Genomic DNA, 49,598 nt, shown 5'->3' on the forward strand with positions numbered 1-49,598 from the left:
TTGCCATTGCCCGTTTCCGCGAGTTTCAGGCGATACGAAGCGAACTAAATCACGTGCATGGCGAGCTAAACCAGGCCCGTACAGAATTAGCTGATCGCAATCTAACTGAAAAAGCGAAGATCTTGATCATGAAACATAATAACTGCACAGAAGACAAGGCCCATCAAGCGATGCGTAAGATGGCAATGGATCAGCAAAAACCACTGATAGAGATTGCCAAAAGTATTATTTCTGTATTGGAGTTGCTGCCATGAACACGCCAACCACCTCGCAAAAAGCGTCTCTTGCCAGCACATTTCCTGCTGCCGAAAAACACGCATTAACCATTGGCTTTATCCCGTTACTCGACTGCGTCCCTATTATTGTGGCGCAAGAGTTTGGTTTTTTTGAAGAGATGGGCTTAGACGTAACGCTTTCCTGCGAGTCATCCTGGGCCAGTATCCGCGATAAAGTGCAGTTCGGTCTGCTCGATGCCGCACCTATGCCTGCCGGGATTGTACTCGCCAGTGCAATGAAATTAGGCGCCACTCAGCCCATGGTCACGGCTATGGGCTTAGGGCTGAACGGCAACGCAATGACTGTGTCGACAAAGCTTTGGGAACAGCTAAACCCTTCAGGTGAAACACTCACCAGCCAAACAGCCGCGCAAGCGCTCAAAGCGTACCTGGCAAGCGTAGAAGGACCGGTTAATGTCGCTTCTGTGCATACCTATTCGACACACCATTTCTTATTGCGCGAATGGTTAACACATTTCAACATTGATCCTGACAACAAACTCAAGCAGCACGTAGTCCCCCCCCCGCATATGATTGATGCAATGCAACGCGGTGTGATTGATGTTTTTTGCGCGGGTGAACCCTGGAACAGTCTCGCGCAAGCACAACAGATTGGCCATACCCTATTATCGAGTCATCAGATATGGGAAAACGCACCTGACAAAGTACTCGGCGTTACACGCCGCTGGCATGACACTAACCCTGCCAGCCACCAGCGGTTGATAGCCGCATTACTCAAAGCATGCCTGTGGCTGGACAACCATGAAAATAAAATAGCCGGCTTTATGTTACTAAATAAGCTTAACTATCTTGATGCAGACCTGTCCGGCATTGATCTGAACTTTGGACAGCACTGCTTCACTTCACCTGAAGCGACCTTCCCTTGGTTATCACAGGCACAATGGTTTACCGAACACGTGCAGGCATTAAGCGAAAAAGCTTTAGCTAAGAAGAGCGCTTTGTTAAATCAACCCCCTTTAACGGAAACCTATCTGACCGAGACTTATCGAACGGTGGCCGAAAAACTCAACATCAATCTACCCATACATAACACCAAGACAGAAGGCACTCACGCTGATAGCTGGCAGCTTTCAGGCACAATACAGCGTATCAATATGCTCCCTGATCTGAAGTTCAAGTAACAGCACTACATTTGTGCAACGCACCAAACAGGGTAAGTTTCACGACTAATCATCCAATGAATTTAAACCAGAAAATCCCTGAAAGGCCCGTATAGCGGGCCTTTTAATAAACTGGCACGCTCCCTGCTTTATATTTTATAAACACTTTTTAAGTGCTTTTAAAAAGCGCTATAAACGATAGTTAAGTGATAGTTAAGCGACATATAAAGCACAATTATTTCAGGCAAAGGCGCCTCCAGCTGGGATCTCACCCTTTCAGCCTGGTGGCGCCTTTTCTTTTTTAACTCTTCAGGAGGACGACCATGTCTAAGAATGTACTTACACAAGCAGCGACATCACAAAGACACCCGCGGTAAAGAAAAAAACCCGCACACAAACAGTGCATAAAGTCTGTTTGAAAAACCCAAAAGCACTCATTTAGAGCAATGGCGCTCGATGAATCAGGTCTAACGAGACCCGGTTTTATCGGGCGTTTTTATTTTAACGAACGGAAAATGACTATGACTCAGGAAAAATCTTTCAACCTGCTATCTTTCAGCGGAAAGATGAAGATCCTGCATTTCAGCTGGATCGCCTTCTTTATTACCTTTTTTGTATGGTTTAACCATGCACCACTATTAGGCATGATCGCAGAATCGCTTGGGCTGACAAAGTCAGAAATCAAAACCTTGCTGATTCTTAACGTCGCACTCACTATTCCCGCGCGTATTATTATTGGCATGTTGACCGATAAATATGGCCCGCGTATTACCTATGCGGCCTTGCTGTTTTTAGCCAGCATTCCGTGTTTTGCGTTTGCCTTGTCCACCGACTTCGCGCAAGCCGCTATTTCCCGTTTCCTGCTCGGCTTTATAGGCGCTGGGTTTGTAATAGGTATTCGCATGGTCAGTGAGTGGTTCCCGGCGAATGAGCTGGGCACGGCTGAAGGCATCTATGGTGGCTGGGGTAACTTTGGCTCTGCAGCAGCGGCAATGACACTGCCAACACTCGCGATCATGTTCGGTGGCGAAGACGGTTGGAGATATGCGATCGGTTTATCTGGCTTATTCAGCCTGGTATTCAGTTTTATCTGGTATAAAAATGTTAGCGATACACCGAAAGGTTCGACCTACTTCAAACCAAAACGTATTGGCGGCCTGGAAGTCACCAGCAAGGCAGATTTTGTCTTCCTGCTGTTCATGAAAATCCCCTTGTATGCTGCTTTAGCGTTATTAACATGGAAGCTATCCCCTGCTGGTGTGTCAATTCTTTCAGATACAGCGGCGCTAAGCATTTACCTTCTATTGGGTGCCATCTTCATTTACGACTGCTACAGCTCGTACAGTGTCAATAAAGAGATATTCCATACACCGGTTCCGGAAATGCAGCGCTATGAGTTTAAACAAGTGGCTGTATTGAACGTACTTTACTTTGCTACTTTTGGTTCAGAGTTAGCCGTTGTTTCAATGCTGCCACTGTTTTTTTCCGATGTATTTGAGTTGAGCATGGTCTATGCCGGTTTGCTTGCATCTGCCTACGCCTTTATGAATCTGATGTCACGTCCAGGCGGCGGTTGGATCAGTGATCGCTTTGGTCGTAAGAAAACCCTGTTAATTCTCACCGCAGGACTGGCGGCTGGTTATGCGACGATGTCCATGATCGACAGCAGCTGGCCTTTAGCCTTGGCGGTTATAGCAGCCATGGCATGCTCTTTCTTTGTACAGGCAGGTGAAGGTGCGGTATTTGCGGTAGTTCCATTGATAAAACGTCGCCTGACGGGTCAGATCGCAGGCATGACGGGCGCATATGGTAACGTCGGTGCCGTGTTCTACCTAACAGTGCTATCGATGGTCGATTATTCAACCTTCTTCTCTGTTATCGCAGCAACGGCCGTACTGGGCTTTATTACGCTACTGTTCCTCAAAGAGCCTAAAGGCCACATGGCAGAAATTAATGAAGATGGTAGCGTTGCTCTGATAAAAGTGAATTAATTCAGGTTAACCACTTAAACTGTGCTGATTTACATAGCCCGGTTTAAGTGACCTGATTTACATGAGTTAACTCACAGTATTAACGGCTAAGTCGCAGATCAAAAAGAGAGAGGAGTCGCACATGAGTAAGCAGCTAGACGTTTGTTTTGGTGGATATTCAACCAAAGGACAAAAAGCGCTGAATCAAGACGCATTTGCGGCTTCCCTTCCTTCTGGCGTCGAACGCGAATACAAAGGTGCCGCCGCCGCTATTGCTGACGGGGTCAGCAGTTGCGAGGATTCTCATATTGCCAGCCAGACCGCGGTCACAGGCTTCATCGAGGACTACCTGAGCACACCTCCCAGCTGGGGAGTTGGGCATTCTGCGTCACGCGTACTGACGGGGCTTAACCGCTGGCTTTACCATGAAAATCAAAACAGAATGGGGCATCGCGAAAGCATGCTGACGACTTTCTCTGCGGTTGTGGTGAAGTCATCTACACTGTTTTGCTTTCATGTCGGCGACTCCCGTATCTACCATCTGAGCGAAGGAGAACTGGAGCAACTGACTTCTGACCATGTACTGGCTACCAAAAATCATGAGTATTTATCACGCGCACTCGGAGCTGATTCACACCTGGAAGTCGACTTCTTTAAGCGCACGCTAAACCCCAACGACAGGCTCTTACTGACGACAGACGGTGTACATGGGCACTTAACGTTTGCACGAATCAAAGAGCTATTAAGCGATAACAACCTGCATATAGAGGCCATCGCCAAAAAAATAGTTGAAGAAGCCTACGACAACGGTAGCGATGACAACCTTACCGCGCTGATTGTTGAGATCAATCAACTCCCTTTAGAAACGCTCGATGAAAGCCATCAGCGTCTGACACAACTTCCCATTCCCCCGGTACTTAAACCCGGCAACAAAATTGATGATTTCGAAGTACTACAGGTTATTTTCAGCGGCACGCGCAGCCATATGTACCTGGTTAAAGACCTCGAATCAGCTGAGCTGTTTATCTTAAAAGCACCCTCTGAAAACTTTGCAGAAGATCTGGTATATCTGGATGGCTTCATTCGCGAAGAATGGGTTGGACTGACACTGGATCATCCTCACGTGATGAAAACATATCGTCCAACACGGCCAAAGCATTTTATGTATTATCTGGGTGAATATATTGAAGGGACTAATTTACGCCAATGGATGCATGATAACCCTGCCCCCTCAATTGACCAGGTACGTCAATGGGCACAGCAGATCGTCAGTGGCTTAAGAGCGTTTCAGCGTAAAGATATGATCCATCAGGATTTGAAACCCGAAAATATAATGATCAACAAGGATGGGCAGATTAAAATTCTGGATTTTGGTACTGTGCTGATTGCAGGATCAGAAGAGCTCAACTCGCCTTTAGATAAATCCGTACCACAAGGCAGCGTCAATTATATTGCTCCGGAGTTTTTGGTGGGTGAAAAGGCCAGCTTCAAGTCTGACCTCTACTCTTTAGGCGTCATTATTTATGAAATGCTGACCGGCACCCTGCCGTACAAAGAGCCTAATGTTAAACGAATCACGCTGAATAACTATTGTGAGCTTAATTACATCCCGAGCACGCATCATCGTAAAGAGATACCCATATGGATAGAAGCCTGCCTTAAAAAAGCACTGCAACCCAATCCGGTTCATCGCTATAGCGCTTTTTCAGAGTTCATGCAGGATCTGAGTGTACCCAATCGCCGTCTGGAAGCGACTATTTTAAAACAACCCTTGATTGAAAAGCATCCGGTACGCTTTTGGCAAGGTGCCGCAGCGCTACTTCTTATACTAAATCTTTTACAAGTCCTCACGTAAGAATGAGGCTATTTACCCAGGTGCTTTCTATCCTGTTGCTAACCTCGCGCTCAACCACACGCTACTCCTGTATAACGCCTATATCTGCTACATAACTCCACCTGAATCCGCACCATTAACGTGCCTGATCAGGCAAATGTATTATTAATGGTGCACCGCACATAGCATCCAACACCTCTTAAAAACAGTTAAGTATCTGTTATATATAATAATTCAACTAATGGCACAGTTTTCGCTTACTAATTAAATGTATAGCAGCAGTAACACAATTTGGTATTTGAACAATGGCGTTCTCCTCAAGCATTGACATGATGCGCGAGCAGAGCGCCTTTTTTTATTCTGGAGATTAACGATGACACAGCCACATTTGGTGATTATCGGTAGCGGTATGGCAGGAGGCAGACTACTTAATGAAATTATCCGCCGTCAGCCGGATCGTTTCAGAATCTCTGTCTTTGGTGAAGAACCCCATCCCAATTACAACCGCATTATGCTGTCACCACTTTTAGCGGGCGACGTAACAAAAAAAGAGATCGTTCTCAATTCACATGAGTGGTATGCAGAACACAACATCACCTTGTTTGCAGGCGAACGCATTGTTGACATTGACCGCACGCAACAATCCCTGCGCAGCCATACAGGCACTGAATTAACCTACGATCAATTGGTTTTTGCAACCGGATCACGTCCTGCAAAAATCGCCGCCAGCGGCCAGCAGCTGAGTAATATTTTTGACTTCAGAACACTCGAAGATGTCGATGCTATTGTGAATACCGCTAAATCGGCAAATCACGCAGTCGTCATTGGTGGTGGTTTACTCGGTCTGGAAGCGGCCTACGGGTTAGCCATCAAAGGTGTTAAGACAACCGTCATTCATCGATCAGGCCACTTACTGAACAGACAGTTGGACGCACAAGCGGGTGAAATGTTGCGCCTCTCGTTACAGGAACGTGGCATAGAAACTTTACTGAATACCGAAGTTGATAGTTTCCATGGCGACACTGCGGTCAGCAGCATGACGCTTAAAAACGGCGATGTGCTTAATGCAGACCTGGTGATTATTGCCACAGGCATCACACCGAATACCCTGTTAGCGCAAACGGCAGCATTAGAGGTCAACCGGGGAATCGTGGTTGATGATCAGCTCTTCACTTCTGACGAACATATCAGTGCCCTCGGTGAATGTATCGAACATCGTGGTGAAACCTTCGGCTTAGTTGCGCCTATTTGGGATCAGGCCGATATTCTGGCCAATCGCTTAGTGTTTAGCACTGACACTGACTATTCCACTAAAGCCACGCCCACCAAACTGAAAATATCCGGTATCGACCTATTCTCCGCGGGTGAGGTTAACGGCCAACCGCATGACCGTGTTGTGGTGCTACAGGACAAAGACCGCCGTGCGTACCGCAAACTCATCATCAGAAACGAAACCCTGATCGGCATAGTTCTGTTTGGCGATGTACAGGATGGTAACTGGTATTACGAACTTTTAGAGCAGCAGATCAAGATTGAACATCTGCTGCCCACCCTGCTGTTTGGGCAGTCTTACTGTTCAAGCCTGCAGGACACAGATAACTCGACTCATCACTCAGATCAAGAGAATCAGCCGGATACCGCGCTGACAGGAGCCTCCCTATGAACAAGCAAAACCTCGTTGTTGTTGGTAACGGAATGGTAGGACACCAGTTCCTGCAAAGCCTGGCTGATAGCGGCCAACTGGATCAGTTTAATGTCACTGTTTTCTGCGAAGAACCCCGTTTAGCGTATGACCGGGTTTACCTCAGCAGCTATTTTAGTGGTGCAACGGCTGAAGATCTGGCGATGGGCCAGATTGATGTTTACCAGAGTTGGGGGTTAAACGTCCTGATTGGTGAAGCCGTGACCTCGATTGATCGTGACGCACAGCATGTTCACACCAACAAGGGCACCACCCTTTTTTATGACAAGTTGGTATTGGCCACCGGTTCATACCCATTTGTTCCTCCGGTTCCCGGCCACACGCGTGAGCATTGTCTGGTATACCGCACTATAGAAGATCTTGAAGCGATTAAAGCCTCTGCAACCGGCGCTAAAGTCGGGGTTGTTGTCGGTGGTGGCTTGCTCGGACTTGAAGCCGCTAAAGCGATCAAGGATCTGGGCCTTGAAACTCACGTGGTTGAGTTTGCTCCACGACTGATGGCGGTTCAGCTGGATGAAGGCGGCGGTAACCTGCTACGTAAAAAAATTGAAGACCTGGGTGTAAAAGTTCATACCGGTAAAAACACGCAGCAGATTGTTGATGGCAAGGATGCCTATCATCGTATGGAATTTGCCGACGGTGAAGTGCTGGAAACAGATTTAATCTTGTTTTCAGCCGGTATCCGCCCACGTGATAACCTGGCACGCGATTGCGGTCTTGAAGTGGGCGAGCGCGGCGGTATTGTCGTTGACAACAACTGCCAGACCTCAGACCAAAAGATCTACTCTATCGGCGAATGTGCTTTGTGGAGTGGTCGTATCTACGGACTGGTTGCACCGGGTTATGCGATGGCAAAAGTGGTTGTTGAACAGCTTTCAGGTGGAGATAAGCAGTTCCTCGGCGCGGATATGAGTACCAAGTTAAAATTAATGGGAATTGATGTTGCCAGTATCGGTGATGCCCATGGCCATACCAAAGGCGCCCTGAGCTATACCTACAACGATCAGGTCAACCAGATTTATAAAAAGATTGTCGTTTCTGAAACAGGTAATGAACTGCTGGGGGCTATTCTGGTAGGTGAAGCCAATGACTACGGCACCTTACTGCAGTACGCACTCAACGGAATTCAACTACCGAAAAACCCTGAGACATTGATCGTACCTAACTTTGGTGGAGACGATGCAGAAACAGGCCTGGGGATCAGTGCGCTTCCCGATACCGCGCATATCTGCTCTTGTCATGATGTCACCAAGGGCGCTATTTTCTGCTCGATAGAAGCCGGCGCACAAACCGTTTGTGAAGTAAAAGCAGCCACGAAAGCCGCTTCTGGATGTGGTGGCTGTAACCAGCTGTTAACCGATCTTGTTAACCACGAGCTGGAACAGCGCGGCGTCACAGTCAGCCACGATATCTGCGAGCATTTTGCCTTCACTCGTGAAGATCTTTACAACATTATCCGTATCGAAGAGATCAAAACCTTTGATGGCTTACTGAGTAAGCATGGTCACGGTCATGGCTGTGAAATCTGCAAACCGCTTGTCGGCTCGCTGCTGGCCTCTTGCTGGAATGAATATATCCTCGATAAACCGCATGTTGGTTTACAGGACACTAACGATACCTTCATGGCGAATATGCAGAAAGACGGTACTTATTCCGTTGTTCCTCGCGTACCCGGTGGTGAAATCACACCCGATCAGCTTATTGCTATTGGCCAGGTCGGCAAAAAATATAACCTATATACCAAGGTAACGGGCGGCCAGCGAATTGACCTGTTCGGCGCGCGTCTTGAAGAGCTGCCGGAAATCTGGAAAGAGCTGATTGATGCAGGCATGGAAACGGGCCACGCCTATGGTAAATCACTGCGTACCGTCAAATCCTGTGTGGGTAGCACCTGGTGCCGCTATGGCGTAGACGACAGTACCGGGCTCGCGATTGAGCTGGAGAACCGCTACAAAGGCCTACGTGCGCCACACAAAATCAAGTTCGGTGTATCAGGCTGTACGCGCGAATGTGCCGAAGCACAAAGTAAAGATATTGGCATTATCGCAACAGAAAAAGGCTGGAATCTTTATTTATGCGGTAACGGTGGTATGAAACCTCGTCATGCCGATCTGTTCGCTACCGACCTCGACAAAGATACATTGGTTAAATATATCGATCGCTTCCTGATGTTTTATATTAAAACCGGCAAACGCCTGCAGCGTACCTCGGTCTGGATGGAGAACCTCGAAGGCGGCCTGGAATACCTGCGAAAAGTAGTGATCGATGATCATCTGGGTATGAATGAAACACTCGAAAGCCAGATGGATCATGTGGTTGCCACGTATGAATGTGAATGGAAACGCACCATCGAAGATGAAGACGCTCTGAAACGCTTCCGTACTTTCGTCAACAGTGAAAAAACAGACAACAACATTGTCTTTATTCAGGAGCGTGGCCAGATTCGTCCCGCTACGGAAGAAGAAAAAGCAGTGGCTGAACCCATCAAGATGATTATGTGAGGAGAATAAAATGACTAAACAATCAGAATGGCTTGACCTGTGCAGCATTGGTGACCTAGTCGAAAACAGTGGTGTATGCGCTCTGCTCAAAGAGCAGCAAATCGCCCTTTTCTACTTACCAGCCGAACAGAAAGTTTATGCCGTAGGTCAGTACGACCCTTTCGGCAATGCCAATGTGATTTCACGCGGCATAATTGGCTCCAAAGAGGGCAAGTTGTTTGTTGCCTCTCCTCTGTATAAACAGCATTTCCTCTTGGAAGACGGCTGCTGTCTGGAAGACGAGACAGTGAGCCTGCCCGTCTGGAAAACACAGATCATTAATGAGCGAGTGATGATTCAGACGGTTTAAAAGTAAAAACGGATACTGCCCATCTACTAGTGAGAATGATAGATGGGCGGTTTTTATCCATGCCAGGCATATCTATACCAGCAACCTGATCTTTACGTAACACCAATGTTGGTCCACAAACGGCACACTCATACAGTGGAATCCCTGCATCACAAGCTTCTTGTGACTAGCCTTTTTTCATAACTTCATTGAACAATCAAGTTAGTGCTTGCTCAACAAAATCCAGTCGATCCTGGCCCCAGAAAACGTCTGATCCAACCACAAAAGTGGGGACGCCAAATACGCCTTTAGAAATGGCTTCTTCCGTATTATCACTCAATATTTTAGCGTAACTCTGTTCATCTTTGGCGGTTTGAATCAGTGTTAGCGGTAGTTGTAACTTAATCAATACATCGGCTATTACCTGTTCATCCGCTAAATTAAGATTATCTCTCCACAGCGCAGCACCTAGCGCAATCACTAATTCAAGGGCATCATGTTGGCTCTGGATAGCAGCAATCACTGTCCGTACCGCAAGGCTTTCATCAACAGGAAAATATGTCGGCTCAAGATGAATTGGTAAAGCCAACCTGCTACTCCAGCGTTTTAACTCTGCTAAACGGTAGGCCTGACGCTGCTGGGAGCGTTGCTTCAACGGTTGTCCTCCCGTGCGGGGAAACAGCTCACTAAGAAGCACCGGTTTTAAGTCTATATCAGCATTTTTTTGTTTCGCTATCTGGCCAAGACGAGCGCCAGAGAAGTAGCTCCACGGCGAATTTAAAACGAAATAATATTCTATTTTTTTAGTCATTTTTTTCAGCCCATGAGTGACGTCAGTTAAACAGATAATAGGTTTTTAACAGAAGGATATATACGCTTTAAATAGATAAAGAGTTTAAAAAAAATACATGGGTAATAAAGCAGAAGACACAAACCTTCGTCGTACATTACATATCAGGCTTGTGTGTAAAACGCCTGGGCAAACAAAAAGGTAATCCGAAGATTACCCTGCAAATGAAAAGATCCGTGCTTCCTTTGTTGCTTGTATCAGCAAAAGAAGGTGCTCAATATTCCCACTTTACTTTTTCCTCTTCTTTTTGCTCACTGATCTGGTCTAGCTGTTGTCGTTTTTGCTCTATGCGAGCTTCTATATTAGCTTTTACTTCACCACTGGCTGCACCGAGTTCTTCATCCAAAGAATGTAGTTCTGTATTCAATTGTTCCTCAGCCGATTCGTGCTGCTCGGCTTTTTCTGCTTTATCAAAAACAATAGACTCGACATTGGATGATGTGTCGACCGGTGCTTTAACTGCAAAATCCGGGATTACTTTGGCATTGTCATCCAAACGCCTTTGATTAACAAAACTAGGCGATACAATCTCTACACCATCATTATGTAATACATCTAAAATGGCGCGATACAGCAATGAACGAGTGGTCAGCATACTTTTCACATCCACTAGTAAGCCACTAACCCGGTAGGTAATCGCATCATTACCCAACTCAATGACCTGAACGAAAGGATCGGCCAGTTCGCAAGCCTGCGCAGCAGAAATCAAGAGGGATTCTATGCGTGAGTAATGAATGTCGTACCCCAGCGATAGGGTACTGGAAATAATCGCACCTGATTTACTGACCACCTCTACAGGACGGGTGATCAGGTACAGGTTTGGCAACGTGATTAATTCACGATGCTCGCTTTGAATTTCGGTATCAAACAAGCCCCGTTCAGAAACACGACCGAAATGATTTTCTACCCGAATGAAATCACCGGTATTAAAGGGCCGGTTCATACGCAGCATGATACCCGCCATAAAGTTGGCAACAAAAGTTGTCGATGAGAACGCAACAAGACCAGAAAGTAATACCCCGGTGAGCGCTATCACCTGATTTCGTGCGGTATCACTCACCGGCAACGAAAAGGTAACCATCATAAAGCCGACCAATGTAAGCGCCAATAAAACTAATTGTCGCGGTAGCTTTTTCTCATTGCCAAGCTCAGGATGACGTCCCAACAACAACCAGTTCATTATCAATAAAAATCCAATAACTACCGTACTAACAGCCAGTAAGGGCGCTATAAAAATAATGTTGTCTATCAAACGTTCCATAAAAAGCCCCTGCGCATCCTATAAATATTTCGTTTAGTATTAATCAGCTTCGTTTATTAGATTGAAATCCAGCTATATTACAACATGTTAAGTCCCACAACGGTGCAATTTTCATTGCGATGCACACTACAGAACATCTGCTATTTAGTCACAACTAAAAAACCATCAGCGCTCACAAAAAAAATACCTTTAATAACAAGGTACTACAAAAAATACGACCACTACAAATACGATGGCACTAATTATGCATTGGTTTAAGTGAGGTATTAGTTAGAGCAGTTTTAGTTAGACAGGTACGCAGAAAACGTACCCACATTTGTTCTCGGTATTGAGAAGCTTTGGCAATGGCGCTATTTCAGGATTACTCCTGTGTAGCGCCTTTTTTTTGGGAATAAACATGATGACAACAGAGACTATAAAAACCACCTGTCCTTACTGTGGCGTTGGTTGCGGAGTAGATGCCAAAATTCAGCAGGGTAATTTGATCGCGGTGAGCGGCTCAACAGAGCATCCTGCGAATCAGGGTAGACTCTGCGTTAAAGGCTCTGCTTTAGATGAAACGGTTAGCCATCATGGCCGTATGCTATCCCCAAAAATTGAAGGCCAGAATGTCGATTGGGACACCGCTTATTCTCATGTTGCTAACAAGCTATCCGATATTATCGAAGAACACGGCCCCGACGCTGTGGCCATGTATGTGTCCGGGCAGATCCTCACTGAAGATTATTATGTCGCGAATAAGCTCATGAAAGGCTTTATCGGTACCGCAAATATCGATACCAATTCCCGCTTATGTATGTCATCTGCCGTAGCGGCGCACAAACGCGCTTTTGGTAGTGATACAGTAGCCGGGTGTTATGAAGATCTTGAGTTGGCAGACTTAGTGATTCTTACCGGTTCCAATCTCGCTTGGGCACACCCGATTGTTTATCAGCGTTTAGCAAAAGCCAAAGCTGAGCGTCCTGAGATGAAGATCGTTGTCATTGATCCACGTAAAACCGCCAGCTGCGATATTGCTGACCTGCATTTGCCCTTAAAGCCCGGCAGTGATGGCTTTCTTTTTAACGGCTTAGCGCACCACCTGATTGCCAATCAACAGCTGGATCATGGGTTTATTGATCAGCATTGTGAGGGGTTTGATGCCTTATCTGAGAGCGTCCAACAACAGACTCTGGCACAAACAGCCATGGATTGTGATCTAGCGGAAGCGGCGCTCAACACGCTGTATCAATGGTTTGCTGAGTATGAGCGCAGCGTCACCCTCTTCTCGCAAGGCATCAACCAATCATCCAGCGGTGTCGATAAAGGTAATGCCATTATCAATTGCCACCTGATTAGCGGAAAAATTGGCAAACCGGGGGCCACACCTTTTTCCATCACAGGTCAGCCCAATGCCATGGGAGGACGCGAAGTCGGCGGTTTAGCCAACCAACTCGCAGCACATATGGAGCTCAAAAACCCGGACAGTCTGGATAAAGTTAAACGTTTTTGGAATGCGCCTGATTTAGCCCAGCGAGCAGGTTTAAAAGCAGTCGACATGTTTGATGCAGTGGCTAGCGGGCAAATAAAAGCCATTTGGATTATCGCCACTAACCCTGTCGTTTCAATGCCAGATGCCGACAAGATTAAACAAGCACTCGCCCATTGTGATTTAGTGATTGTGTCCGATTCAAGTGATTCAACCGATACGCTGCAGTTTGCAAATGTGTGTTTACCGGCAACCACCTGGGGGGAGAAAGAGGGTACGGTGACGAACTCAGAACGACGTATCTCCCGCCAACGAGGCTTTCTTAGCGCGCCCGGTGAAGCACGTCATGACTGGCAGATAATCAGTGACGTTGCTCAACATATGGGCTTTAAGGATGCATTTAACTTCACGTGCAGCGCCGATGTGTTTCGCGAACATGCCGCACTCTCCGGTTTCGAAAATATAGACGCTAGCGGTAACAATGAGCGTGACTTTGACATTTCAGGGCTTGCTAATATCAGCGACCTGGAATATCAAAACCTTGACCCTATTCAATGGCCGGTGAACAAAAGCTATCCACAGGGCAGAAAACGTTTCTTTGACGATGGGCATTTTTATACAGCGTCTAACAAAGCAAATCTGATCGCTATTACACCACGCTTACCCACGTATGCAGCAGACTGCGACCAGTTGATCCTTAATACTGGCCGCATCAGAGATCAGTGGCATACCATGACGCGTACCGGTAAGGCGCATCGCTTATTGGAGCATATTGCAACGCCTCAGGTTGAAATTCACCCTGACACGGCGGCAAAACTGGCTATCAAAAATAACACACTAGTCTCTCTCAAAGACCGGGGGATTGAATATATTGCACGCGCTAACATCAGCGATTCACAACGCACGGACTCGCTGTTTGTTCCGATGCACTGGAGCGATGCATTTGCCAGCCACGCACGCGCAAACAGCCTGGTACGCCCGATTCAAGATGCTCTTTCCGGCCAACCCGAGTTCAAACACAGCCCGGTGACTATCACATCGTTAACACCTCATTGGCAGGGTGTTTTACTCAGCGCCCCTGACTTTGTCCCTGATACAACAATGGAATGGTTTAAAACGCCCTTGGCCAATTGCACGCTCTGGGAGCTTATTGATCTTAAAAGGTCGCCATCATTCACATGGCTTACGGCTGAGTTTCCACAGGTTGACCAATGGGTGCATCTGGCTGACTCAGAACAACGCTATCTGAATGCGGCTGGCTTTAAGGGTAATCAGTTACAGCTGGTGTTGCTTAGCGGGCCAGCACTCCCTGAATACGATAAATCCTGGTTAGCCAGCCAGATAGGAACGGAATTTTCACCTGATCAGGACCGGTTACGTTTACTTTCCGGCTTTCCGGCAGATCCCTCATTACAAACAGGAAAAACTATCTGCTCCTGTTACCAGGTAGGCGAACAAACCATTATCAAGGCACTACAAAATGGCGAAGCCAACAGTGTGGAAAACTTAGGAGCCAGATTAAAGTGTGGCAGTAACTGCGGTTCCTGTATCCCTGAATTGCGTACCTTGGTGAATAAACACAGCTGCGATGATTTAACCGCTGTCAATGAAACTGATAATGCCGCCTGATCAGGCGGCATTATCAACAAATAGAGTCTGCCTATAGCAAAAAAATATACACCTTATTTATCAAACACATCAATCAGTCTGTCTGAGAGAAAAGACGTTCTGAGCATAAACCGGATAGGTTATGTTTGAGTGGTTCAGGTTTACCAAGGTCGCTGGCACTTCGAGTCGTTTATGCCGACTCAAAGCGGGCACTTTATTCGGTTGGACCTGGCTTACGTATTTTTCGTGTTTTTTTGACCGTTATTTTTGGAGTGTTGTTTTCCAGAGGTGTCATCCGATTAGTGTCTACATGTGTTTTTGAACGGACAAACTCCATACCTTCTCTGAGCAATTTCGCCTGTTGTATTGCACTAACTCCCTCAGACTGTTTAATCTGGATTGAAGAGGGATCATTAAACGAACCCTCTTCTACGATAATCGTAAATCCAGACTCATGGGTTACATAATTAGATTCTTTTTTCCATTCCAACATATAAAACCTTCATTCACTTGATGCCAAAATATAAAAATATTGCCGTTTGTTTTTTCCAAAGGGATCAACTTATCTGGTAATCACGCCAATGACTTTTTCTTTTTCCAAATCCAAGCCAGATCTATCGCCATATCAGCATTTGGCACTTGGTTTTTAGCACTTGGTTCTTAGCACTATACCCGTATCGTTAAATGATGAGTGACAAGTACCGCTCTTGATATTTTTGCTAATGCTACACTTTCGATGGGACGAAAAAAACCTGCCCTGACATCTAAAAAAACTCAAAATTTGCGTGCTGTGGTATAGAGAGTAGATGGAGATGATATCCTGGAAATGGACAGGTTTAACTGACCCTGGAAATAACGCTTTTACTAGGTAACGCGCTCATGTTGAGCATTATCTTTTTGTACGTTAACGACTGATATATGCTCGCCCTCAGTCATTCGATAGGAAACCGACATGAGGGGAACTTCGCTTATATTTTTGTCCACAACGTCTATGAGTTTGTTTTTGTAAAACTTCAGAAGACGTACTTCTTGCCCGGTTATATCAGACAGCCCATTGCTAACACCTTCAAAATATTGAAGATGATTTTCAATAGTGCCTTCAGGGTTCTCTACCTGACCCAGGGCTCTACACCTTAACATGACACTGTTGAGCTGTTTAAGCATGTACTCTGATTGAATACTTATCAGGTCGTTCTTTGTTGACTCGCTGAATGCAGTAATAATAGAGACAGGTTTTTTTATTAATTGCACCGGGTGCATCATCTCTTTGCACATTACATATCCTCAAGAAAATATTTTCTAATCAGTTATCTAAGAACATTAACAATGTTCCCGGCAATTAAAATGAGCCAAACTTAAATTTTTTTGAGGAAGCGCTTTCTAAAAAAATTTCACATATAAAACTTTAACTGTTTCCTAAGTCACAACAGCATCATTAGATGTTTCAACAGTTGCTTATTATCACTCTGAAAAAGCGGTCTAAAACAGGCCGCCGTTATCCCAGATAATCCCGCCCCACACCGCCGCGCTAATCAACAAGCCAAACATAACAGCGGCCGAGCCTAAATCTTTAGCACGTCCCGCCAGCTCATTAAACTCGGTACCGGCCCTATCGACTACGGCTTCAATAGCAGAATTGATGACCTCCAACGCCAATACCAGCAAACAGACACTCACCAACAGAGCCCACTGTGTGGCTGTTTGTGCTACCCAAAACGATGCAGGAAACAGTAGCAGAAACGCATAGACCTCATACTGAAAAGCCGGCTCATGCTTAAAGGCAGCCTTGATTCCTTTTATCGAATACCCCGTTGCATAATAGAACCGGGCCAAGCCTGTTACCTTTTGCATTATTTATCCCTTATTCCTTCGCTACGACCGGCCGAGCCTGCTAGCCGTTATATCGCCAGATTACGGCTGGTTATAGCCCAAAATTTTATAGTCTTCATCACGCAGATTATTCAACAGCAACTCACCATTGCCGGCGACCCTGAACTCACCATAACGCGCTTTTTCATATAGCTGTGCTGTACCTTCCTGGAAGAAAAAAGCATTGGTCGCAAATTTAACGTCGCCGTCGCGTATGCGGTACTGCATTTTTACTTGGTTATCCTGCAATGTTTCGCCATGATAAAAACCGGCGTATTCGCCGACACTATTTGCATCCAGATTGACGGTGATGAAACCCGCTTCATTCAAAGCTGGCTTATCGCGAAACGCTTTATTTTCCAGAGCAAAGCGTAAACGCATGTAGTCCCCTTGCATGAGCGAGCGTGGATCAACTGGCGCAAGTTCCAATAAGACCAGCGTGCCAGATGCCAATACTTGCTCTTTCTTAAAAATGCTAACATTCACAGCCGCCAGGACAAACAGCATCATGACCACACTTACCCATTTAGTGCGACTCATCGCTGTGCGCTTGAATAAACGCGACAGTAAGAAAATACTCTCCTGCGTACTCTCCTCTTTACTCCCTTTTTCACTGGCACTTTGCTGTGAGCTGACATTCAACAGAGCACGCATCATTAGTTGCCCCAGCAATAACGCGACACCCGTACCTACCAAAATAAATGACTTAACGAGTAGCGTTGTGTTGAGGCTGTAGTAATACCAGGAGACGAATGATAATAACGCGAGTAAACCCAGCGCTTTAAGACTGGTACGCTGGTAGGCAAAACCCACCAGTAATATTAACAATGCGCTACTGGTCCCTAAGGCTATCAACCCGGATGCGACGAGCAGGACACCGCCAAGCAGCACCAGCCGCCCTGCCATGGATGACAAGGAGAGCTGATACTGTATGAAGATCTTTTTAATCACCAAGGCGAATGACACGGCGACTAATGCTGACGTCAGCCAGGGGGCTATCGACCACCATCCACTGGCGGCTTGTTGTCCATAAAAAGATAATAAATCATCACTAAAAAGGATATGCCCGTTAAATTGCACCAATGCCAACGCTAACCCGAAACCAACCGGTTCCCATAAAGAGGCAAATCGCTTCCAATGATTCTCATTTATCCAGACAAGCGTAAACAGCACACTACAACAAGCCGCACCTAAACCGTATATCCCGAGTTGATTGAGGCCCCAAAAGAGCGCAATCATGGCAAACCAACAGCTTAAAACACGGTGTATAAAGTGCGGCATAATGACGGTGAGTACTAACTGGAAAGCAGCTAACAGGAAAACAGCGATTGAAGATTGGTAAGATGCCCAGTCAAGTAACCCCCAAGCCACCATCATCTGCCCGGTTAAGCTAAACACCAAACCTAACTGGCCAACGAAAATGCCCTTTGGCTGGGTGCGAAACAATAGATAAGCGCCCGTACAACAAATAAGCCCCACAGCGATCAGTGCGACTTCATTATCAACACGAAACAAAATACCAAATACAGGTCCCCCGACAAAACCCAACATAAAGAATGCAGCAACCCAGCCTGCAAACCCCTGCATTAAAGCAATATACCAAGGGGTGCTGTCATGCACAGAATCAGCAGCGTTAGCGGGCAGCTCTCCTGAGACCAGCTGCTGGCGCTTAAGCGTTTCCCATAAATCATGCGCTGAAGAGTCCATATTAAACCTCCTCACTGGGCTGATCTTTTTCGCAATGTGTTTGTTGTGCAAGAGCCTTTTGTTGTTGGGAAAGCTTTTTCAACCAAATCCCCCCCGCCGCCGATAAACCAATAATGGCCATACTGATCAGTAAAAATGCGCCATCATCCAACATATCTTCCAACATCCGACCTAATAAAAACGTCACCACCATGATGCCGCTTAAGACACAGCCAGATAACAACACCAGGTCTACAACACGATAGCGGTACACGTAAAAAACAGCGGCCATCCAGATCACATAAACCGGCAAACCCCATATTTCATCGTTGCTATCAAAAATGGCGATAATAGCAAGCCAGGTAACGGTAACACCGCCAATTAAGGCCGATACTTGAGCAGCTTGTCGATTGTACAGCGTGATGAATGCATAGCGGGGTGTGCTTTTTATATCCAAGCCGTTTTTATCCAAGCTTTCCTGATCTGAAACGTTTTGCTTTGAGGAGCCATGCGGGCTTCCCGGGCATGCCAGGACCTCAAAGAAGACAATAAAAGCCGAATTCACGGCCAGGAATAACCACAACCAATCCTCCTCGCGAAACAGAAAACCAAACAGGCCACGAAAAGTGTTCAGGTATAGCATCAGCGTGAGATTGACTAAACCGATCCACAGCAGCCATAACGTACTTGAGCGCCCGATAACCGCCCATGGCGTGATCAATGCAGCCCAGGCTGCAAATAACTGCCATGGATCAGCGCCGGTCTGATAGGTCTGTCCGGTTAACGCTAATAGTGCGCCGGTTAACAACGCCATGCCTGATAAGGAAACTGTAGACGATGTCCGTTGGTCATCAAGACGGGAATAGATAAACGCCGCCAGCAACATGATAGATTCGAGCAGGCCGAATTTAGCAAAGCGCCCCATGGCCTCCCAGTTAAAGGCAAAAAAGAAAATCATGCCAACCGTAATCGCAACCGCTCCGCTCCACATCAGAAATTGGCTAATAAAGCTAAACCACTCTTTTTTAGCAGGGCGCGACTGGGTAGCGGCTAATGCGGCTTCCACATCCCCTTGAATGAACCCCTGCTCTGCCCAGGATAAAATTAACCGGCGGTTGTCTGTCACTCGTCTCTTCCTTTACTGTTTGGGCACGTAATATCAACATACTAAGTCAGATAGCCTGGATCAGCGCTTTTAGAACCTGCGGCGATTTAATTACCTGTCGCTGTTTTATCAACGCACTGCCTAAATCCAACGCAAACTTCTCTGACACCGCACGCACATCAATATCTTCGATGCAATCCAGATCCGCCACATGCGCTAACCCTATGGTACGGCGAATCAACTCCGTGCCGGCATAACCCATACTCTCGCGCCATGTGTTCGCGATAAAAGCATCAACAAAGCCAGCCGAGGCAAATACAGGGTCCTTACATTGCTCACTGACAAGCGTCTTAAAGCGAGAGCAAAAGGTAGCCCATAATGTATCAATCGTGTTTAGCAGATATTCACGATAGTCCTGCTTCTCTTCTGCAGCACCCTCAAGCCCTGGCTGACCTGCAAAGTTGAGCAGCAGATTGCCGATAATAGAACCAATATCGAAACTCATCGGCCCATAAAAAGCGAACTCAGGGTCAATCACCTGAGTTCCTTCAGCTTTGACAAACACAGATCCCGAATGCAAATCCGCGTGCAATAATGCCTGTGCATCATTCATGAAATGATATTTGAGTTTGGCGGCTTCAATTTTAAGCGCTTCATCCTGCCACAGTGCTTCTGCAGCCTCTCTCAAGGGTGGGTTAACACTGTTGCGTTCATGGTCACAGAACGGGTCCAGGAAAAACAGTTCTTCGGTTATTTTGCACAAATCAGGATTGATATAGTCGGCTACCGCTGCTTTTTTCTGGTACGTATCTAAATAGAAATCTGAAGTATGGAACAGCGTTTCGGCGAGAAACTCTCCTAAGTGGCGGCCAAGTTCAGGCAGGGACCTGCGCGCAATAAGCGCATGACGCAGATTTTCATGATCACCTATATCTTGCATTATGAAAGCTGAACGGGCGAGATCAAAATAGTACACAGCCGGCACATAATCAGCAGCCCAGGCGCCCTCTTCTTTTAAACACTGTGCCTCAATACGGATGCGATCCAGCGATAACGGCCAGCCTTCACCGATAATACGTACATAGGGCAGCGCTTGTTTAACAATGACACTCTGCTGGTCATTGGTAATACGGTATACAAAGTTAATATTACCGTCGCCTATCTCCTCAACGCGCAAAGCGGACGTGTCAGTAAACTGCTCTGTATTAAAAATCCGGGTATTAGAAAGTACAAATTCGATTATTTCAGCATCATTTACAAACTTAGCATTGGTCATAACAGGTCAATTCCCACAGGTGCTTTTTAATATCCGCTCAGTTTGCCAGAAAAAAAACATCTTTAAAGTGAATTATCTGAACGGGTAGATTTATGCGCTATCTGTATCTACTTGAGTTCACTACGAATATGCTATCGTTTTGCTCCTTTAACGTTAACGGACCTGATGTTAGCTATGTCATTTGAATTAATCTTTCTGTTCCTGGCAGGTTTTTTTGGCGGGGTGCTTAACTCCATTGCGGGGGGCGGCAGCTTTATTACTTTTCCTGCACTCATCTTTGTAGGGATAGCGCCTATTACAGCGAACGCGACCAACACTTTTGCTTCGTGCGCGGGCTATATGAGCGGTACTTATGCGTTTCGTAAAGAGATCGCCCAGCATAAGAAAGAACTACTTCGTATCACCCTTATCAGCTTAACCGGCGGTATTCTGGGTGCATGGTTACTGCTGCAAACACCCGAAACAGTTTTTAAAGAAGCCATTCCCTGGCTAATGCTATTTGCAACAGTGTTATTTATATTTGGCGGACAAATTAATACAGGCCTGAAAAAACTGGCATCCCGCCACCGGCATGCATCATCCATTGGCGGGGTTTTACTGTTAGTCTTACTGTTAGGGGTCGCCACGTATGGCGGCTTTTTTAATGCAGGATTAGGCATCATTACCCTGAGCTATTTAGCCTTGGCAGGCCATACCAATATCAATGCCATGAATGGTTTAAAGCTCTTAGTATCATCGGTTGTCTCACTGGTTGCCATTGCGCTATTTATTTACAATGATGTGATTGCCTGGCATGAAGGCAGCATTGTACTGTTGGGAACATTAGCCGGAGGCTATGGGGCGGCACATCTATCACGCAAACTGCCACAAAAGCATGTAAGAAACTTTGTCATTGTGGCCAGCATTGCCACCACACTGTACTTTTTTATTGATACTTATATGAATACGCCTGTTAACTAAAGACCTTTGCACGATTACACCTTTGTCTTCTGACGGTGATAAAAACCCACTCATTCAGTCATGTATAAACAGTACAGGGCTTTTATATACGCAAAAAATATAACTCCCACCACTTATACAGATCCGATTTTTTCTACCTCAAATTTAGTTCAGACCTCCTCAATTACGTTGAAATAAAGGATGCGAGACGAATAATAGATCTGATACACCCCTATAGAAACACTTAACTGAGGCCCGGAAAATGCGCCAAGATATAATGAAAGATATCCAGGAATCGTTCGTTCCCATCACTGTGATTTCTGACATAAACAAGTCAGCCGCCGAAAAGTTAATCGCGATTCAGTCTGACTATATGACTGACCTGTTCAACACCGGACTAGCGCAGATGCAAACACTAAGTAGCGTAAAGGAACCAAAAGAAGCATTCGAACTGCAGATCAAATACTTCAAAGAGCTAGACGCTAAATTGGCTAATGTGACTGAAAAAGAAGTCGCCATGCTGTCAGCAACCAAAGAACAACTGCTGGACGTTATAGAACAGCATATTTCTGAAATGTCAGATATTTTCGGGATGGCTGATGCTACCGGGTTTATGCAGGATGCTCAGAAAAAACTCAAGAGATAATGAATGTCACTCCACTTAACGGCGGCTCGCACAACACAGAGCCCACTCGCAAAAGTCTTGATTGATTGATAAAAGCAGCACCCGTCCGCAAAGGTGATGAAGGATTTTTCTGGTCACTTACGCCAGGCGGGTCACGCATCAATATCTTCTTTTATCTAAACCGCCTCCACCTTATTTTATAAACACCCATTAATAATACCTTTGCAGTAAAGCATTGCCAAAAGCCAGCCACTTCACACCCATCAACATGAATCGTCAGCAACGCTGCGTGATACAAACGGCGAATAATGAAGGTTCCCCTCACCCGCCAAAGGTGTCGGGCGAAAACCATTAAAAAGAGCAGCAGCAGATCCCGTTAGTAAAAAAATAGTGATAGATTTTAGCGACACTAGTCTAGTAGTATAAAATGCTAATGAATGAGCATTCATTCTTTAACATTTTTATGTTTATTTCTTTACATTGTCAGGGAGAAGATGATGGATCAAGGCTTCACAACATGAACGAAAATTGCCCCATTGTTGGCATAGGTGCTTCTGCAGGTGGACTTGAAGCTCTGGAAACATTCTTCAACAACATACCTGATAACAACGGTATGGCATTTGTCGTTGTCATGCACTTAGACCCTTCTCATGTAAGCCTGTTACCAGAACTGTTGCAAAGACGCACCAAAATGGAAGTCGTTAAAATTCGCAGTTCAGAACAGGTAGCCGCCAATAAAATCTATGTCATTCCACCCAACCGAAATTTGCAGATTTGCGATAACGTACTGGAGCTGATCGAAACGCCAGGCCAGCGTATCAAATCACCCATTGATTCTTTCTTTGAATCCTTAGCACAAGACCAGGGACGGAATGCCGCCTGCATCATACTTTCGGGTACGGGCACAGACGGAACATTGGGGCTCAAAGAGATAGCCGCTGAATCAGGCTTCGCGCTGGCTCAATCGACAAGCTCTGCCAAATACGATGGTATGCCAAAAAGTGCGATAGACACAGGGTTGGTCAACTTCATACTTGATCCCAGCGAGATGCCAAGGCATTTAATAGAGCATTTCAAAACATCAGTGATGAACAGATCAAACACAGTGACAGATACTGAAATATTAACCAGTATTCTCTCACAAATCTTACTCATCATTAAAAATAAAATGGGGCATGATTTTTCGCTTTATAAGAAAAAAACAATATTTCGTCGTATCGAGCGACGCATGCAAGTCCTGCAAATTGAAAATATACACGATTATTTATTACTTCTTCAAAAACGCACTCAGGAAGGGAGTCAGGAAGTCGGCATATTATTTCGTGATCTTCTTATCGGCGTTACCAGCTTTTTCAGAGACAAAGACGCATTTAAAGTTTTATCAGACACCATCCTCCCTGAGTTACTCGACAAACAACCTGATAATTATACAGTACGTGTCTGGGCCCCTGGCTGCAGCAGTGGCGAAGAAGCTTATTCTATGGCGATTCTTCTGCAAGAATACATGGCCACTTCAGCCAAGAGTATGAATATACAGATTTTTGCGACCGACGTAGACGAATATGCGATTGAACGGGCCCGCAGTGGACGCTATCCGCAAACGGTTATAAATGATCTGGGGGAGGAGTATTGCCAGCGTTACTTTACTAAAGAGGATGGCTACTACAATGTAAAAAAATTCCTCCGCGAGATGGTCGTTTTCGCCACTCAGAATTTGATACAAGACCCTCCTTTTTCAAAACTTGATATTATTTGCTGTCGTAATTTGTTGATCTACTTTAGCCCGGAATTACAAAGACATATTTTTCCTATTTTTCATTACAGTTTAAAAGATGAAGGCATTCTGTTTTTAGGGCCATCAGAAACAACAGGCCAGTCAAATAGTTATTTTGAAATTATAGACAAAAAATGGAAAATATTTAAACGCAAACCTCACCAGGAAAATACAACGTCTGGTCTGCATTTTACAGAGCCACAGAGTCCCTTAAAAATGGAAAAGACAAACACACGACCAGCAGCAACCCAGATTACAGAACTGAGTGCGCTTCAGCTTGTTGAAATGATCCTTAAAAACAATAATGTTCCGCCCTGCGTCATTATCGATAACCGAATGAATATCGTCTATGTGCATGGTCGACTGGGCCATTATTTAGAGCCGGCCGAAGGCCGCTTAAGCAACCAGATTTTAGAGATGGCTCGCACTCCCGCGCTACGGGAAGAGCTATCCAGCGCTATTCATAAAGCGGTATTACATAAAAAAGATGTTCTTAAAAAGAACATTCCTTTTGGCATGGATGACAGTAAATTATTTTTAGATCTAAGCGTAAAGGTATTGCAGGAAATAGGCAGTTTAAAAGATCTGCTCATGATTACCTTTACCGAAAAACCGCATGCCAAAGCCACCACGGCAACCGACATAAATAAACAGCTGCCCGCCAACAATGATGCAAGCATTCTACAAAAAGAATTAGACAACATTCGGGATGATTTACAAACAACCATCGAAGAGCTGGAAACATCAAATGAAGAACTCAAGTCTGCTAATGAAGAATTACAGTCAACCAATGAAGAGCTGCAGTCCACTAATGAAGAACTAGAAACTTCCAAAGAAGAATTACAATCGCTTAACGAGGAGTCGGTAACTGTTAATGCAGAATTACAAGCCCATATCGACGAATTATCAATGGCAAATGATGATATAAGAAATCTTTTGAATAGCACCCAGGTAGCAACGCTATTTTTAGATACCGAGTTAAAAATCCGCCGCTTCACCCCTAAAATGCAGGACATAATTAATCTGCTGCCAACAGACATACACCGACCTATCGCTCACTTGTCTTCTAGTTTACAAAACATAAAGTTAACTGACGTTGCTAACCATGTTCTCAAGACGCTTGAAAAGCATGAAATCGAAGTATATGACGTTAAAGATAAATATTATAAAATGCGCGCTCTTCCTTACCGCACATCAAATAATGTTATCGCTGGTGTAGTTATCTCATTTGAAGATATTACCAGTATAAAAGAGATAGAAAAAACGTTAATAGACAGCGAACAGCGCTATAAAAGCTTATTCGATAACTCTCCCTTCACTGTACTTGAAGTAGATGCATCAGGGCTGGTTAAATACATTGATACGCATCACCTGACAACGCTTGAAAAACTAGAATCACATTTAAAAAATAAAAATTTTAAAAGTGAAGAGCTAACAAATTTAATACAGATACTTAATATTAATGATTCAGGTGTATCATTATTTGATGGATCAGATAAAGCATCTCTGCTAAAAAGTATCCCTAAGCTGATCCTGACAACTGCTTTTCTATCAAAACACATGCAAGCCATCGTTGAACATAAATCCAATATCATATTTACATCAAAAATCCACACCATTAGCCAGAAGAATTTAGAATGTAAGATTACAATAACCATACCAAAAATAAAAAAGCCAGACCATGCAGCCAACACAATTTTAGTATTAGTACCTGTTTAACATGGGCTCTGAAATCAACTCACTATGGTAAGGCAGCCGAATGAGTACCAGTGATAAGTTCTCTGAACTTCGAAAAAAAGCTGAAGATATACTGAAGCTGTTCAATCATGTTGATACGGTGGCCAATAACACCGACCTTGCTAAGCTATTGCATGAACTTGATACCTACAGAATTGAGCTGGAATTACAGAACGAAGAGCTTCAATTAACCAATGCTGAGCTGAATAGCCTTCAAGATGAGCTAGAAGAGGAGATCTCTGTTCATTTCAGGCACTACGATATTGCGCCCGTGGGTTATGTCACTATCGATGTATATAAAAACATACTCGAAGTAAACCAGACGCTGGCTGGTAAGTTAGGATTAAATAAAGACGCCCTCGTTGGGCGCCCTTTCACTTCGCTTATCTTTGCAGATGATCAGGATAATTTCTATTTCTTTTGCAATAAAGTCATCAAGGATAAAAAAACTGATACCTGTGAATTGCGTTTATACACTAAAACCATTAGCCCTTTTTGGGTTAAGCTGGATTGCGCACCTGAGCATCATAATAAAGGCATGCGTATACACATGGCGATCAGTGATATATCTAACTTAAAAGCCTTAGAGCAAGATTTAACCCTATCGGCTTCCGTTTTAGACGAATGTGGAGAGATGATTATTGTTACTGACCCTGACTACAATATCATCAAGGTCAATAAAGCCTTTGTTCATACCACAGGCTTTAGTAAAGCAGAAACACTGGGAAAAAATTATAGTATTTTACAATCAGGTAAACACAATGAGCAGTTTTATCAGGAGATGTGGACGTCGCTAAAGATCAATAAAAATTGGCAGGGTGAAATATGGAATAAACGAAAAAATGGTGAAATTTATCCTGCATGGATTAGCCTGACGACCATCAGTAACCCAGATGGATCACCCGCGTATTTTATCAGCGTATCTTCAGATATCACCCAACGCAAAAAAGATGCCGAGCACATTCACTTTATGGCCTATTATGATCCGTTAACAGGCCTACCCAACAGAATTTTATTACAAGATCGCCTCAAACAAGCACTCGTTCAGGCGCACCGTAACCGCCAACACGGTGCTGTTTTCATATTAGATATTGACCACTTTAAAGTGATTAATGATTCTTTAGGGCACTTAATCGGTGATGAACTTCTGCAAGAAGTCGCTAAACGTTTGTCCGACTGCATTCGCGAGGAAGATACGATATCCCGCCTGGGGGGAGATGAGTTTGTCGTCTTGCTCGCCGATTTAGGCGAAGATAAAAAAAATGCGATAAGCCATGCCAGCAGTGTTGCCGAAAAAATTATTCATACCATATCTGAACCCATTGTCACGCAAGAGAACAAACTGCAGATTACCGTCAGTATCGGCATCGTGATGTTTCCGGATGATACCGACCAGATCATAGACTTGATGAAACTGGCTGATAATGCCATGTATAAAGTCAAACAATCAGGCCGCAATAACTATAAGTTTGTTACCCCCAGCTTACAAAAAGAAGCGGATGAACGCTTAAGTGTTCAACATGGTTTACATGACGCACTCAAAAGAAATCACTTTGAACTGTATTACCAACCGCAAATTAACTTTATAACCCAGGCAGTCAGCGGCGCAGAAGCACTCATCCGATGGCAAAAGCCGAATAGCGGCGTAGTGTATCCGGATGATTTCATAACGATTTCAGAAGAAAGCGGATTGATTGTTCCTATCGGTACCTGGGTCTTAGAAGAAGCCTGCCGACAAATATCGTCATGGAACACACACAAAAAACAACCGATTTCTTTCATTTCAGTAAATATGAGTGTCCGCCAATTTCAGCAAAAAAACTTTATCTCTGAAATGCAGCGCATCATGCTGAATCATAACATCCAGCCTCAGCAGCTTGAACTCGAACTGACCGAATCTATTCTTATCCACAATCTGGACGAAACAAAAAGAAAATTATTCGAACTAAGAGAGATGGGTATTCGTCTTGCTATAGATGATTTTGGTACCGGCTATTCCTCTCTCCAATACCTGAAAAACTTGCCCATCGATGTGATAAAAATCGATCAGTCATTTATCAATGATATTACGCTGGACGTCAACGACAGGGCTATCGTGCAAACCATTATATCGCTGGCTAAAAATCTCAATTTGTGGGTAGTAGCTGAAGGTGTGGTTAATCAGGAACAATATGACTTTTTGAAGGAAAAAGGCTGTGATAGCTACCAGGGTTATTATTACAGCAAACCTATACCTATGGCTGAATTACTCAGCGTAATTGAGCATAAGAAAAATGAGCTGTTAGCCGGAATAAACATCAAAAACTAAACAGCCTGTTTTATTACCCTGAGCTATTTAGCTTTGGCAGGTCATACTAATACTAATACCAATATCAATATCAATGCCATGAATGGCTCAAAGCTGTGAGTGTCATCGGTTGTCTCACTGCTTGTCATCACACACCTGCGTTCAATCTTTCCCATCTCATATTTAGCAAATAGCTGCTCAATTAACTTGCAATATAGATTAAAATATGATCAATTAGATTAAAACGGATGTTTGAAAAAACCAGCTGAGGATAAAGCAATGCGACAAGATATAATCAAAGATATCCAAGAAAAACTGATGCCTGTAACAATGATTTCTGACATAAACAAATCAGCCGCTGAAAAGCTAATCGCTCTTCAGACTGAATATATGACAGACCTGTTCAATACTGGACTGGCGCAGATGAAAGCACTGAGTGAAGTACATGAGCCTAAAGAAGCGTTCGAACTGCAGATCAAGTATTTCAAAGAGTTAGATGCTAAATTGGCTAACATTACAGAAAAAGAAGTCGCCATGCTGTCAGCAACTAAAGAACAACTGATGGACGTTATAGAAAAGAACATTTCTGAAATGTCTGATATTTATGGGATGGCTGATATAAGCAAATTCATGCAGGATGCCCAGGATAAGATTCAAGAGACGATTAAAGTCACTCCACTTAACTCCGGTTCAATAAAACACGTTCCAGCCCGTAAAAAAGCTTAATTGATAGAAGCGATCAGACCGCAAGTGATGAAGATAATCTTCGTCACTTGCACTATTTCCACTCGCGATGAGATTGCCGCAAGCGAACTTTTCCCCAGATGCAATTGATGAAATTTTTTCAGTTACTCTGAACTATAGAGCTAGCGCTAGAGCTAAAGCCAGAGCCAGATCAAAACCTTGCAGGATTCAATGCTTTCCATCCAATAGGACAGGTTGTTACAGTAGACGGCATTGCCAACGGTATCAGCGGGAGCCTACTATGTCAGCTACAACCAATCATTTCATACCCATCAACATGGATCGTGAACAACGCTGTGTAATTGAAACAGCGAGTAACGAATGGCTGCCCTCGCCTTCTAAAGGCGTATGGCGAAAACCACTGGAGAGAGAAGCGGCAGAACACGGGCAAGTCACCAGCATTGTACGTTATGAGCCCGGCACTTTTTTTCCGGCACACAGCCATCCTTTAGGTGAAGAAATTTTTGTATTGAGCGGTGTTTTTGAAGATGAAAATGGCAGCTACCCTGCCGGTTCATACTTACGTAACCCTCCGGGTTCCAGCCATACACCCGGCAGCAGCGTCGGTTGCGAGTTACTCGTCAAACTTAATATGTTTGATGCCAACGACCAACAGCAGGTTACACTGAATACACACGAAACTACTTGGTTACCGGGTTTAGTCGATGGCTTAACCGTGATGCCCTTACACGAATTCGCTTCAGATTCGTTTGCGGAGCATACCGCGCTGGTTCGCTGGCAAAGAGGAACACATTTTAGCACTCACCGGCATATGGGAGGAGAAGAGGTCTTAGTCCTTGACGGAACCTTTGAAGATGAATACGGACAATATCCTGCAGGTACATGGATACGCTCTCCTCACGACAGCAAACATCGGCCTTTCAGCGAGGACGGCTGTTTAATCCTGGTCAAAGTAGGCCACCTGTCCAGGCTTGCAGCACTAACCACAGCATAAGCTATCAGCAAAACCTGCTGAGCTTTTTTGGGAGAGGTTTTCAGGAAAGCTTCTGAGTTAATTAATGAACGGACTGGTGAACTGAGTGGTGAGAAATAAGTTCTGAATCAGGTTGAAAGTAGCGCCGCTATTGTCTTCAATGCTACCTGACGCGCAGCCGATAAGGGGTGCAAAAAGCTCAGGCGCAGACAATTGCGATAGCCATCTGTTGCAGAAAAAAGCGATCCTGGGGTGATCACTACACCTTGCTGCAAAGCAACGCCGTATGCGCTAAGAGTATCAACGCCTTCGGGGAGTTGCAGCCAGATCGCTAAACCGCCCTGTGGAACGCTAAAGTGAATCTCGTGTGACCAGTGCTGATCCAAATAATCTACCCATTGATCACGCTGTTGCCGGAGCTGCTCTCGCTGCCTGCGCAGATGCGCATCGTAACCACCATCCTTGATAAAAGCGGCAAGTCCTTGTTGGACAAAGCGGCTACTGGCGAGCTGAGTCACCAACTTGAGGCGTTTCACCTGAGTATTCCAGCGTCCGGCATCTATCCACCCCACTCTGAGGTCACGTGATAAATTCTTCGAAAAAGAGCCACAGAGGATCACTCTGTTCGACTTATCATCCGCTTTAAGTGGCTCAGGACGGCTAAAAAAGCCCAGATCCCCGTAGATATCATCTTCAATCACTGCCAGATCATACTGATCAGCCAGCAAGAGTAATTTCTGGCGTGAAGCCGCCAGCAAAGTAGCGCCGGTAGGTGTTGCAAAAGCAGGAGTAACGACACAAGCGCGGATATTCCATTGTTGCAGTGCGCTTTGCAGTGCGTCGATATCCATCCCGTTTACCGGTGAGGCAGGAATCTCTACCACCTGTAAACCGAGCTGCTCGAGTAACTGCAAAACTCCATAAAAACCTGGTGATTCAACAGCAACAATATCACCGCGCTGACAAGACGCCATTAACGCAAGGAAAAGTGATTGCTGACATCCTGCCGTTATACAAAAATCTTCCGCTATTCGCTCACACCCTTGACGACGATAGCGCTGCGCCAGTTGCTCCCTTAAATACGCATCCCCTGCAGGTTCATCATAATAATGATGCGCTGCCACTGGCTGGCGGCGTAAAGCCCGCCCTATACTGCGATTTAACGCGACAATACCAGCACTACTATTATGCCCGGTGGTTGTTTGCGGCAAAATATCAAAAGCGGCGCCACGAGTCATGATGTCCATCACAACCTCATTAACGGTAACGGGTGCAGGTGCCGCCATAGCTCCTGAACCAGCCCCTGAAGTAGCCCCTGAAGTAGCTCTTGAAAAAGTACCGTCCATGGCCGCCGCTTGATCGCGGCACACCGCAGCAGGCATCACAAAATATCCGGATTTAGGGCGAGCTTCGACTACACCCTGAGCCTCTAAACGCTGATAAGCATGTAACACAGTGGCTTTAGAAAGCTGCCGATCTTTACACATTTCGCGTACCGATGGCAGACGCTCACCGACACGCCATCGCTGACCAGCAATTCCATCCCGAAGCCAGCTTTCCAGTTGTTGATAGCGGTAATCCCGAGGCATTGAAATTTCCATTTGAGAAAACATATGGGCAGTGCTTTTAAACAATTACGCGATGGCAGTGCCACCAACATAGCGGTCTGTCAAACAGAGCCTTGAACAATAGAATATATCCTGTCGCTCCATCTGTACCGTAAAATTTTTATTTTTTTATGCCTGATCCTATCGAAAATCTTCCTTTATCCTCTTTGCTCCTGAGTCTACAAACCTATTTTATGAGCGATCTTGTCAGCTATGCAGAAAATACCCGTACAGATCATTGAACCTTCATCATTCGTCGACAGTAAAATCCATGTGCGATTAACCGAAGGCTTTTTCCAGCAGTGCCGCCGTCTTATCAGTTGGCCATTATTAATAATTTACTTCGCATTAGTGTGGTTACAAGTCGATGGGCAACCCTGGTTACTGTTTGATTTTAGCCAGCGGCGCATTTTACTTTTTGGTACATCGCTCTCGTGGCACGATCTGCCATTATTAGCAGGAATAATGATTGCCGGAACCAGCTTACTGTTTTTTATGGCCGTTGGCTGGGGGCGCATATGGTGTGGCTTTGCTTGCCCGCAGAGTATATGGACATGGGTTTTTATCCGTATTGAACAATGGACAGAAGGCCGCGCCAATATCCGCGCTCGCCATGAACACCAGCCTTTGCGTGGTGGTTTATTCATTCGCCGTCTCAGCAAACATCTACTCTGGATTAGTTTTTCCATTGTTACAGCCGTAACCTTTACGGGATATTTCATCCCGGTACGTGAGCTCGTTACTGATTTATTTACATGGCAAGCAGGTACTGTCACCCTTGGTTGGTTAACCTGTATGGCGGCACTCACCTATCTTAATGCCGGGCTGGTACGTGAAAAAATATGCCTCCACGCCTGCCCTTATGCGCGTTTTCAAAGCGTTATGTTTGATGATCAGACACGAACTGTCAGTTACGATAAGCGCCGGGGCGAGCCGCGCAGCAACAAACGAATGGCTGATGGAAGTAGTGGCGACTGCGTTGATTGCGGCCTTTGTGTTCAGGTCTGTCCGACGGGTATCGATATCCGTGATGGCTTACAAGCAGCCTGTATCGATTGCGGAGCCTGTATTGATGCCTGTGATGCGGTCATGGACAAAATACATCGCCCTAAAGGATTAATAAAGTTCTGCTCTGAAGATCAACTCGCTAAACGCAGTAGCCCCGTATGGCGACCCAGGCTAATTGGTTACTCACTGGTTTTTCTCAGCACCAGTGCCGCTGTAGTCTATGGATTTAGTAACAAAACTGAATTACTGGTAGAAATCCGCCGCGATCGCGGGCAGTTATTTCATCAACGCGATGAAAAAACTATCTGTAACCGTTATTTATTCAAACTGGAAAGTTTCAATCCAGAACTGCAAAGATTACATGTAACGATTAGCGGATTAAAAGGCGCTGAACTGGAAGGTGGCGAATATATCAGCGCTGATAATTTCGGGCAATGGCTACCCTATCGCATATGCGCACCCACGTCTCTCATTGAAAATAAAACACTCAGGATACATTTTAGGAGTGAAAATTTTGAACATTATAAAAGCACAACATTTCTGACTAAAAAGCGTTAATCGCTGACTCTCAAGGTGTCTGCAAAGGTAATATCAAGCTGACTGCAGTCGTGGCGGAGAGGCTTATTTCTAGTTTATAAAATTAACTGGTATTTCTAATGGTTTTTAAAAAAACGCTACGTCGAATTAAAAAATAAATTTACAATCATAATTACATCAAAAAACCACACCTTTACTCAGAAAGTTTTAGAATGGTTATAAAGAATAAGCATGTTACAAATTCAGTACCATCCTTCAGCCAACACAATTTTTAGTTTTGATACCTGGAGCGAATGCATTCACTTGAGGTAGTTATCTATGAGTAAAGGAGAAAAATTCTCTGAACTTCGAAAAAAAACTGAAGATATATTGAAGGTGACGGATCATTCCGCTGTCATAGAGAATAACATCGATATTGTTAGAATATTAGATGATATCAATACATACAGAATGGAACTGGAACGAAAGAATGAGGAACTTCAATTAGCCAATGCTGAGTTAAGTATCTTACAGGAGATGCTAAAAGAGGAGATCTCTGTTCATTTCAGGCACTACGATATTGCGCCGGTGGGTTATGTCACTCTGGATACGAATAACCAAATTCTGGAAATAAACCAAACGCTGGCTAGTAAATTAACGCTACATAAAAATGACCTTCTTGGGCATCTTTTTAATTCATTGGTCTTTCCTGATGATCAGGATATTTTTTATTTTTGTTGCATAAAAATCATCAACGAGAAAAAATTTCAAACATGTGAACTGCGCTTACACACTAAAACCATTAGCCCCTTTTGGGTTCACTTAGATTGTGCACCCGAGCACCATAAAAAAGGCATGCGTATTCACATAGCGATCAGTGATATATCGCATTTAAAAACCTTAGAGCAAGATTTAACCCTATCGGCCTCCGTTTTAGACGAATGTGCAGAGATGATTATTGTTACTGCTCCTGACTACAATATCATCAAAGTTAATAAAGCCTTTGTTCAAACCACAGGCTTTATCAAAGCAGAAACACTGGGGAAGAACTATAGTATTTTACAATCAGGAAAACACAATGAGCAGTTTTATCAGGATATGTGGGCATCGCTAAAGCTCAATAAAAATTGGCAGGGTGAAATATGGAATAAAAGAAAAAATGGTGAAATTTATCCTGAATGGATTAGCCTGACAACCGTCAGCAACCCTGACGGCTCACCCGCGTATTATATTAGTGTGTCTTCAGATATCACCCAACGGAAAAAAGATGCACAACAAATTAACTTTATGGCTTATTACGATCCGTTAACAGGCTTACCCAACAGGATTTTATTACAAGATCGCCTCAAACAAGCACTCGTTCAGGCGCACCGCAACCGTCAACACGGTGCCGTTTTCATATTAGATATTGACCACTTTAAAGTGATTAACGACTCTTTAGGGCACTTAATTGGTGACGATCTTCTGCAAGAGGTCGCCAAACGTTTGTCTGACTGTATTCGTGAGGAAGATACGATATCCCGCCTGGGGGGGGATGAGTTTGTCGTCTTGCTCGCCGATTTAGGCGAAGATAAAAAAAATGCGATAAGCCATGCCAGCAGTGTTGCCGAAAAAATTATTCATACCATATCAGAACCCATCATCACGCAAGAGAACAAACTGCAGATTACCGTCAGTATCGGCATCGTGATGTTTCCGGATGATACCGACCAGATCATAGACTTGATGAAACTGGCTGATAATGCCATGTATAAAGTCAAACAATCTGGCCGCAATAACTATAAGTTTGTCACCCCCAGTTTACAAAAAGAAGCGGATGAACGTTTAAGTGTTCAACATGGCTTACATGACGCACTCAATAGAGATCTCTTTGAACTGTTTTACCAACCACAAATTAACTTTATAACCCAGGCAGTCAGCGGCGCAGAAGCACTCATCCGATGGCAAAAGCCGAACAGCGGCTTAGTGTATCCGGATGATTTCATAACGATTTCTGAAGAAAGCGGATTGATTGTTCCTATCGGTACCTGGGTATTAGAAGAAGCCTGCCGACAAATATCGTCATGGAACACACACAAAAAACAACTGATTTCTTTTATATCAGTGAATATGAGTGTCCGCCAATTTCAGCAAAAAAACTTTATCTCTGAAATGCAGCGCATCATGCTGAATCATAACATCCAGCCTCAGCAGCTTGAACTGGAACTGACTGAATCTATTCTTATCCACAATCTGGACGAAACAAAAAGAAAATTATTCGAACTAAGAGAGATGGGTATTCGTCTTGCCATAGATGATTTTGGTACCGGCTATTCGTCTCTCCAATACCTGAAAAACTTGCCCATCGATGTGATAAAAATCGATCAGTCATTTATCAATGATATTTTGCTGGACGTCAACGACAGGGCTATCGTGCAAACCATCATATCGCTGGCTAAAAATCTTAACTTATGGGTAGTAGCTGAAGGTGTGGTTAACCAGGAACAATATGAATTTTTGAAGGAAAAAGGCTGTGATAGCTACCAAGGTTATTATTACAGCAAGCCTATGCCTATGGCTGAATTACTGGGTGTTATTCAGGATAAAAACTCTGAGCTTTCAGCCGGTATAAACATCAAATACTAAAAAACCGATCTGTCTAATTAGATCGGCTTATTTAGGTCTGCTTAATTAAACGCACTTATTTAAAGCCCGGACTTACCACATCCCTGAAAAATGCAGAGTGATTCGCATCAAAATTAGCATTTTTGATATTACTGATATCAATATTAATCGTATTTATTGTTCTAATTATTTGGTTATCCAAACTGTTTTGAGTCACAGAATTCAATAGCATATTATTGAAATTTGCAGCCAAATCAGATGAAACTCCTCGGCTAAGCGCAGTATTTTGTGGTAATTCAAAGTAGGTATAAAATGCTTCTATACCATTTTGATATATCCTTCTATCAAAACGAAAATCAACAACCAATCCACTTGGCAGTGTAAAACCACCACGTAAAGTGTCCAGTTCTTCATCAGATACTGTTTGCCAGTTGCTACTTATTATGTGGTTATCAGCGAGGGGATTAACGGGGCTACTCGCTTGGCTGGTTAACTGTGCCTTTTGTGAGAGTAACAAACCTTGCCCTGAGAGGTTTTCAGCAAAAAGGAAAGACGAGAAACTTCCGCTCAACGCTACGATAAGCAAAGATAGCGCTCTTGTACTGATACGTTGAATAGTCATCTTTATGCCTCCCTACGAAAGACCAAACCACAAAGAAAAAGGAATAATTTGAAATGCCGGTTTACTGTTAAAAATCCCAGCTTCCTGGTCGTAATACGTTGAATGTTGCTAAACTGGCACGGCTTATCACGCTATCTAACGGCGCTCTTACACGAATACTCCACTCACTGCTATTTTGAAAATGTCGCGATGCAATATCCTGGTAATCTTCTATTAGAAATAAAATACGTTGCCCCCACATCGTATTAAAATCATCCAGAGGTATCACCTTCACACCTACAGATGGGTCTCCTACCAGCACTTCTTTTTCGTTATATCCCTTAATGAGAACAAAGTGCATATAACCATTATTATTAATGATTGTTATAGCCGGAACTTTTAATTTATCAAGAGGCATTCGAAAACCATTAGACTTATAGCCGCGTCTCTCAAGAAAGCGCTTCATATCTAACATGGAAAAACCTTGCTGCTGTATTTTTGCTTTATCACCATACTCAAACATATCTACGAACACACCTTGTTCGTTAATATCGTAGTCATAATGAAAAGTCAGCAGGCTAGCCAGTGCAGCAGAGCCACAACTGAAATCGTACTGTTGTTTGTAGGTTGTGGAAAATTTACGATCATTGAAGCTAACAACAGGAATTTTGTAATTTCCCCCTATTGAAAATCCACTTAACTCTATAGCTTGCACTTTAAAATTAATTAATAACAACATACAAAAAGACAAACCAACAACGAATAACCTCATAATCAACCCCTACATCATGGCATGATGGTTACATTAACGATGGTAGAGTCTTGAATAATAACGTTATTTCCTGTGTTTTGTATGATAGAAAAAATACCACTCGCTTCTGTAAAAGCACCGTTATCAATAATATTAAAGCCTGTCACATTATTGATCGCTGTATTATTTGATAACTCCGCATCAATATTTGAATTCACAATGGTTGTCATATTAACAACCCCACCACGACCGCGAACGTTATCTAATTCGTCAAGCTGTACTGCGTAGCTTGGTGTTGGGAATTGGTTCACATCCAGCGGAAGCGCGCTAAGCCCTCCAACATAACTAACTGCTAAGGGTATGATAAATACATAAAGTTTTTTATTAAACTTCATCACACTCTCCCTTTTATTATTATGAAGGTTGCCGGCAAATGAGCCGACAACCTATTAGGTGATGACCAAATCAACACATGTTATTGGTTTACATTCACATTACCCTGGAAAGAAACCTGCTGTTGATTCAAAGCATTAGCCCCAGCATTCTGGACATTCTGGTTCACACCGGCAGTACCGTTGAAGGATTCAGTGATACTGTTACTCAATGAAGATGGCGAAGCACCTTCTAAAGGATAACCGTATGTATTTCCTGTAACAGTTCCCATCAGGTCAGAGTTATTAACGCTGTAAGTGGTTGTTGCTGTACCACCGTTATTAGCAGAAGAGGTACCGGTTCCTTCGGCATTTGAATAACTGTTGTCGCTGTTATCACTGTTATCTACGGTTGCTGTGCTGTTATTGTTTGCAGCAGCAGATCCCATAGCGTTTGCAGTTGCAGCGCTGTTATCACTGTTGTTGCTGTTATCAGACGTTGCAGTACTTCCGTTGTTTGCAGCAGCTGAACCGGCAGCGCTGGCATTGGCCATGCTGTTATCAGAACTGTTGGAATTATCAGAGTTATTTGAGTTGTCTGAGGTTGCAGTACTTCCACCATTTGCAGCAGCTGAACCTGGAGCACTTGCATTCGCCATGCTGTTGTCAGAACGATCAGACGTTGCTGTACTTCCGTTGTTTGCTGCTGCATCCGTTGCTGTAGCAGAACTGTTGTCTGAGTTGTCTGAATTGTCACTATTGTCTGAGCTAGCGGTACTTCCATTGTTAGCTGCAGCGTTAGTTCCGTTGGCAGCACTGTTATCAGTTGTGCTGTTGTTGGTGTTATCAGTATCGTTATCAGCGGTACTGTTATCAGAATTATCGGTAGCGGTACTGCCATTATTTGCTACCGCGTTAGCTCCTGTAGCCGAACTCGCATCTGAATTATCAGTATCGTTATCAGCGGTGCTGCTATCAGAGTTATCGGTAGCGGTACTGCCATTATTAGCTACTGCATTAGCTCCCGTAGCCGAACTCGCATCGGAATTATCAGTATCGTTATCAGCGGTGCTGTTATCGGTGTTATCAGTACTGTTATCAGAGTTGTTAGTGTTATCGGTACTGTTGTCTGAGTTGTTAGTGTTATCGGTATCGTTATCAGCGGTGCTGTTATCGGTGTTATCGGTACTGTTATCAGAGTTGTTAGTGTTATCGGTACTGTTGTCTGAGTTGTTGGTGTTATCGGTATCGTTATCAGCGGTGCTGTTATCGGTGTTATCGGTACTGTTATCAGAGTTGTTAGTGTTATCGGTAGCAGTACTACCATTATTAGCAGCAGAATTAGTTCCTGCTGCCGAACTGGCATCTGAGTTATCAGTATCGTTATCTGCGGTACTGTTGTCTGTGTTATCAGTGCTGTTATCTGAGTTATCGGTCCCTACAGCCGAAGAGTATTCATTTGCAGTCCCTGCTGCCTCACCACTGTTTTCAGCAGTAGCTGTTGCCGTTTGCGAATCTGCAACTTCAGTAGCTGTGTTAGTTGGGTTTGCCCACGCGCTGGTGGATGTTCCCAAGATAAGTGCAATACTAGCAGCTAGCAGTTTAGTATTAGTTTTCATTGTGATGCTCCATTTATATTATTATTACCCGTCGTGGTTAATTGACTGCATGATCAAATAATATCATTCACCAAAGAACGGCGGCGGCGATATCCCAACGCATCCAGAATCAACCAAAACAACTCAAAAAAACATATAAGAAAAATCAAAAAATACTTAATAAAAAATCATAACCTTAAAATAAAATGATTTAACTTTAAGTAAAACATACGTTTTAATAACTTAAATTATTGATTTTTTGATTTTTTGATTTTTTGATTTATTGATCTTAGTACACAATATAAATGATAATAGTAATTATTATCATCAAACAGCATCTCGTTGATACTAAAGGATATATTATAGTTAGCACTAATTTAATAACAAAATGAAAGTATTATTGCCTGTCAAATATCTATAAAATAATTGATAATGCTTATATGAAAATTTTATAATTCAGATGCTATTCAATAATAACTAAAATAGAATAGTTTAAACGGAAGACATATATGGAAACTTCAAAAAACAACTCTATATTGCTGATATCTAATGATAATTTCATTATCGGAATGTTAAATGGGTATGGGCTTGCTAACCAGTTAACGGTGAGTACAAAACCTACTGAGGAACAGATTAGCCCCGATGAAGTAGAAAATTCATATAAATTGATAATTGTTGATATAAGAGATTTGGAAAAAAAATCGACAAAAGCCTACCTAAAAGTATTAGAGAAAATAAACAAGGATAGTAAAATACCCATCTGCGCTATTTTCAATCATGCTGATCAGCAAGATATTCAGGAAGAGTCATGGATAGATTTTTATTTAGAAGATCCGATAATGGAAAAGCTGGATGGATACTTACGCGAGCATTTTAGTTATAATTTCCACCCCTTCCCCGACAGAAGAAACAATGACCGCAGAAACAGAGACCGCAGGAATGGAAACAATCATGAAGACCACGCAGAAGCGTCTTCGGTAACTGGATCACAAAAGCTAAACGTTAGCCGAAAAACACATCGCGACCATTATAAAACGGGGCCATTTACTGTCAACATCAGTAGTCAGGCCGTTTATTTTAAAGAAAAGAATCTAAACCTGACACGTAAAGAGTTCAAACTCTTTACCTTGCTTGCAGCAGATATTGATCACATATTTACCCCACAAGAAATAATCAACCACCTGTGGCCAGAAAATAATCGCGCTAATAAGTCTGATCTTTACCAGTACATGCACCTATTGCGCAAGAAAGTAGAGGTAGACCCTTATAGTCCGCACTGGATTATAACGTTAAAAGGAATAGGCTATCGGTTAAATATAAAACCACCTATTGAATCTATTAATACGGAAAGACAAAGTATAAGAAGCGTTTAAAAAAATAGCCGCGTACTTATATGATTACACGGCTAAATTTTTATATTGTTGATTGTAACTGACTATAATATGGACATTGGCACTCGCAGGCTAAGCCTTACATCCTGCGCATCTTCAGTTGTACCAAGACCCAATGACAAGTTCACATTTGTTTTTTCTGATAGCCTAAATGCATAGCCGATCGACAACTGCCCAATGTCCAACACACTGCCCTTAAGATTATCACCATCGACCTGTGTTTCAAAAACATGTTTATGCGAGTAGCCCAAACTAAAAGAAGAACGTTCGTTCAAAGAAAAACCCAATCCGAAACTCATGCCAATGGTATCCCCCGGGTTTACTTTGCCGACGCTTTCATCCGTTTCAGCATTGTAGCTGTAGCTTAGATTCCCAAAAAATACGCCTGGATCTGTTGGATAGAGTGCCGTTATACTCGGTTGAATACTCAGGTAGCCAGAGCCCGTTGGTAGCTCTGTTGGAAACACAGCGCCGGGCGTCGACAGAACATACTCGACATCATATGGACTCGTTCCTGTCGGTAACGTCACCGTTACGTTGCCAATAAATATTGGCCAGCCGTCATTACCGTTATTTAATTGGTAGCGCGCCGAAAATTCCAAATCACCAATACCATGACCGCTGGCATTAAAGATCTCATCATCACCCACTCCTACACTGACGGGGCGTGACCGCTGGCTGTCTGAGCGATACACATAGGGCAATTTAAATTCAAGTTCCAAACGCTCTGTCATACCATAGCGCGTGGTTAAACTGGCGAAGGTACCATGCCGCTTTACCTCACGAAGATCGATAAGGCCAACCGCTAAAGCGGGTAAAAATGTAAACGCATCAAGAAAGACACGATTTTTCGAATTATATGAATACTCGATGGCAGGTTCGAGAATCAACTTGCCTTTCTTGGTCAGCACACCGCCGACGTTATCGCTTAGTCTGGCTATTTCAGGCGGGGATACCTCTTCAGGAGTTTGCGGCGGCTTTTGCCCTACAGGGCCAGAGGGCAGGTTTCTTCGGGGAGGGGTCTGAGACATCGCATCGAGCCTGGATTTCAACTCATCAATCTGTTGACCCTGCTGTGTTAACATCTTTTTTTGTATTTCAAATTGCTTTTGCTGCTCCATTAGTAGTTGTTTATATTGCTCTAATAGCGCTTCATCAGAAGCAGCTGCAGAAAATGCATTACCTGAATACAGTACTAATAAATAGATAACAGCACGACGCGAAAATATTCCGTAGCTGCTTTTACAGGCACCATTATTAATGCGCCTGTTAAAGCCCCTCTCAATGCCCCTGTTAATGCCATCAAAAAGATAATTCTTTTTATTTTTATTTCCCTTCATCTTAGCTCCCACCTCTTAACAACCAGCATCACGCATCAAATTAAAAGTCAAAAAGACCATTAAGCTTAAAATATCTCACAATTTAATTAATTTAACAATCTTATACTCGACAATATTAATTTGAAGATAAAACAAACGTTTAGCTAAATAAAAACGTAGAAAAACTTAAATTTAAATTAATTTATTGAGTGCTTTTTGAGCATTTTTTGAGTATTTTTTGAGTGATTTTTTAGTTTTTTTAATTTAAGAAAGTTATTAAATTTACTCATCCATTTAATCGTTCTAATGTAATCATTCAAAAAGCATTCAGGCGCACGGCTTTTAAGCACTGCGACAAGTGAGCACGACAAGTAGTACGACTTCACTATCTATACTTCCTCTGCGCATTCTGTTTAGCGGACTCTACTGATGAAATCTCTTGATGAAAGTCTCTTGATTAAACCAGCCTGATGAAACGGGCCTGATCAAGCTGGCCTGATGGACTAATATCTTGATTGAGATAATGATCAAAAAGTGTCCGATAGAGGCCTGGTATCTCTTTGAAAGCCCTACTACCTTTGTAGATTTTTTACATAATCAACGTTTTATTATCCTTAAGTGCATAGTCCAAGCGTATAACCGACATGACACTTCCGGTATAATTCTGTTCGAAAAATACAGATAAAAGGCTTGGACCAGTGGAGTAACCAGACCAAAAGTCAACTTACTTCAAGCCTGTGGCGATCAAGCTAAACTACTCGGGGATGAGAAATGACAACAACGAAACAAACGATATATTACACCCTTACTGACGAAGCTCCATCACTGGCTACCTGCTCTTTATTACCCATCGTTAGAACCTTCACAGCCGCTGCTGATATCGATGTCAAAATTAGCGATATTTCACTGGCAGGCCGAATTCTTTCAGCTTTCCCCGAACGTCTGACTGAAGATCAGAAAGTAGAAGATGGCTTGTCTTTTCTGGGTGAACTCACTCAGGATCCTGACGCTAATATCATTAAGCTGCCAAACATCAGTGCTTCCATTCCTCAGTTGAGAGCCTGTATCGCTGAACTGCAATCTCAGGGATATGATATTCCAAGCTACCCTGAAGTAGCTCATGGAGATGAAGAAAAAGCACTCCAGGTACGTTATGGCAAGCTTCTTGGTAGTGCGGTTAACCCTGTACTGCGTGAAGGTAACTCTGATCGCCGCGCTCCCGCTGCGGTTAAAGCGTTTGTACGTAAATTTCCGCACTCTATGGGTAAATGGAGCAAAGCCTCTCGCACTCACGCTGACTATATGCGCGGTGGAGACTTCTTCTCTAGTGAACAGTCTGTCACTGTTGATAAAGAAACCGATGTGCGCATTGAGTTTGTCGCTAAAGATGGCAAGGTAACCGTTAAGAAAGAATTGCAGCTGGAACAGGGCGAAATTATTGACGGCATGTTTATGAGCTGCAAAGCGCTGCGTGAATTCTTTGAAGAGACGCTGAACGATGCTAAAGAAAGCGGCGTTATGTGGTCGCTGCACGTTAAAGCGACGATGATGAAGGTCTCTCACCCGATCGTATTTGGTCATGCGGTGACAGTTTTCTATAAAGACTTGTTTGAAAAACATGGCGAGCTATTTAAAGAGCTTGAAGTTAACCCAAACAATGGTCTGGGCAGCGTTTACGACAAAATTTCCAGCCTGCCACGTTCTCAGCGTGAAGAGATCGAAGAAGATATCCAGGCTTGCTACGCTACTCGCCCCGAAATGGCGATGGTTGATTCTGTTAAAGGTATCTCTAACCTGCACGTACCCAGTGACGTCATCGTTGATGCATCTATGCCTGCAATGATCCGTAGCTCTGGTCAAATGTGGGGACCCGATGGAAAGCAGAAAGATACTAAAGCAGTCATGCCTGAAAGTACTTACTCTCGCATCTACCAGGAAATGATTAACTTCTGCAAAACTAACGGTGCATTTGATCCAACCACAATGGGTACCGTACCTAACGTTGGTTTAATGGCTAAAAAAGCAGAAGAATACGGCTCACACGATAAAACATTTGAGATGACTGAAGATGGTACCATGCGTATCGTTGATGCTGCCGGTACTGTTCTGACTCAGCATGAAGTTGAGAAAGGTGATATCTGGCGTGCATGCCAGACTAAAGATGAGCCTGTACGTGACTGGGTTAAACTAGCCGTAACGCGTGCTCGCCAGTCTGATACACCTGCCATTTTCTGGTTGGATCCTGAACGTGCTCACGACATGGAACTGGCCAAAAAAGTTGAAACTTATCTCCAGGATCATGACACCACAGGTCTGGATATCCGTATCATGTCTTATGACGAAGCGATTCGTTTATCCATGGAACGCCAGATCCGCGGTAAAGATACTATTTCCGTTACCGGTAACGTCCTGCGTGACTACCTGACTGACCTGTTCCCAATCATGGAACTGGGTACGTCCGCTAAGATGCTGTCTATCGTTCCGATGCTTAAAGGCGGTGGCATGTACGAAACAGGCGCTGGCGGTTCTGCACCTAAACACGTACAGCAGGTTGAAGAAGAAAACCACCTGCGCTGGGATTCACTGGGTGAATTCATGGCATTAGCGGTTTCTCTTGAAGATATGGGCATCAAAAAGAATAACCCACGTGCGACTGTTCTGTCTAAAACACTGGATCAAGCCACCGGAAAATTGTTAGAAAATAACAAGTCGCCGTCGCGCAAAACCGGTGAACTGGACAACCGTGGCAGCCACTTTTATCTGGGGTTGTACTGGGCTCAGGCCGTTGCAGCACAAACAGAAGATAAAGAATTGGCAAACCTGTTTGCACCGTTGGCTAAAACATTAGCTGATAACGAAGACACTATTGTCGGCGAACTCAGCGCAGTTCAGGGTCGCCCTGCTGAACTGGATGGTTACTACCACGCTAAACGTGAAACGGTAAAACGCGTCATGCGCCCAAGCGCTACGCTCAATAAAGTTCTTGCGTCAGCTCATCAGTAAATTGCCCTCTGGTAATTTCTAACTGAAATAACCACTAAAAGCCCGCAAGGCCACAACCTTGCGGGCTTTTTAATCTCTGCATAAAACTTTATACTGAATTCTCAGCCCGTAGCCCGGCATCAAATTATTTCCCTGTACACAATATCAATTACCGATCACGATACTTAAATAGCAAGCAATCCACTTTCTGATCTTGTATTGAGACACAACCTGTTATGAGCATTACAGCTGAACAATTATCATTACTTCATACACACTCATTGACACCCCATTTACAAAAACTACATGAACTGCTTTGGCTAAACCCGCGGCTGACAAATTTTAAATCCATACAAGATAGCCTTGTCTTAAACGGAGCCAACATCGAAGATGCTGCCAGCCGCCTGACAAGATTCGCACCCTACATCGCGGCAGCCTTCCCGGAAACAGCCATTAGTCACGGCTTGATAGAATCCCCTTTACGCGCCATCCCCAACGCTCAGCATGCCCTTTCGAGGATTGCCGGCATCTCCCTGCCAGGTAAACTCTGGATGAAATGCGACAGCCACTTGCCAGTATCAGGCTCTATCAAAGCACGTGGCGGTATTTACGAGGTTCTTAAACATGCAGAGACTCTTGCCATTGCTGCAGGTTTTTTAGATAAAAATTCAGATTATCGGATATTAAACACGCCAGAGTTACGAGATTTCTTTTTTAAGCACAGCATCATAGTTGGCTCTACCGGTAACCTTGGGCTCAGCATAGGAATTATCAGCGCCAAGCTCGGCTTTACTGTGACAGTGCATATGTCTGCAGATGCCCGCCAATGGAAAAAAGATCTGCTACGCAGTAAAGGTGTGACGGTCGTCGAGCATGCCGATGATTACAGCAAAGCGGTTGAACAGGGCCGGGAACAGGCCAAACAAACACCGCTTGCTCACTTTATCGATGATGAAAACTCTCAGGATCTCTTTTTAGGATACAGCGTTGCTGCCTTACGCCTGCAAAAACAACTGAAAGAACAGCAGATCATTGTTGATGAAGAACACCCTTTGTTTGTCTACCTGCCGTGTGGCGTAGGAGGAGGCCCTGGCGGTGTAGCATTTGGTTTAAAACACGTTTTTGGCGACAACGTTCACTGCTTTTTTGCCGAACCTACCCATTCACCCTGCATGCTGCTGGGTATGTACTCAGGGCTTCATGACCAGATTAGCGTGCAAGATATTGGCATTGATAATAAAACCTGTGCTGATGGCCTGGCGGTTGGCCGCCCTTCAGCATTTGTGGGTAAATTCATGGAACCGTTACTCAGCGGAATTTACACGGTCAGTGATGAAAATATGTACCGGCTGCTTAAATTGCTGAAAGATACCGAGCAACTCTCTTTGGAGCCATCTGCACTGGCAAGCTTGCCGGGCATTATCAATATACTGTCTAAAGGCAGTGCCTACTTAAAACAACACAAGCTAGAAGACAAAATGGAGCACGCCACGCATATAAGCTGGGCCACCGGCGGCAGTATGGTGCCCAGCGAAGAACAAAACAGATATTACCAGACCGCTACACAGTTGACATAACCGGCGCTGATGGCCCATGGAGTAAGATCACTTATCATAATTAATCACAGCCATTTTTTCTTTTTGAAATAAACAAGCAACACTGCGGGGATAGTGATAAATGCCACCCACAATGCCGGATAAGCCCATTTCCAATGCAGCTCCGGCATGTACTCAAAATTCATTCCATAGATACCCGCCAGAAAGGTCAATGGAATGAAAATTGATGCAAAGACCGTCAACACCTTCATCACTTCGTTCATTTTATTACTGATGCTGGAAATATAGATCTCCAGCAAGCCTGACAATATATCCCGATACGACTCAACAGATTCAATCACACGCAAAGAGTGGTCAGAAACATCGCGCAGATACAGATAAGTTTGTTCATGAATTAACGGAGATTCGCTACGCAGCATCGCCGCCAGCATCTCCCGTACCGGTGACATGTTCCTTCTGACATTAATCATCTCTCTTTTAAGGCGCTGAATCTGATTCAGAGTCGCGGGCGTGGGGTTATCATAAACATCACTCTCCACCAGAATAACCGTTTCATCTAATGCATCGATCAGCAAGAAACCCTGATCCACAATGTTGTCCAATACAGAATAGGTCAGATAATCGGAACCTGAACTTCTGAGCCGACCTTTGCTGTTTCTTAGTTGCTTCAACAAGGGGTTGAACAAATCATCCGTTTTCTCTTTAAACATCAGCACAACATTACGCAGCACTAAAAGACTTATCTGCTCATAGTTAACCGAAAACTCTCCCTTTTCTGGCATCAAACACTTTAAAACGATGAAGAGATAATCGTCATATTCCTCAAATTTGGGTCTTTGGTGTGTATTAAGAATATCTTCAAGAACCAGCGGATGAATATCGAACATTTTTCCGACATCCTCTACAACCCCCACATCCGTCAAGCCCTCAATAATCACCCAGGTTATGCTACTGCTGTTTCTGTACTGGCGAAGTTCATCAATTGACTGAATGCTATGCTCATTGGCGTACTCGCTCGTGTAGTCGACGACAAATAGCCTGGTAACCGCTTCATGAACATTACCCACATGCACCAAAGCGCCGGGCGGCATCCCCAACTTATCAGAAACAGTACTTAACGAATCAGACATAACACTCTACTCAGAATAGGTTTGCGATAAAAATAGCACGATAGATAATTCAACGGTAAATTCGCTATCAATTCAATGTCTCAATTCAAAGCATAAGTCTCTTCAAGCCAGGGAAATAACTCTCTTTCTTCGAAGCGCACATGAGCCTTTAGCAAATCAGCAAACACACTCAGCTTATCCAACTCTTGCGCGTCGATATAATCACGAATGGACTGATGATCCTGCAACATATGCTGTATAAGATGATGCTGTGACGAGACGCCCAACTCATGTAAAAAATAGCGCTCCTCCTCTTCGAAATGAGGCAACAGAGCAGCGACTAATAAAGGCTTAAACGTTAACCACTGCTGCAACTGCTTATCTGAAGGCGCATTAAATATCTCCTTTAAACGCTTACTAAAAACCAGTGCCTGATGATGCTCACGACTTAACGGCGTAAGGGTTAATGATCGTTTCATGTAGACATCCCAAGTTATTAAAATGTATTAACAATATATCATTATTATCAATAGGACTGGACTCATATTCTCGACTACCTATTTCCAACTACATATTTTGACTGAAGCCTGGGTCGCAGAAGCGCTTCGTTCATTGAATCTGATTTTCAGCAGTGTTGACTACGAATTTTAGTAAAAAACCCAAAATACCTTGCACTAGCAGGGACTTATGATAGAATTCGCGCCTCATAACGGTCAGGTGTCCGAGTGGCCGAAGGAGCACGCCTGGAAAGTGTGTATACCGCAAGGTATCGAGGGTTCGAATCCCTCCCTGACCGCCATTTACTTAGCTTAAGTATTTGACTTCACTCGATATTTTTTAACCCCCCTCATATAGATGCATACGTTGACGCATGCTTTTGTTCTGGCTTGTATCATCCTGTATTGTCTTGATCTCTTTCCTCTTTGCATTTTCTCCTTAACTCTGACTGCATTCCCACAACAATCTTTTATTATTGCTGATCACTGTACGATTAAATCGCTAAAGCTCAAATCGTAAGCTAACTAAAATTACTCTTAATTAGCTACCTATGACGTTTGTCAAAACCAATACTTGCCCCACACTCTGCCATCTGTAGACTTTCTTACAATTCCGACCTCGACAGTACATTTACCTCTCCACACCAGACCAGACCAGACTACGGACTGCGGACTGCGGACTGCGGACTGCGGACTGCGGACTGCGGACTGCACAAGTTTGTATTATATAATTACGAGAAAATGTTGAGTATCTCGACACGATGACTGGCATCAATTTCGCGGGTGATATTCTCAACAGAATGAAATTTGGAATGATGGCCTAATCATGCAAGTTTATGACCTCAAAGATTGGCGAGCTTCGTGAGTTTAATAATCTAAGGCAGTTTGAGTATGATGCTCTGTGGTCGGAGTTCGACCTATGCCCTCAACTACCCCGAAAGACCAGTCTATTTATCGATGGCGCATAACCCGGCCTGTGCAGTGGTTCTTTGATAACCTACTACCTGAAGAAGGCGCAAGAGAACTGCTTGCTAGTGGTGCAAAGATCGATAAGGCAGATGCTTTTGGGTTGCTTGAAACATTCGGCGCTGAATCAGCAGGCGCAATGACCCTGCTACCACCCAATGAAGAACCGGGTATCGGTTCAACATATTGGTAGGCAACAGCGATGACAACTTCAAAAACCTTCCATTTTTTCTTGATGGATCCAGGCTAACACTCACTCCTCATTACGACCTACTCTCAACAGCCGTTTATGCTGTCGGGAACGGATGGGGAGCTAACGCTCTAGTATGGCTAGTTGGCCATGCAAAGATATACAGCCAGATCACCCTAAACGACATCCACATGCTTGCGGCTTCTCTCAAATTATCTGAAAGATATGCCAATAGTATCCTGCAACGATTTTGCAGTCGGATATGTGAGTGCGCGGACCAGTTGATTGCAATTCATCAATCCAGCAACGTAAGCGTCCGGTAAACCCATCTTGAGCCTGGTGCGGCAGGCGTCATGATAGTGTCCACTTATTCGTTAGTGGACACTATAAATGAACAACGTAAGCGTAACTCGCCCATACCGAAAACGCCGTCAATACACGCCTGAATTCAAAGCCCGGCTGGTTGCTGAAAGCCAGCACTCTGGCAAGTCTGTTTCACGCATCGCTTTGGATAATGACCTTAACACAAACCTGCTTCGACGCTGGATCAATGAATCGAAGGAAATGGATCAAGGCTCGTCGCCAGCCTTTGTACCAATTCGTTTGCCGGCAACGGTCGGCCATGCCGCCCAGTCTTC

At 44.1% G+C, this 49,598-nt stretch carries 38 protein-coding genes and 1 tRNA gene (1 of these 39 only partly in view); 23 read left to right on the forward strand and 16 right to left on the reverse strand.

Going from position 1 to position 49,598, the window contains the following annotated elements:
- From BM099_RS08485 to nirD, 7 genes are all read left to right on the forward strand, one after another.
- Positions 1-254, forward strand: the final stretch of a protein-coding gene (locus tag BM099_RS08485) for an ANTAR domain-containing response regulator (RefSeq protein ID WP_244889928.1). Its footprint begins 352 nt before the window's first position; the window shows 254 of its 606 coding nt (coding positions 353-606); its start codon lies beyond the left edge, outside the window; it ends in the stop codon at positions 252-254.
- Positions 251-1,417 (forward strand): CmpA/NrtA family ABC transporter substrate-binding protein, encoded by a 1,167-nt coding sequence (locus BM099_RS08490; protein WP_090726714.1) that lies wholly within the window; start codon positions 251-253, stop codon positions 1,415-1,417. Before BM099_RS08485 ends, BM099_RS08490 begins: the two co-directional genes overlap by 4 nt.
- A gap of 500 nt (positions 1,418-1,917) precedes the next feature.
- Entirely contained in the window at positions 1,918-3,387 is a 1,470-nt protein-coding gene (locus tag BM099_RS08495) for a NarK family nitrate/nitrite MFS transporter (RefSeq protein WP_090726717.1), read from the forward strand.
- A 121-nt stretch (positions 3,388-3,508) separates the two neighbouring features.
- Positions 3,509-5,221: a bifunctional protein-serine/threonine kinase/phosphatase gene (locus BM099_RS08500; protein ID WP_090726720.1), complete on the forward strand. Its 1,713-nt coding sequence runs from the start codon at positions 3,509-3,511 to the stop codon at positions 5,219-5,221.
- A 352-nt stretch (positions 5,222-5,573) separates the two neighbouring features.
- Complete coding sequence (locus tag BM099_RS08505) at positions 5,574-6,863, forward strand: NAD(P)/FAD-dependent oxidoreductase (RefSeq protein ID WP_090726722.1); 1,290 nt, start codon at positions 5,574-5,576, stop codon at positions 6,861-6,863.
- Complete coding sequence (nirB, locus tag BM099_RS08510; RefSeq protein WP_090726724.1) at positions 6,860-9,403, forward strand: nitrite reductase large subunit NirB; 2,544 nt, start codon at positions 6,860-6,862, stop codon at positions 9,401-9,403. Before BM099_RS08505 ends, nirB begins: the two co-directional genes overlap by 4 nt.
- Positions 9,404-9,413: 10 nt before the next feature.
- Entirely contained in the window at positions 9,414-9,752 is a 339-nt protein-coding gene (nirD, locus tag BM099_RS08515) for a nitrite reductase small subunit NirD (protein ID WP_090726727.1), read from the forward strand.
- 196 nt (positions 9,753-9,948) lie between these two features.
- Here the strand turns inward: nirD and BM099_RS08520 are convergent, their stop codons facing one another.
- Together BM099_RS08520 and BM099_RS08525 are read right to left on the reverse strand one after the other, a co-directional pair.
- Positions 9,949-10,542, reverse strand: a complete 594-nt coding sequence (locus tag BM099_RS08520; protein WP_090726729.1) for a 2-hydroxychromene-2-carboxylate isomerase — start codon at positions 10,540-10,542, stop codon at positions 9,949-9,951.
- A 253-nt stretch (positions 10,543-10,795) separates the two neighbouring features.
- Positions 10,796-11,842 carry a mechanosensitive ion channel family protein gene (locus BM099_RS08525; protein WP_090726732.1) on the reverse strand — a complete coding sequence of 349 codons (1,047 nt, stop codon included), beginning with the start codon at positions 11,840-11,842 and terminating at the stop codon, positions 10,796-10,798.
- 397 nt (positions 11,843-12,239) lie between these two features.
- Between BM099_RS08525 and BM099_RS08530 the strand changes: the two genes are divergently transcribed.
- The gene (locus BM099_RS08530; RefSeq protein ID WP_090726734.1) at positions 12,240-14,939 is read left to right on the forward strand and encodes a nitrate reductase; all 2,700 of its coding nucleotides are present in this window, start codon (positions 12,240-12,242) and stop codon (positions 14,937-14,939) included.
- Positions 14,940-15,132: 193 nt separating this feature from the next.
- Here the strand turns inward: BM099_RS08530 and BM099_RS08535 are convergent, their stop codons facing one another.
- From BM099_RS08535 to mtnK, 6 genes are all read right to left on the reverse strand, one after another.
- Positions 15,133-15,411: a hypothetical protein gene (locus BM099_RS08535; RefSeq protein ID WP_090726736.1), complete on the reverse strand. Its 279-nt coding sequence runs from the start codon at positions 15,409-15,411 to the stop codon at positions 15,133-15,135.
- A 371-nt stretch (positions 15,412-15,782) separates the two neighbouring features.
- Positions 15,783-16,193: a hypothetical protein gene (locus BM099_RS08540; RefSeq protein ID WP_090726738.1), complete on the reverse strand. Its 411-nt coding sequence runs from the start codon at positions 16,191-16,193 to the stop codon at positions 15,783-15,785.
- Between the two features lie 204 nt (positions 16,194-16,397).
- Positions 16,398-16,769 (reverse strand): diacylglycerol kinase, encoded by a 372-nt coding sequence (locus BM099_RS08545; protein ID WP_090726740.1) that lies wholly within the window; start codon positions 16,767-16,769, stop codon positions 16,398-16,400.
- Positions 16,770-16,829: 60 nt separating this feature from the next.
- Positions 16,830-18,494, reverse strand: a complete 1,665-nt coding sequence (locus BM099_RS08550; protein ID WP_090726742.1) for a GDYXXLXY domain-containing protein — start codon at positions 18,492-18,494, stop codon at positions 16,830-16,832.
- 1 nt (position 18,495) lies between these two features.
- A complete protein-coding gene (locus BM099_RS08555) occupies positions 18,496-19,599 on the reverse strand; it encodes a DUF2157 domain-containing protein (protein WP_143083750.1) in 1,104 nt (367 codons plus the stop codon).
- 46 nt (positions 19,600-19,645) lie between these two features.
- On the reverse strand, positions 19,646-20,854 hold the full coding sequence (mtnK, locus tag BM099_RS08560; RefSeq protein ID WP_090726744.1) for an S-methyl-5-thioribose kinase: 1,209 nt from the start codon (positions 20,852-20,854) through the stop codon (positions 19,646-19,648).
- 174 nt (positions 20,855-21,028) lie between these two features.
- On the opposite strand from mtnK, the gene BM099_RS08565 reads away from it, so the two are divergent.
- The 6 genes from BM099_RS08565 to BM099_RS08590 all read left to right on the forward strand — a co-directional run bounded on the left by BM099_RS08565 (position 21,029) and on the right by BM099_RS08590 (position 29,915).
- A complete protein-coding gene (locus BM099_RS08565; RefSeq protein WP_090726842.1) occupies positions 21,029-21,814 on the forward strand; it encodes a sulfite exporter TauE/SafE family protein in 786 nt (261 codons plus the stop codon).
- A 241-nt stretch (positions 21,815-22,055) separates the two neighbouring features.
- Positions 22,056-22,439 carry a phasin family protein gene (locus tag BM099_RS08570; protein WP_090726747.1) on the forward strand — a complete coding sequence of 128 codons (384 nt, stop codon included), beginning with the start codon at positions 22,056-22,058 and terminating at the stop codon, positions 22,437-22,439.
- A gap of 496 nt (positions 22,440-22,935) precedes the next feature.
- Positions 22,936-25,911: a CheR family methyltransferase gene (locus tag BM099_RS08575; protein ID WP_177201123.1), complete on the forward strand. Its 2,976-nt coding sequence runs from the start codon at positions 22,936-22,938 to the stop codon at positions 25,909-25,911.
- Positions 25,912-25,951: 40 nt separating this feature from the next.
- Positions 25,952-28,237 (forward strand): GGDEF and EAL domain-containing protein, encoded by a 2,286-nt coding sequence (locus tag BM099_RS08580; RefSeq protein ID WP_090726753.1) that lies wholly within the window; start codon positions 25,952-25,954, stop codon positions 28,235-28,237.
- A 258-nt stretch (positions 28,238-28,495) separates the two neighbouring features.
- Positions 28,496-28,942 (forward strand): phasin family protein, encoded by a 447-nt coding sequence (locus BM099_RS08585; RefSeq protein WP_090726755.1) that lies wholly within the window; start codon positions 28,496-28,498, stop codon positions 28,940-28,942.
- A 259-nt stretch (positions 28,943-29,201) separates the two neighbouring features.
- Positions 29,202-29,915, forward strand: coding sequence for a cupin domain-containing protein (locus BM099_RS08590; protein WP_090726758.1), 714 nt, complete (start codon positions 29,202-29,204; stop codon positions 29,913-29,915).
- Positions 29,916-30,022: 107 nt separating this feature from the next.
- On the opposite strand, the gene BM099_RS08595 is transcribed toward BM099_RS08590, so the two are convergent.
- Entirely contained in the window at positions 30,023-31,483 is a 1,461-nt protein-coding gene (locus BM099_RS08595) for an aminotransferase-like domain-containing protein (RefSeq protein ID WP_090726762.1), read from the reverse strand.
- Between the two features lie 231 nt (positions 31,484-31,714).
- On the opposite strand from BM099_RS08595, the gene ccoG reads away from it, so the two are divergent.
- Together ccoG and BM099_RS08605 are read left to right on the forward strand one after the other, a co-directional pair.
- A complete protein-coding gene (gene ccoG / locus BM099_RS08600) occupies positions 31,715-33,067 on the forward strand; it encodes a cytochrome c oxidase accessory protein CcoG (protein ID WP_090726764.1) in 1,353 nt (450 codons plus the stop codon).
- Between the two features lie 297 nt (positions 33,068-33,364).
- Positions 33,365-35,650: an EAL domain-containing protein gene (locus BM099_RS08605; protein WP_090726766.1), complete on the forward strand. Its 2,286-nt coding sequence runs from the start codon at positions 33,365-33,367 to the stop codon at positions 35,648-35,650.
- Positions 35,651-35,705: 55 nt separating this feature from the next.
- Here BM099_RS08605 and BM099_RS08610 read toward each other — a convergent pair whose 3' ends face one another.
- The 4 genes from BM099_RS08610 to BM099_RS08625 form a co-directional block, all read right to left on the reverse strand.
- The gene (locus tag BM099_RS08610; RefSeq protein WP_090726769.1) at positions 35,706-36,251 is read right to left on the reverse strand and encodes a hypothetical protein; all 546 of its coding nucleotides are present in this window, start codon (positions 36,249-36,251) and stop codon (positions 35,706-35,708) included.
- 67 nt (positions 36,252-36,318) lie between these two features.
- Entirely contained in the window at positions 36,319-37,002 is a 684-nt protein-coding gene (locus BM099_RS08615) for a C39 family peptidase (protein WP_090726771.1), read from the reverse strand.
- A 14-nt stretch (positions 37,003-37,016) separates the two neighbouring features.
- Positions 37,017-37,376: a hypothetical protein gene (locus tag BM099_RS08620; RefSeq protein WP_090726775.1), complete on the reverse strand. Its 360-nt coding sequence runs from the start codon at positions 37,374-37,376 to the stop codon at positions 37,017-37,019.
- An 80-nt stretch (positions 37,377-37,456) separates the two neighbouring features.
- Positions 37,457-38,971 (reverse strand): YadA family autotransporter adhesin, encoded by a 1,515-nt coding sequence (locus BM099_RS08625; protein ID WP_090726777.1) that lies wholly within the window; start codon positions 38,969-38,971, stop codon positions 37,457-37,459.
- A gap of 488 nt (positions 38,972-39,459) precedes the next feature.
- Here BM099_RS08625 and BM099_RS08630 point away from each other — a divergent pair, with 488 nt between their 5' ends.
- Positions 39,460-40,323, forward strand: a complete 864-nt coding sequence (locus tag BM099_RS08630) for a winged helix-turn-helix domain-containing protein (RefSeq protein WP_090726779.1) — start codon at positions 39,460-39,462, stop codon at positions 40,321-40,323.
- Between the two features lie 62 nt (positions 40,324-40,385).
- On the opposite strand, the gene BM099_RS08635 is transcribed toward BM099_RS08630, so the two are convergent.
- The gene (locus BM099_RS08635) at positions 40,386-41,681 is read right to left on the reverse strand and encodes a transporter (protein ID WP_198064185.1); all 1,296 of its coding nucleotides are present in this window, start codon (positions 41,679-41,681) and stop codon (positions 40,386-40,388) included.
- 750 nt (positions 41,682-42,431) lie between these two features.
- Here BM099_RS08635 and BM099_RS08640 point away from each other — a divergent pair.
- The gene (locus BM099_RS08640) at positions 42,432-44,663 is read left to right on the forward strand and encodes an NADP-dependent isocitrate dehydrogenase (RefSeq protein ID WP_090726782.1); all 2,232 of its coding nucleotides are present in this window, start codon (positions 42,432-42,434) and stop codon (positions 44,661-44,663) included.
- A 215-nt stretch (positions 44,664-44,878) separates the two neighbouring features.
- Positions 44,879-46,219 carry a D-serine ammonia-lyase gene (locus BM099_RS08645; RefSeq protein ID WP_090726783.1) on the forward strand — a complete coding sequence of 447 codons (1,341 nt, stop codon included), beginning with the start codon at positions 44,879-44,881 and terminating at the stop codon, positions 46,217-46,219.
- A 44-nt stretch (positions 46,220-46,263) separates the two neighbouring features.
- On the opposite strand, the gene corA is transcribed toward BM099_RS08645, so the two are convergent.
- Entirely contained in the window at positions 46,264-47,328 is a 1,065-nt protein-coding gene (gene corA / locus BM099_RS08650) for a magnesium/cobalt transporter CorA (RefSeq protein ID WP_090726785.1), read from the reverse strand.
- An 80-nt stretch (positions 47,329-47,408) separates the two neighbouring features.
- Positions 47,409-47,786, reverse strand: a complete 378-nt coding sequence (locus BM099_RS08655; protein WP_090726787.1) for a hemerythrin domain-containing protein — start codon at positions 47,784-47,786, stop codon at positions 47,409-47,411.
- Between the two features lie 232 nt (positions 47,787-48,018).
- Here BM099_RS08655 and BM099_RS08660 point away from each other — a divergent pair.
- The 4 genes from BM099_RS08660 to BM099_RS08675 all read left to right on the forward strand — a co-directional run.
- Positions 48,019-48,106 (forward strand) — tRNA-Ser (locus tag BM099_RS08660).
- A gap of 617 nt (positions 48,107-48,723) precedes the next feature.
- Positions 48,724-48,963 carry a HipA N-terminal domain-containing protein gene (locus tag BM099_RS08665; protein WP_090726788.1) on the forward strand — a complete coding sequence of 80 codons (240 nt, stop codon included), beginning with the start codon at positions 48,724-48,726 and terminating at the stop codon, positions 48,961-48,963.
- The gene (locus tag BM099_RS20910) at positions 48,957-49,283 is read left to right on the forward strand and encodes a HipA domain-containing protein (RefSeq protein ID WP_177201124.1); all 327 of its coding nucleotides are present in this window, start codon (positions 48,957-48,959) and stop codon (positions 49,281-49,283) included. Before BM099_RS08665 ends, BM099_RS20910 begins: the two co-directional genes overlap by 7 nt.
- A gap of 67 nt (positions 49,284-49,350) precedes the next feature.
- The coding region (locus BM099_RS08675; RefSeq protein ID WP_143083751.1) for a transposase at positions 49,351-49,598 on the forward strand (248 nt) is incomplete at its 3' end.

The sequence above is a fragment of the Neptunomonas qingdaonensis genome (assembly GCF_900113275.1).
Classification (GTDB): Bacteria; Pseudomonadota; Gammaproteobacteria; order Pseudomonadales; family Balneatricaceae; genus Neptunomonas; species Neptunomonas qingdaonensis.

Bases quoted from the DNA above. Each gene is read 5' to 3' on its own strand.
- BM099_RS08490 (WP_090726714.1), top strand. From the start codon at position 251: ATGAACACGCCAACCACCTCGCAAAAAGCGTCTCTTGCCAGCACATTT.
- BM099_RS08495 (WP_090726717.1), top strand. From the start codon at position 1,918: ATGACTCAGGAAAAATCTTTCAACCTGCTATCTTTCAGCGGAAAGATG.
- BM099_RS08500 (WP_090726720.1), top strand. From the start codon at position 3,509: ATGAGTAAGCAGCTAGACGTTTGTTTTGGTGGATATTCAACCAAAGGA.
- BM099_RS08505 (WP_090726722.1), top strand. From the start codon at position 5,574: ATGACACAGCCACATTTGGTGATTATCGGTAGCGGTATGGCAGGAGGC.
- nirB (WP_090726724.1), top strand. From the start codon at position 6,860: ATGAACAAGCAAAACCTCGTTGTTGTTGGTAACGGAATGGTAGGACAC.
- nirD (WP_090726727.1), top strand. From the start codon at position 9,414: ATGACTAAACAATCAGAATGGCTTGACCTGTGCAGCATTGGTGACCTA.
- BM099_RS08520 (WP_090726729.1), bottom strand. From the start codon at position 10,542: ATGACTAAAAAAATAGAATATTATTTCGTTTTAAATTCGCCGTGGAGC.
- BM099_RS08525 (WP_090726732.1), bottom strand. From the start codon at position 11,842: ATGGAACGTTTGATAGACAACATTATTTTTATAGCGCCCTTACTGGCT.
- BM099_RS08530 (WP_090726734.1), top strand. From the start codon at position 12,240: ATGATGACAACAGAGACTATAAAAACCACCTGTCCTTACTGTGGCGTT.
- BM099_RS08535 (WP_090726736.1), bottom strand. From the start codon at position 15,411: ATGTTGGAATGGAAAAAAGAATCTAATTATGTAACCCATGAGTCTGGA.
- BM099_RS08540 (WP_090726738.1), bottom strand. From the start codon at position 16,193: ATGTGCAAAGAGATGATGCACCCGGTGCAATTAATAAAAAAACCTGTC.
- BM099_RS08545 (WP_090726740.1), bottom strand. From the start codon at position 16,769: ATGCAAAAGGTAACAGGCTTGGCCCGGTTCTATTATGCAACGGGGTAT.
- BM099_RS08550 (WP_090726742.1), bottom strand. From the start codon at position 18,494: ATGGACTCTTCAGCGCATGATTTATGGGAAACGCTTAAGCGCCAGCAG.
- mtnK (WP_090726744.1), bottom strand. From the start codon at position 20,854: ATGACCAATGCTAAGTTTGTAAATGATGCTGAAATAATCGAATTTGTA.
- BM099_RS08565 (WP_090726842.1), top strand. From the start codon at position 21,029: ATGTCATTTGAATTAATCTTTCTGTTCCTGGCAGGTTTTTTTGGCGGG.
- BM099_RS08570 (WP_090726747.1), top strand. From the start codon at position 22,056: ATGCGCCAAGATATAATGAAAGATATCCAGGAATCGTTCGTTCCCATC.
- BM099_RS08575 (WP_177201123.1), top strand. From the start codon at position 22,936: ATGAACGAAAATTGCCCCATTGTTGGCATAGGTGCTTCTGCAGGTGGA.
- BM099_RS08580 (WP_090726753.1), top strand. From the start codon at position 25,952: ATGAGTACCAGTGATAAGTTCTCTGAACTTCGAAAAAAAGCTGAAGAT.
- BM099_RS08585 (WP_090726755.1), top strand. From the start codon at position 28,496: ATGCGACAAGATATAATCAAAGATATCCAAGAAAAACTGATGCCTGTA.
- BM099_RS08590 (WP_090726758.1), top strand. From the start codon at position 29,202: ATGTCAGCTACAACCAATCATTTCATACCCATCAACATGGATCGTGAA.
- BM099_RS08595 (WP_090726762.1), bottom strand. From the start codon at position 31,483: ATGCCTCGGGATTACCGCTATCAACAACTGGAAAGCTGGCTTCGGGAT.
- ccoG (WP_090726764.1), top strand. From the start codon at position 31,715: ATGCAGAAAATACCCGTACAGATCATTGAACCTTCATCATTCGTCGAC.
- BM099_RS08605 (WP_090726766.1), top strand. From the start codon at position 33,365: ATGAGTAAAGGAGAAAAATTCTCTGAACTTCGAAAAAAAACTGAAGAT.
- BM099_RS08610 (WP_090726769.1), bottom strand. From the start codon at position 36,251: ATGACTATTCAACGTATCAGTACAAGAGCGCTATCTTTGCTTATCGTA.
- BM099_RS08615 (WP_090726771.1), bottom strand. From the start codon at position 37,002: ATGAGGTTATTCGTTGTTGGTTTGTCTTTTTGTATGTTGTTATTAATT.
- BM099_RS08620 (WP_090726775.1), bottom strand. From the start codon at position 37,376: ATGAAGTTTAATAAAAAACTTTATGTATTTATCATACCCTTAGCAGTT.
- BM099_RS08625 (WP_090726777.1), bottom strand. From the start codon at position 38,971: ATGAAAACTAATACTAAACTGCTAGCTGCTAGTATTGCACTTATCTTG.
- BM099_RS08630 (WP_090726779.1), top strand. From the start codon at position 39,460: ATGGAAACTTCAAAAAACAACTCTATATTGCTGATATCTAATGATAAT.
- BM099_RS08635 (WP_198064185.1), bottom strand. From the start codon at position 41,681: ATGAAGGGAAATAAAAATAAAAAGAATTATCTTTTTGATGGCATTAAC.
- BM099_RS08640 (WP_090726782.1), top strand. From the start codon at position 42,432: ATGACAACAACGAAACAAACGATATATTACACCCTTACTGACGAAGCT.
- BM099_RS08645 (WP_090726783.1), top strand. From the start codon at position 44,879: ATGAGCATTACAGCTGAACAATTATCATTACTTCATACACACTCATTG.
- corA (WP_090726785.1), bottom strand. From the start codon at position 47,328: ATGTCTGATTCGTTAAGTACTGTTTCTGATAAGTTGGGGATGCCGCCC.
- BM099_RS08655 (WP_090726787.1), bottom strand. From the start codon at position 47,786: ATGAAACGATCATTAACCCTTACGCCGTTAAGTCGTGAGCATCATCAG.
- BM099_RS08665 (WP_090726788.1), top strand. From the start codon at position 48,724: ATGCCCTCAACTACCCCGAAAGACCAGTCTATTTATCGATGGCGCATA.